50 protein-coding genes and 2 pseudogenes (2 of these 52 cut by a window edge) are annotated in these 57,671 nt (G+C 68.3%); 28 read left to right on the top strand and 24 right to left on the bottom strand.

Annotated features, from left to right (window positions below; all coding sequences use genetic code 11):
- Both Q9G87_RS11385 and Q9G87_RS11380 read left to right on the top strand, forming a co-directional pair.
- A protein-coding gene (locus Q9G87_RS11385; protein ID WP_305916234.1) for a LacI family DNA-binding transcriptional regulator crosses the window boundary here: on the top strand, positions 1-866 show its 3' portion. It extends 145 nt beyond the left edge of the window; the window shows 866 of its 1,011 coding nt (coding positions 146-1,011); its start codon lies beyond the left edge, outside the window; its stop codon occupies positions 864-866.
- A gap of 61 nt (positions 867-927) precedes the next feature.
- Positions 928-2,127, top strand: coding sequence for an aminoglycoside phosphotransferase family protein (locus Q9G87_RS11380; RefSeq protein ID WP_305916233.1), 1,200 nt, complete (start codon positions 928-930; stop codon positions 2,125-2,127).
- Here Q9G87_RS11380 and Q9G87_RS11375 read toward each other — a convergent pair.
- The 7 genes from Q9G87_RS11375 to Q9G87_RS11345 all read right to left on the bottom strand — a co-directional run bounded on the left by Q9G87_RS11375 (position 2,117) and on the right by Q9G87_RS11345 (position 11,129).
- Entirely contained in the window at positions 2,117-4,411 is a 2,295-nt protein-coding gene (locus Q9G87_RS11375) for a polysaccharide lyase 8 family protein (protein WP_305916232.1), read from the bottom strand. The two genes, Q9G87_RS11380 and Q9G87_RS11375, sit on opposite strands and share 11 nt — an antisense overlap.
- A 78-nt stretch (positions 4,412-4,489) precedes the next feature.
- Positions 4,490-5,761 (bottom strand): cytochrome P450, encoded by a 1,272-nt coding sequence (locus Q9G87_RS11370; protein WP_305916231.1) that lies wholly within the window; start codon positions 5,759-5,761, stop codon positions 4,490-4,492.
- A 140-nt stretch (positions 5,762-5,901) separates the two neighbouring features.
- Positions 5,902-6,645: an alpha/beta hydrolase family protein gene (locus Q9G87_RS11365; RefSeq protein WP_305916230.1), complete on the bottom strand. Its 744-nt coding sequence runs from the start codon at positions 6,643-6,645 to the stop codon at positions 5,902-5,904.
- Positions 6,646-6,742: 97 nt separating this feature from the next.
- A complete protein-coding gene (locus tag Q9G87_RS11360; RefSeq protein ID WP_305916229.1) occupies positions 6,743-7,570 on the bottom strand; it encodes a carbohydrate ABC transporter permease in 828 nt (275 codons plus the stop codon).
- The gene (locus Q9G87_RS11355) at positions 7,567-8,490 is read right to left on the bottom strand and encodes a carbohydrate ABC transporter permease (RefSeq protein ID WP_305916228.1); all 924 of its coding nucleotides are present in this window, start codon (positions 8,488-8,490) and stop codon (positions 7,567-7,569) included. The genes Q9G87_RS11360 and Q9G87_RS11355 overlap by 4 nt, the downstream gene beginning before the upstream one ends.
- Complete coding sequence (locus Q9G87_RS11350) at positions 8,487-9,788, bottom strand: ABC transporter substrate-binding protein (protein WP_305916227.1); 1,302 nt, start codon at positions 9,786-9,788, stop codon at positions 8,487-8,489. Before Q9G87_RS11350 ends, Q9G87_RS11355 begins: the two co-directional genes overlap by 4 nt.
- Before the next feature lie 318 nt (positions 9,789-10,106).
- On the bottom strand, positions 10,107-11,129 hold the full coding sequence (locus Q9G87_RS11345) for a zinc-dependent alcohol dehydrogenase family protein (protein ID WP_305916226.1): 1,023 nt from the start codon (positions 11,127-11,129) through the stop codon (positions 10,107-10,109).
- Positions 11,130-11,275: 146 nt separating this feature from the next.
- Between Q9G87_RS11345 and Q9G87_RS11340 the strand changes: the two genes are divergently transcribed.
- Entirely contained in the window at positions 11,276-12,172 is an 897-nt protein-coding gene (locus tag Q9G87_RS11340; protein ID WP_305916225.1) for a helix-turn-helix domain-containing protein, read from the top strand.
- A 146-nt stretch (positions 12,173-12,318) separates the two neighbouring features.
- Here the strand turns inward: Q9G87_RS11340 and Q9G87_RS11335 are convergent, their stop codons facing one another.
- Positions 12,319-13,371 carry a LacI family DNA-binding transcriptional regulator gene (locus Q9G87_RS11335; protein WP_305916224.1) on the bottom strand — a complete coding sequence of 351 codons (1,053 nt, stop codon included), beginning with the start codon at positions 13,369-13,371 and terminating at the stop codon, positions 12,319-12,321.
- A gap of 612 nt (positions 13,372-13,983) precedes the next feature.
- Between Q9G87_RS11335 and Q9G87_RS11330 the strand changes: the two genes are divergently transcribed.
- Entirely contained in the window at positions 13,984-17,181 is a 3,198-nt protein-coding gene (locus tag Q9G87_RS11330; RefSeq protein WP_305916223.1) for an alpha-L-rhamnosidase, read from the top strand.
- A gap of 147 nt (positions 17,182-17,328) precedes the next feature.
- Here Q9G87_RS11330 and Q9G87_RS11325 read toward each other — a convergent pair whose 3' ends face one another.
- Entirely contained in the window at positions 17,329-18,216 is an 888-nt protein-coding gene (locus Q9G87_RS11325; protein ID WP_305916222.1) for an amidohydrolase family protein, read from the bottom strand.
- 219 nt (positions 18,217-18,435) lie between these two features.
- Here Q9G87_RS11325 and Q9G87_RS11320 point away from each other — a divergent pair, with 219 nt between their 5' ends.
- The 4 genes from Q9G87_RS11320 (at position 18,436) to Q9G87_RS11305 (ending at position 22,208) form a co-directional block, all read left to right on the top strand.
- The gene (locus Q9G87_RS11320) at positions 18,436-18,942 is read left to right on the top strand and encodes a MarR family winged helix-turn-helix transcriptional regulator (RefSeq protein WP_305916221.1); all 507 of its coding nucleotides are present in this window, start codon (positions 18,436-18,438) and stop codon (positions 18,940-18,942) included.
- A gap of 163 nt (positions 18,943-19,105) precedes the next feature.
- Positions 19,106-19,864 carry an IclR family transcriptional regulator gene (locus Q9G87_RS11315; RefSeq protein ID WP_305916220.1) on the top strand — a complete coding sequence of 253 codons (759 nt, stop codon included), beginning with the start codon at positions 19,106-19,108 and terminating at the stop codon, positions 19,862-19,864.
- A gap of 157 nt (positions 19,865-20,021) precedes the next feature.
- A complete protein-coding gene (locus tag Q9G87_RS11310; RefSeq protein WP_305916219.1) occupies positions 20,022-20,975 on the top strand; it encodes a PDR/VanB family oxidoreductase in 954 nt (317 codons plus the stop codon).
- A gap of 27 nt (positions 20,976-21,002) precedes the next feature.
- Positions 21,003-22,208: a cytochrome P450 gene (locus Q9G87_RS11305; RefSeq protein WP_305916218.1), complete on the top strand. Its 1,206-nt coding sequence runs from the start codon at positions 21,003-21,005 to the stop codon at positions 22,206-22,208.
- A gap of 445 nt (positions 22,209-22,653) precedes the next feature.
- Here Q9G87_RS11305 and Q9G87_RS11300 read toward each other — a convergent pair.
- The 4 genes and pseudogenes from Q9G87_RS11300 to Q9G87_RS11285 form a co-directional block, all read right to left on the bottom strand.
- Positions 22,654-24,041, bottom strand: a pseudogene (locus Q9G87_RS11300) (NAD(P)/FAD-dependent oxidoreductase).
- Positions 24,042-24,212: 171 nt separating this feature from the next.
- Entirely contained in the window at positions 24,213-25,910 is a 1,698-nt protein-coding gene (locus tag Q9G87_RS11295) for a CocE/NonD family hydrolase (protein WP_305916217.1), read from the bottom strand.
- Positions 25,911-25,925: 15 nt separating this feature from the next.
- Positions 25,926-27,569 (bottom strand): CocE/NonD family hydrolase, encoded by a 1,644-nt coding sequence (locus Q9G87_RS11290; RefSeq protein WP_305916216.1) that lies wholly within the window; start codon positions 27,567-27,569, stop codon positions 25,926-25,928.
- A 19-nt stretch (positions 27,570-27,588) separates the two neighbouring features.
- The gene (locus Q9G87_RS11285; protein ID WP_305916215.1) at positions 27,589-29,007 is read right to left on the bottom strand and encodes an amidase; all 1,419 of its coding nucleotides are present in this window, start codon (positions 29,005-29,007) and stop codon (positions 27,589-27,591) included.
- A gap of 212 nt (positions 29,008-29,219) precedes the next feature.
- Between Q9G87_RS11285 and Q9G87_RS11280 the strand changes: the two genes are divergently transcribed.
- The 7 genes from Q9G87_RS11280 to Q9G87_RS11250 all read left to right on the top strand — a co-directional run bounded on the left by Q9G87_RS11280 (position 29,220) and on the right by Q9G87_RS11250 (position 36,673).
- Entirely contained in the window at positions 29,220-30,875 is a 1,656-nt protein-coding gene (locus tag Q9G87_RS11280; RefSeq protein WP_305916214.1) for an ABC transporter substrate-binding protein, read from the top strand.
- Between the two features lie 14 nt (positions 30,876-30,889).
- A complete protein-coding gene (locus Q9G87_RS11275) occupies positions 30,890-31,864 on the top strand; it encodes an ABC transporter permease (RefSeq protein WP_305916213.1) in 975 nt (324 codons plus the stop codon).
- A 3-nt stretch (positions 31,865-31,867) separates the two neighbouring features.
- On the top strand, positions 31,868-32,722 hold the full coding sequence (locus Q9G87_RS11270) for an ABC transporter permease (protein ID WP_305916212.1): 855 nt from the start codon (positions 31,868-31,870) through the stop codon (positions 32,720-32,722).
- Positions 32,719-33,720 carry an ABC transporter ATP-binding protein gene (locus Q9G87_RS11265; protein ID WP_305916211.1) on the top strand — a complete coding sequence of 334 codons (1,002 nt, stop codon included), beginning with the start codon at positions 32,719-32,721 and terminating at the stop codon, positions 33,718-33,720. The genes Q9G87_RS11270 and Q9G87_RS11265 overlap by 4 nt, the downstream gene beginning before the upstream one ends.
- Positions 33,717-34,526, top strand: coding sequence for an ATP-binding cassette domain-containing protein (locus Q9G87_RS11260; RefSeq protein ID WP_305916210.1), 810 nt, complete (start codon positions 33,717-33,719; stop codon positions 34,524-34,526). The genes Q9G87_RS11265 and Q9G87_RS11260 overlap by 4 nt, the downstream gene beginning before the upstream one ends.
- Before the next feature lie 77 nt (positions 34,527-34,603).
- On the top strand, positions 34,604-35,092 hold the full coding sequence (locus Q9G87_RS11255) for a hotdog family protein (RefSeq protein WP_305916209.1): 489 nt from the start codon (positions 34,604-34,606) through the stop codon (positions 35,090-35,092).
- A gap of 30 nt (positions 35,093-35,122) precedes the next feature.
- Positions 35,123-36,673, top strand: coding sequence for a class I adenylate-forming enzyme family protein (locus Q9G87_RS11250; protein WP_305916208.1), 1,551 nt, complete (start codon positions 35,123-35,125; stop codon positions 36,671-36,673).
- Between the two features lie 18 nt (positions 36,674-36,691).
- On the opposite strand, the gene Q9G87_RS11245 is transcribed toward Q9G87_RS11250, so the two are convergent.
- The 3 genes from Q9G87_RS11245 to Q9G87_RS11235 all read right to left on the bottom strand — a co-directional run bounded on the left by Q9G87_RS11245 (position 36,692) and on the right by Q9G87_RS11235 (position 38,902).
- Positions 36,692-37,303 carry a TetR/AcrR family transcriptional regulator gene (locus Q9G87_RS11245; RefSeq protein WP_305916207.1) on the bottom strand — a complete coding sequence of 204 codons (612 nt, stop codon included), beginning with the start codon at positions 37,301-37,303 and terminating at the stop codon, positions 36,692-36,694.
- Positions 37,304-37,639: 336 nt separating this feature from the next.
- Positions 37,640-37,891 (bottom strand): molybdopterin cofactor-binding domain-containing protein, encoded by a 252-nt coding sequence (locus tag Q9G87_RS11240; RefSeq protein WP_305916206.1) that lies wholly within the window; start codon positions 37,889-37,891, stop codon positions 37,640-37,642.
- A 99-nt stretch (positions 37,892-37,990) separates the two neighbouring features.
- Positions 37,991-38,902: a helix-turn-helix transcriptional regulator gene (locus tag Q9G87_RS11235; RefSeq protein ID WP_305916205.1), complete on the bottom strand. Its 912-nt coding sequence runs from the start codon at positions 38,900-38,902 to the stop codon at positions 37,991-37,993.
- A 178-nt stretch (positions 38,903-39,080) separates the two neighbouring features.
- Between Q9G87_RS11235 and Q9G87_RS11230 the strand changes: the two genes are divergently transcribed.
- The 5 genes from Q9G87_RS11230 (at position 39,081) to Q9G87_RS11210 (ending at position 44,285) form a co-directional block, all read left to right on the top strand.
- The gene (locus Q9G87_RS11230) at positions 39,081-40,046 is read left to right on the top strand and encodes an aldo/keto reductase (RefSeq protein ID WP_305916204.1); all 966 of its coding nucleotides are present in this window, start codon (positions 39,081-39,083) and stop codon (positions 40,044-40,046) included.
- 62 nt (positions 40,047-40,108) lie between these two features.
- Complete coding sequence (locus Q9G87_RS11225; protein ID WP_305916203.1) at positions 40,109-41,143, top strand: zinc-binding dehydrogenase; 1,035 nt, start codon at positions 40,109-40,111, stop codon at positions 41,141-41,143.
- 79 nt (positions 41,144-41,222) lie between these two features.
- On the top strand, positions 41,223-42,071 hold the full coding sequence (locus tag Q9G87_RS11220; protein ID WP_305916202.1) for an aldo/keto reductase: 849 nt from the start codon (positions 41,223-41,225) through the stop codon (positions 42,069-42,071).
- 114 nt (positions 42,072-42,185) lie between these two features.
- Positions 42,186-42,806, top strand: coding sequence for a flavodoxin (locus tag Q9G87_RS11215; RefSeq protein ID WP_305916201.1), 621 nt, complete (start codon positions 42,186-42,188; stop codon positions 42,804-42,806).
- Positions 42,807-43,130: 324 nt separating this feature from the next.
- Positions 43,131-44,285, top strand: coding sequence for an aromatic ring-hydroxylating oxygenase subunit alpha (locus tag Q9G87_RS11210; protein ID WP_305916200.1), 1,155 nt, complete (start codon positions 43,131-43,133; stop codon positions 44,283-44,285).
- A 30-nt stretch (positions 44,286-44,315) separates the two neighbouring features.
- Here Q9G87_RS11210 and Q9G87_RS11205 read toward each other — a convergent pair whose 3' ends face one another.
- On the bottom strand, positions 44,316-44,873 hold the full coding sequence (locus Q9G87_RS11205; protein ID WP_305916199.1) for an HhH-GPD-type base excision DNA repair protein: 558 nt from the start codon (positions 44,871-44,873) through the stop codon (positions 44,316-44,318).
- A 302-nt stretch (positions 44,874-45,175) separates the two neighbouring features.
- Between Q9G87_RS11205 and Q9G87_RS11200 the strand changes: the two genes are divergently transcribed.
- A complete protein-coding gene (locus Q9G87_RS11200; protein ID WP_305916343.1) occupies positions 45,176-45,640 on the top strand; it encodes an NmrA family NAD(P)-binding protein in 465 nt (154 codons plus the stop codon).
- A 17-nt stretch (positions 45,641-45,657) separates the two neighbouring features.
- Here Q9G87_RS11200 and tnpA read toward each other — a convergent pair whose 3' ends face one another.
- Positions 45,658-46,089 (bottom strand): IS200/IS605 family transposase, encoded by a 432-nt coding sequence (gene tnpA / locus Q9G87_RS11195; RefSeq protein WP_305916198.1) that lies wholly within the window; start codon positions 46,087-46,089, stop codon positions 45,658-45,660.
- 24 nt (positions 46,090-46,113) lie between these two features.
- Here tnpA and Q9G87_RS11190 point away from each other — a divergent pair, with 24 nt between their 5' ends.
- The 5 genes and pseudogenes from Q9G87_RS11190 (at position 46,114) to Q9G87_RS11175 (ending at position 49,462) form a co-directional block, all read left to right on the top strand.
- Complete coding sequence (locus Q9G87_RS11190) at positions 46,114-47,430, top strand: RNA-guided endonuclease InsQ/TnpB family protein (protein WP_305916197.1); 1,317 nt, start codon at positions 46,114-46,116, stop codon at positions 47,428-47,430.
- A 5-nt stretch (positions 47,431-47,435) separates the two neighbouring features.
- Positions 47,436-47,714, top strand: a pseudogene (locus Q9G87_RS60630) (NmrA family NAD(P)-binding protein); the annotation flags it as partial.
- A 31-nt stretch (positions 47,715-47,745) separates the two neighbouring features.
- Positions 47,746-47,922 (top strand): hypothetical protein, encoded by a 177-nt coding sequence (locus Q9G87_RS11185; RefSeq protein ID WP_305916196.1) that lies wholly within the window; start codon positions 47,746-47,748, stop codon positions 47,920-47,922.
- Positions 47,923-47,976: 54 nt separating this feature from the next.
- Positions 47,977-48,357, top strand: coding sequence for a DoxX family protein (locus tag Q9G87_RS11180; protein WP_305916195.1), 381 nt, complete (start codon positions 47,977-47,979; stop codon positions 48,355-48,357).
- Positions 48,358-48,448: 91 nt separating this feature from the next.
- Positions 48,449-49,462 carry a pirin family protein gene (locus tag Q9G87_RS11175; protein ID WP_305916194.1) on the top strand — a complete coding sequence of 338 codons (1,014 nt, stop codon included), beginning with the start codon at positions 48,449-48,451 and terminating at the stop codon, positions 49,460-49,462.
- 56 nt (positions 49,463-49,518) lie between these two features.
- Here the strand turns inward: Q9G87_RS11175 and Q9G87_RS11170 are convergent, their stop codons facing one another.
- From Q9G87_RS11170 to Q9G87_RS11145, 6 genes are all read right to left on the bottom strand, one after another.
- On the bottom strand, positions 49,519-50,370 hold the full coding sequence (locus Q9G87_RS11170) for a carbohydrate deacetylase (protein WP_305916193.1): 852 nt from the start codon (positions 50,368-50,370) through the stop codon (positions 49,519-49,521).
- Positions 50,367-51,758 carry an MFS transporter gene (locus Q9G87_RS11165; protein ID WP_305916192.1) on the bottom strand — a complete coding sequence of 464 codons (1,392 nt, stop codon included), beginning with the start codon at positions 51,756-51,758 and terminating at the stop codon, positions 50,367-50,369. Before Q9G87_RS11165 ends, Q9G87_RS11170 begins: the two co-directional genes overlap by 4 nt.
- Positions 51,759-51,932: 174 nt before the next feature.
- Positions 51,933-52,874, bottom strand: a complete 942-nt coding sequence (locus tag Q9G87_RS11160) for a ThuA domain-containing protein (protein ID WP_305916191.1) — start codon at positions 52,872-52,874, stop codon at positions 51,933-51,935.
- Positions 52,875-53,042: 168 nt separating this feature from the next.
- A complete protein-coding gene (locus Q9G87_RS11155; protein WP_305916190.1) occupies positions 53,043-53,828 on the bottom strand; it encodes a citryl-CoA lyase in 786 nt (261 codons plus the stop codon).
- Positions 53,825-54,982 carry a CaiB/BaiF CoA transferase family protein gene (locus Q9G87_RS11150; RefSeq protein ID WP_305916189.1) on the bottom strand — a complete coding sequence of 386 codons (1,158 nt, stop codon included), beginning with the start codon at positions 54,980-54,982 and terminating at the stop codon, positions 53,825-53,827. The genes Q9G87_RS11155 and Q9G87_RS11150 overlap by 4 nt, the downstream gene beginning before the upstream one ends.
- Positions 54,983-54,997: 15 nt before the next feature.
- Positions 54,998-55,729 carry an IclR family transcriptional regulator gene (locus Q9G87_RS11145; RefSeq protein WP_305916188.1) on the bottom strand — a complete coding sequence of 244 codons (732 nt, stop codon included), beginning with the start codon at positions 55,727-55,729 and terminating at the stop codon, positions 54,998-55,000.
- Positions 55,730-55,975: 246 nt separating this feature from the next.
- On the opposite strand from Q9G87_RS11145, the gene Q9G87_RS11140 reads away from it, so the two are divergent.
- Positions 55,976-57,424, top strand: coding sequence for an aldehyde dehydrogenase family protein (locus tag Q9G87_RS11140; protein WP_305916187.1), 1,449 nt, complete (start codon positions 55,976-55,978; stop codon positions 57,422-57,424).
- On the top strand, positions 57,421-57,671 hold the start of the coding sequence (locus Q9G87_RS11135; RefSeq protein WP_305916186.1) for a thiamine pyrophosphate-binding protein. Its footprint extends 1,567 nt past the window's final position; only the first 251 of its 1,818 coding nucleotides appear in the window; its start codon is at positions 57,421-57,423; its stop codon lies off the right edge, out of view. Before Q9G87_RS11140 ends, Q9G87_RS11135 begins: the two co-directional genes overlap by 4 nt.

The raw sequence follows: 57,671 nt of genomic DNA, 5'->3' as shown, positions 1-57,671 counted from the left end.
CCAATCTGATCGCGCGCAATCTCAAACAGGGGCGCACCGGGATGATTGCCCTGGTCGTGCCCGAGCTGGACGTGCCGTACTTCGCCGAGCTGGCCCGGCAGGTGATCACCGCGGCTCGTGCGCACGGCTACGTGGTGATGATCGACCAGACCGACGGCGACGGAGATCGCGAGCGCGAGCTGCTCGGCCGGGACTCGCGGGCCACCATGTTCGACGGGCTCCTGTTGAGCCCGCTGACCGTGTCGGCGCAGGAGCTGCGGTCCCGGGGCAACCGCATCCCGATCGTGCTGCTCGGCGAGCACATCTTCAACGGCAGCTTCCACCACGTGGCCATCGACAACGTGGCGGCGGCCCGGGACGCCACCGCCCACCTGCTCGGCCTTGGCCGCCGCCGGGTGGCCGCCATCGGCGACCAGCCGTACGCGACCGGCGAGACCGCGCAGCTGCGCACGGCCGGCTACCGGCAGGCGCTGGCGCGGGCGGGCCTGGACGTGGACGAACGCCTGATCGTGTCCACCCCGCACTTCCACCGGCGGCTCGGCGCCGAGGCCATGGAGTCGCTGCTGGCACTCCCCGAGCCGCCCGACGCCGTGTTCTGCTACAACGACCTGCTGGCCCTCGGCGCGATGCGGGCGCTCACCAGGGCGGGGCGGCGCATCCCCGACGACGTGGCCGTGGCCGGCATCGACGACATCGAGGAGGGCCAGTACAGCACGCCCAGCCTGACCACGGTCGCCCCCGACAAGGGCGAGATCGCGCGCCGGGCGGTGAACATCCTCCTCGAAGCGATCAACGGCACCGCCGCCGCGCCCGCCGAGATCGTGGTGCCCCACCGGCTGATCGTCCGGGAGAGCACGGCGGGCTAGGGCCGCCGCACCGGCCGGATATTCCGTGGCGGGCGTCGCGGGGAGCGATCACACTGAGCGGATGGACAGGACAGTCAGCGCATGGATCACCTCGGGTGACGATCGGCTCGGTGTCATCGGCCCGTTCGCGGTGGATGTGCCGTGGTGGGCCGATGTGGAGCCGGTCGTCGCGCACCTGCGCCAGGCGCTCGGCGTGGACGTCCTGGTGCTGCGCCTCCTGGACGTGGACGGCGGCGAAGGCGGCCGGGGTGGTCATGTGACCTATCACGTCGAAGCGCTAGAGTGGCCCGCCCCCGGGCGGCTGACGGCTCCGCTGCCCGCTGATCATGGGGTGCTGGACAGGCCCGAGCGGCTGCGGGCGCCGTGGGCGCGGATCGACGGGCTGCGGGAGCTGTTGAGCTGGGCAGCGGACGCGCTGAGGACGGCCGGGCGACCGCTGACCGGGCCGATCCGGCAACGCAGGACCTGGAATCTGGCCGGGCTGTTCCTCCTGCCCACCGCCCAAGGGCCCGTATGGCTGAAGGCCACACCGCACTTCGCCACCGACGAGGCCGCCGTCATCGGCGCGTTCGCGGCCCTGGACCCCGGCCTGGTTCCCACGGTCGTGGCGTCGGGACCGCGGCGGGTCCTGCTGGAGCACCTTCCCGGCGAGGACTGCTGGGACGCTCCCGTCGAGATCATCGACAGCGCTGTGACGCGACTGTCCGCCGCACAGGCCGGCCTGGCGGGCGCGATCCCGCCCGGGTTGCCTGACCGGCGCGGACCCGTCGTCGCCGACCGGGTCCGCGAGCTGCTCGCCGGTGACGTGGCCCGCGAGCTGACCGCAGAGGAGCTGGAGGGTGCGTACGAGCTGGTCGAACGGTGGCCCCTGCTGGCCGAGTGCGGCCTGCCCGACACGGTCGTGCACGGCGACTTCCACCCGGGAAACTGGCGCAGCGACGGCGGTCCGCCGGCCGTGGTGGACTTCGCCGACGCGCACGTCGGCAACCCGGTGCTGGACGGAATACGGGCCCGCGACTGGCTTCCCCCCGCCAAACGACCCGCCGCCGCCGAGGCCTGGATCGAGGCCTGGACCGCCTACGCACCCGGTAGCGACCCGGCCCGAGCACTGGCGATCGCCGAACCGCTGTCCCACCTGGACTACGCCGTCCGCTACCAGGAGTTCCTGGACGGCATCGAACCGTCGGAGCGGATCTATCACCTCGGCGACCCGGCCACCAGCATCCGCGCCGCCCTGCGTTCCGCCGTGATCATGGACTGACGTGCACCACCGCGGTGTGGGCGTGCCCGCGGCTCCCAGCCACTTCCACCTTGACCGCCCTCTTCGCCTTGCGCACGCTCCGGTCGTTTTCCTTGACCGCCTTGACCGGCCACGGCAGGGTGATCTTCACCTCGTCGGCGGTCCTGGACGGGTCGGAGACCGCGAGCTGTACCCGCTTGTGGTCGCGGCGGATGAGCAGCGTGCATGGGCCGTCGGCGGTGAGTGGTCCATCCGCGGTCTCGACGGTCCCCGCGCGCCAGAAGACGGCGGCGAGCAGATTGTCGCGGGAAATGGCCTGCACCGTTCTGGAGTTGGCGAGGATCTCGATGCGCCGGCCGTAAGCCGCGGTCTGCGCGATGGAGGCTTCGGGCAGCACGGCATAGGCATAGCGTGCCTTGCGCGGATCGACGCCGTGGTCGATGAGGATCGTCGTGTAGTGCCTGGTGACGGGGGTCTTGTCGCCTCCAGTGGTGGCGCCCTTGTCGATGTCCCGCCAGCGGCCGGTGCGCTTCTTGCGGATCACCTTCGGGTCGGCGTCGTCGAGCAGCGCGTAGCCGGCCACGCCGGACAGGTGGACCCAGCCGTCGCCCCGGGTCAGCGGCGGATGCCGGTCGTGGGTGTTGCGGTTCTCCACGATGGTCTCGATGCGGCGGCCGTCGGAGGCGGCGATGCCGGTACCGAGCGCGATCACCGCGTCATCGAGAAGGAACCACGCTTTCTTGGCCCGCAGCGAGGAGCCGTCGGCGATCAGCTTCATGGCCGCCACGCCGTACTCGCCGTCGAGTGCCACGCCGCCCGCCCACGGGGTGGGTGGCAGGCGACGCTTGCCGTGCGGGAGAGCGGCGCGTCGCCGCGTGTCGACCGTCGTGCCCGGCAGCCGGTACGGGTCGATCGTGGGCCACAGGTCGTCGTTCCAGTGGGTGAGGTCGCCGGTGTAGAGGTAGGTCATGCCGTCGCCGGTGTACCAGCCGTGCAGGTTCTCCCGGTTCATGGCCTCGGCCGCGCCGATCCGCTCCGAGCTCATCGCGATCGCGTAGGACCAGGTGGGGCGGCGGTGCACGACCCGGTCCATGTCGGCGAAGACGTACGTGCCCGTCGTGCGCGGGCCGACCGGCACCGACGGGTCCTCCAGCAGGGCCGTGGCCTTCGCGATGCTCGCCAGCGGTGCGAGCGTGTCGTAGGGGATGGCCTGGTTGCGGGTGAGCCAGCCCTTCACCAGCGGCCGCCAGCGCCGGGCATGGCGCTCGGGCGCCGTCTCCAGCAGCGTGAGGATGGCCTCGACCGCCTTCTGCCCCGAGTGGTAGTCGCGATGGCCCTGCACCGAGATCTGCCGGCCGCGTACGCAGTCCATCATCAGCCCGTCGAAGATGAACGGCGCGAACGAGCGATCCACCATGTCGTACACGTTCCCGATTCCGGTGATCTCCCACGGTGACTTGGAGAGCATGGCGATCAGCTTGGCCACGCTCTCCAGGTAGTCCACACCGTAACTGCCGGTGTAGGGGAACACATCGTGCTGGATGAACGACCCGTCACGGTAGAAGCCGTCACCTGGACCCCTGGTCGGCCGCAGCAGGTCGGAGACCGCGTCCCTGGCCCGCTTGATGAGGCGGGCGTCGTGGGTGAGCAATCCGCGCATCGCCACCGCCGTGGCCTTGCCCGCCCGGTTGGCGCCGGTCTCGACGACGCCGGGATGGCTGACGCGGCGCTCCGGGTCGGGGCACCAGCGGTGCAGCGGTCGCAGCCAGCGCTCGAGGCGGTCCTTGGGCAGGCCATCGTAGAGCAGGGCGCAGGTGTCGGTCAGCGCGCGGGGGACGCCGATCTCCCACCAGAACCAGTTGCTGCCCCGCCGGTCGAGCCCCTCGTGGTAGGCGTGCTCGTACAGGAAGTCCAGCGCCCTGACCGCGGTCTCGGCGACCTGCCCGTCCCGGTGCATGGCGGTGCCCGGCGTAGCCCAGCCCAGCGCCAGCGTGCGCATGCGGTTGTAGGCGCGGTTGAAGTTGCCCGTCCCGGGGTCCTCGAGCGGCAGGTCGGGCCACAGGCTCGGGCGGTCGGGGGCGGGCTTCAGCTTGCGCAGCACCGCATGGGCCGAGCCCTCGATCGCCTGTGTCTTGTCGGTGTAGGCGGAGTTGTACGACCCGCCGGCCAGCAGGCTCACCCAGCGCTCACGCGCCGCGTCGAACGCGGCGGCGCCGACCGCCTCGGCCGGTCTTTCCCACAGGGCGAGGCCGGCCACGGCCGCGGCGCCCAGCAGGGCGGACCGCCGACTGAGGGGGTGGATCATGGAGGCCTTCCGACAATCGCGCAAATATCAGATCAAAGGATCATATGTCGGCAGGCAGGCTTCAACAGTCTTCGATGGTCAGAGGATGCGGAGGGGGAGGGCGCGGGGGCCGCGTACCTGGCCGGCCGCCCACGTCACCGCTGCCAGGTCCGCCAGGGCGAAGGCGGGGATGCGCTCCAGCCAGACCCCCAGAGCGACCCGGAGCTCCATGCGGGCCAGGTGGGAGCCCACGCAGCGGTGGACGCCGAGGCCGAAGGCGGCGTGCCGGTTCAGCTCACGGTCGATGAGCACCTCGTCCGCCCGCTCGAACTGGGCAGGGTCGCGGTTGGCGGCGGGGAAGGACAGCAGGATCCAGTCGTCGGCCTTCATGTCCACGCCGTTCCACTGCATATCCTGCTTGACCAGCCGAGCCATGGTGACCGGGGCGTAGGCGCGCAGGAACTCCTCGATCGCGGTCGGCAGCAGTCCCGGCTCGGCCACCAGGCGCTCGCGGTCGGCCGGGGTCTTGGCCAGGTGCCACAGGGACGCCCCGATGGCGCTCCACGTCGTGTCGATGCCGGCGATGAGGAGCAGCATCATCGTGCCCACCACGTGCATGGGGTCCAGCTTCTGCCCATGGAGTTCGGCGTTGATGAGGTACGTCGTCAGATCGTCGCGCGGCCTGGCCACGTGCTCGTGGATCTGCGCGACGAGGTAACCGGCCAATTCGTCCTGGCGTGCGAGCCGTTCCTCGGCCGGCTGGTTGATGCTCTCCAGGACGTTCTCGACGAACTCGCGGAAGCGCGGGCCGTCCTCGGGCGGGAAGCCGAGCATGTCGGCGATCACCCGCACCGGGATGTGCTGGGCGTAGTCACGGGCAGCGTCCACGACCTCCCGCCCCCGCATCGCGTCGATCAACTCGTGGCAGTACGCCCGCGTGGCCTCTTCCTGCTCGGCCACCGCTGCCTTGGTGAACATCGGCAGCAACAATTGCCGGGCATCGCGGTGGAACGGCGGGTCCGAGGTGATGGGCGGGGCGTCGCCTACCGGGGCCAGGTCGAGTGGCGGTTTGTTGTTGCTGACGATGATCGCCCGGGAGGAGAAACGCTCGGTGTCGTACGCGACGGCGGCCACGTCCTTATAGCGCGTCGGCAGCCACACGCCGCCGAACCGCTCGGTGTGCGCGATCGGGCAACGCTGCCGCAGCTCGTCCTGGATCGGATAAGGATCGGCGGCCCAGACGGGATCGACATGGGAGAAGTCGGTCGCCCAGTCCGTAACCGGATCGGTCACGACCTCACTGGCTGTGCCCAGCAACCGGTTCTTCCGTGCCTCTCCCACGCCTTGCCCGAAGCGGTCGTCCACGGTCATCACGCAGCTCCATTTGACGTCGGTCTCCGGGCCCCCTGTGTGATACGTCCAGAGGTCACCACCGGATGTCCCGCGACTCCGTGACGTCAGCCGGAGACGCCACCGCCGGACCGGGCGGGCGTGGCGGTGGCTGATCCGGATCAAGTGCGGACCTCGAGCCTCTCGCGGAAGAACTGCAACGAGGACTGGTGCAGCCGGGTGCGGTGGGGAACGGCGGCCCAGCCGTGGTCGGCGCCTTCGACGACTTCCAGTTCCACGTTGCCGTCGTAGTGTTCGAGGTAGCGGCGAGCGTAGGAGAGCGGCGCGATGTCGTCCTTGTCGCCGTGGACGATGCGCACGGGCCCGGCATACGCACAGGACCGGCCGTAGACGTCGAGCGCGGCGATGTCCTCGACCAGGGCAGGGCTCATCCGGTGGCCATCGGCGTCGAAGTATCCTTTCTCCCCGATCTCAGCGGCGATGTCGCGACCCTTGAGGTAGCCGGAACCCACCTCGAAGGGGGCTACGGCGGCCGGCGACCACAGGCACACGGCGCTGATGCCCGGCTCTTCGGCGGCCACGATGCCCGCGACGACACCGCCCATGCTCATCCCGACCAGGCCGATACGTTCCGGGTCGGCGAAATCGAAGTCGCGGACGGCCCGCATCACCGATCGGGTTTCCGCTATCTCTCCCGTGATAGTGACGTCGAAGAAGTCGCCGTCGCTTTCCCCGTGCCCGGACAGGTCGAACCGGACCGATGCGATACCGCTGCTCTCCAGAAGGCGCGACATCTGGACGAAGGAGCGGTTCTCCATCCGGTTGTTGGAGAACCCGTGGACGAACACCACCGTCGGCAGGCGGGTCGCGACCCCTCCGTCAGGAATGTGCACTGTGGAGCGCAAAATCCGACTGTTGTGCTGAAAGTCGTGGTTTTGGATCACTGTGCCGCCTTTTCAGGTACGCCAGCCGGTCGCCGGTTCGACGTTCAGAGAGGTCATGTCATCCCTTGATGGCGCCGGCGGTCATGCCGGCGACGATCTTGCGATTGAAGAAGACGAAAACCAGCAGCGGGGGGATCGTGATCAGGACGATGTCCATGAACAGCAGGTTCCACTGGGTGCTGTACTGGCTCTGGAAGTTGTAGAGGGTGAGCTGCACGGTGGCGTTCTCGTCGCCCGGGGTGAAGTACAGGGGGTTGACGAAGTCGTTGAACACGGCGACCGACGTGGTGAGAATCACCGTGATGGTGACGGGCCGGAGCAGCGGAAAGATCACGCGGAAGAACAGGGTGAGCCCGGTGCAGCCGTCGATCTGGGCGGCCTCGTCCAACTCACGGGGGACGGCCGCGATGAAGGCGCGGAACAGTAGCACCGCGTACGACAGACCGTAGGCGACCTCGACCAGGATCAGTCCGGGCAGGCTCTTGAACAGGCCGAGCCCCTGCAGCAGCCAGATCGTGGGCACGATCGCAGGCGGGATGATGAGCCCTGACAGCACCAGGAAGTTGGCCAGCGACCCGATCCTCCCGGCCCGGCGCTGCAGCACGAACGCGGCCATGGCCGCGAAGATCACGATCAGCGCGACCGATGCGACGGTGAGGATGGTGGAGTTGACGAAGGCGCGCAGCAGTATGTAGTCGCGTGCCTCGACGACCTCGACGAAGTTCTGCACGATCGGCCAGCCGGCCGGCCAGGCGAAGTCGAGGTCCGCGGACTGCGCCTGATCCTTGACCGCGGTCAGCAGCATGAACGAGAAGGGCACCAGGAAGATCACGGTTGCCAGAATCAGCGCGACCGTCTCGGCGCTGAGCTTCTTGAGCGTTCTCATGCGGCGACCTGCCTCTTGCCGAGGACGTAGTTGAGCGGCACGACGATGGCGGTGACGATGAGGAACAGCAGCACGTTGCCCGCGGTGGAAAGGCCGAAGAAGCCGGCCTGATATTGCTTGTAGATGATCGAGGCGATGGTGTCGCTGGTGAAGCCGGGCCCGCCGCGGGTCATCGTCCAGATCAGGTCGAACGAGCGCAGCCCGCCGATGAAGGACAGGATGATCACGGAATAGGTGGCCGGCCAGCTCAGCGGCAGCGTGACGTGCCGGAAGCGGTGCCAGGCGGTGCCCCCGTCGACCGCGACCGCCTGATAGTAGTCGCGGGGAATCGACATGATGCCCGCGATGTAGATGACGGTGGCCAGGCCCACGCCCTTCCATACGTCCACCAGAGCGACCGACAGCAGCGCGGTGCCGGCGTCGCCGAGCCAGTCCGGGCCGTCGATGCCGGCCAGGGCGAGGGTCTTGTTGACCAGCCCGGTGTCCGGCCGCAGCAACGCGCTGAAGGTGATGCCGACCGCCACCGTGGAGACGAGGACGGGGAAGAACACGACCGAGCGCAGAAACCCGCGCAGCCGCAGCCTGCTGGTGAGCAGCACGCCCAGCAGCAGTCCGAGCACGACCTTCAGGCCACTGGTCACCACGGCGTAGATGATCGTGTTCTGGAAGCCGATGCGCAGGTTCTGCTCGGCGAGGAAGTCGCGGAAGTTCTGCAGGCCGACGAAGGTGCTGTCGAACAACGTCCACCGGGTCAGCGCGAAGTAGAAGGCCATCACGGTCGGGACCAGGAAGATCACCAAGTAGACGACCGCGGCCGGCAGGTACAACGCGTACGGGTAGGCCGACTTGCGTGTGGCCGCCGGACGGGCGTGCGGCGGCGCGCCGGGCCCCGTACGGGGCCCGGCATGCTGCTTGGTCACCACCCCGCGAGCCCCAACTGCTTGGCCTGCTTCTCCACGTCCTTGTCGTACTGGGCGGCCCCCTCGGCGGGCGGTGTCAGCCCGGAGCCGACCGCGACCGTGATCTGTTCCAGCGACGGGCCCTTGATGGGCGACAGGAACTCCAGCGCCGGCGCCGTGGCGCCGTTGTCGATGTAGCCCTGAAGGTCCTTGGCCACCTGGATGGCGTCCTCAGGCAGCTTGGACCCCTTGATGCGATACGGCCCCGACGGCCGCACCGCCGCGCTCACGGCCTCCGTGCCTGCCGGCGAGGCGACGAAGGCGAGGAACTTCTTGGCCGCGTCCAGGTGCTCGGTGGTCTTGGCGATGTAGATGGCGGGGGGCTCCCAGACGGTGGCGCCGCTCTTGGCCGGGTCGGTGCCGGGGACGCCGAAGAAGCCGACGTCAGTGGCCGTCTGCGGGTAGGTGGCCAGAAGCGGCGGCAGCAGCCCGCTGAGCATCGCGTAGTGTGCGCCCTTGCCCTCGACCAGCATCTTCAGGCCCTGATCGAGGGTGGCCGAACCGAAGCCCTTGTTGAGGTAGTCCTTGGCGTGCACATCGGCGAGGTGCTGGAACCCGCCCTGTGCGGCGGGCGTGGTGGCGTACTTCGCCTTGCCCGCCGTGTAGTCCTGGGCGAAGGTCGGTGCTGCCGCCTGGACGTTGTAGTAGTCGGCGAGCACGAAGATCTGCGACGTCCACGTGTCCTTGAACGTGCTGATCACCGGGGTGATCCCGGCCGCCTTGATCTTGTCGTTGTTGGCCATGAACTCGGCCCACGTCTTGGGGATCTCCAGGCCCAGCTGGTCGTAGACCTTGCGGTTGTACAGGATGCCGCCGCCGGTGAGCGTCGTGGCGGGAACGCCGTACACCTTGCCGCCTTGCGTGACCACGGGCAGGTAATCGGTCTGGACGTTGGCGAGGACGGGGTCATTGCTGAGATCGACGAGGGTCTGGGTGGGGTTGAGCGCCTGCAGCAATGAGCCCGAGTTGTACCAGAACACGTCCGTCATCTCGCCGGTGGACAGGCGGGTCTTGACGATGTTGTCGCCTTCGCTGCCGCCAGGCTGATGCTCCATCTCGATCTTGATCGTGGGGTTGGCCTTCATGAACGCGTTCGCCAGCGCCTTGGACGTGTCCACGATCGCCTGGTCGCTGCCCGTCATGAAGGACAGGGTGACGGTGCCGTCAGCAGCGGGCTCCGAACCGGAGCCGCAGGAGGTCAGGGCCGCCATCGCGAGCACGGCCACGGCCGTCGCAAGCGTGCGGTGGGAGGTCTTCACACACCCCTCCAGGGTTATTGAATCGTTTTAAGCGACTCCCCGATGCGGTTAACGTAGGCGTTACGTGGAGGAGTGTCAAGACACACTTTGGGTAACGGTTCCCATCCTTTTCCCAGGCCAGATCGCTGATATCGAGATTTTTTAGGTAACGTTTCTCCAGCGGAGCGACAGAGGAACGGCACGCCGGGGCCGGCACCCTGCTGGCGCGGCGCTCGGCCATGTCCTCGCAGCCTGCGGCGGCCTGATCGAGGGGCAGGACGATACCGGAAACGGTGCACCGGGGAGCAGCCCGTTCGACGCGGCCACGCCTCCGGCGGGTTACGGGCGCAGGAGGACCTTGATGGCGCGGCGTTCGTCCATGGCCTGGTAACCCTCGGCGGCCTGGTCGAGGGGCAGCTCGAGGTCGAAGACCTTGCCAGGGTCGATCTGACGGTTCCAGATCAGGTCGATGAGCTGCGGCAGGTACTGACGGACCGGTGCGGGGCCGCCGTGCAGGTGCACGTGGGAGAAGAACAGCTCCATGCCGGGGAGTTCGACGCCGTGGGCGACGCCGACGTAGCCGACATGCCCGCCGGGCCGGGTCGAGCGGATGGCCTGCATCATCGACTCCTGGGTGCCGACCGCCTCGACGACCGAGTGCGCGCCCAGGCCGCCGGTGAGCTCCTTGATCTTCGCCACACCCTCGTCGCCGCGCTCGGTGACGATGTCGGTCGCGCCGAATTCACGCGCGAGCTTCTGCCGCGGCTCGTGGCGGCTCATCGCGATGATCCGCTCCGCGCCGAGACGTTGGGCGGCCAGCACCGCGAGCAGGCCGACCGCGCCGTCGCCGACCACCGCGACCGTCTTGCCGGGACCGGCCTGCGCGGCTACGGCGCCGAACCAGCCGGTGCCCAGCACGTCCGATGCGGCCAGGAAACTCGGGATCAGGTCGTCGGAGGGGATATCCGGCGTGGCCACGAGCGTGCCGTCGGCGAGCGGGACGCGCAGCAACCCCGCCTGGGCGCCGAGCGAGCCGATGGGCTCCCGATGGACGCAGGAGGACTGGTAGCCGGCTTGGCAAATCTCGCACGTGTTGTCCGAGGCGAAGAACGACCCGATCACGAACTGGCCGGGCTTGATCGTCTTCACCGCGCTGCCGACCTCCTCGACGATGCCGACGTATTCGTGGCCCATCGGGGACGGCCCGTCCATGGCCTGGATCCCGCGATACGGCCACAGGTCCGACCCGCAGACACAGGTCGCGGAGATGCGGATGATCGCATCGGACGGCACGATGATCTCTGGGTCCTTGCGCTCTTCCACCCGCACGTCACCGGGGGCGTGCATCACGGCACCACGCATGATGGTTCTCCTTGCTAGATGAGATCTGGTTGATGGCTGTACACAACGACCCAGGAAACACCAACCACCCTTGACCAGGGAGTTCTTGATAAAAGGTGTACTGGCAGGGCACCCCTCCCGCTCAAAGGGCCGCCTAGCCTAAGAGAATGGACAACCGCAGCGAGATCCGTGAGTTCCTGACCTCACGCCGCGCCAAGATCAGCCCGCAGCAGGCCGGGCTTCCGTCCTACGGCATCCGCCGGGTGCCGGGCCTGCGCCGCGCCGAGGTCGCCCAACTGGCCGGGGTCAGCGTGGAGTACTACTCCCGCCTCGAACGCGGCGACCTGTCCGGGGTCTCCGACAACGTCCTCGACGCCCTGGCCCGCGCGCTGCGGCTCAACGACGAAGAACGCACGCACCTGGAGCACCTGGCCCGCGCCGCCGGACCCGCCCCGCGCCGCCGGCACCACCCCGCTCCCTGCACCGTGCGGCCCAACGTGCAGCGGCTCCTGGACGCCATGACCGGCGCGCCCGCGTTCGTCCTGAACGGCCGCTGCGACCTTCTGGCCACCAACGCCCTCGGCCGCGCCCTGTTCGCTCCCGTGATCGACTCCGCACATGGCGCCACCCCCAACTTCGGCCGGTTCACCTTCCTCGACTCCCGATCCCACCTGTTCTGGGGCGACTGGGAACGCGCCGCCGACGAAACCGTCGCCCTCCTGCACGCCCAGGCCGGCCGCGACCCGTACGACAAAGACCTCACCGACCTGGTGGGCGAACTGTCCACCCGCAGCGACGACTTCCGCACCCGCTGGGCCCGCCACGACGTCCGCCAGCACCACCAGGGCGCCAAGCCCCTCCACCACCCCGTCGTCGGCGACCTCCACCTCACCTACGAATCCCTCGAGCTGGCCGCCGACAACCTCCGCCTGGTCGCCTACGGCGCAGAACCCGGCAGCGACTCTGAAGACAAACTCCGCCTCCTGGCCAGCTGGGCCGCCTCCGACAGCAGCGACCTCCAGCCTCACGAAGCCCCGGGCCGCCGGCCGGCAGACCAGCCCTGACCATCCCCCAGCCGCACCATCTCCGGCTATCCGGCACCAGTGACCTGACCCGGCGGCACCAGCCGGCGTCTCAGCGAAGCGCCACGGCTATCGCGACTCCGCGCGCCCCGAATCCCGCCGCTCCAGACGGCGCGCCACCCGTTCGGCTACGGCTTCGGAGCGTCCATCGAACCCCCAGGCGGGGCCGTAGAAGTGCGGGCGACCAGGCTCGGGGTGACCGAGAAGCGCACGGGCGTCATGCGGCCCTCGATGCGTTCCAGCAGGAGCTTGCCGGCGGCGCGGCCCATCTCGGCGCCGTCCTGGTCAACGCTGGTCAGCGCGATGTTCGGCAGAGCGGCCAGGTGGGTGTTGTCGTAACCGGCGACTGAGACGTCCGCCGGGACGGACAGGCCGGCCTCGTGGAGCGCGGCGAGCGCGCCGAGCGCCGCCTGGTCGGCTCCCGCGAAGATCGCCGTCGGGCGAGGGGAACGGCTCAGCAGCTCACGGGCTCCCTCGTAGCCGCCTTTCTCGTGATAGAAGCTGGTGGCGATGGCGATCTCGTCGCCGAACCCGTGCTCGCGCATGACGCGTTCGTAGGTCGCCGACCGGATGTTGTGCAGCAGGTCGGCCGGCCGGGCCTGGCTGTCGTCCTGGTGCGTGATGTGCGCGATCCGGCGGTGTCCCAGCGCGATGAGGTGCTGCACGACGAGTTCGGCGCCCGCTTCGTCGTCATCGAACACCGAGTCGTAGTACGACGACCGCTCGTGCCGTGCCAGCACCACGGTGGGCTTTTCCTTCGCCACCTCTTCCAGCCGCGGCTTCGAAGCGAGCGGGGCGACCATGATGATGCCGTCCACCTGGCGGTCCATGAGGGCGTCGACCGCCCGCCTCTCGACTTTGCGAGTGGCGCCTCCTTGGATCATGAACGCCTGGTAGTCGGTGCTCTCGAGAAACTCGGTGAGGCCGTCGAGAATGTCGGCGAAGAACGGATTTCTGATGTGCGGCAGCACCAGGCCGATCGTGAACGTGCGCCCCCGCATCCCCCGGGCGACGGCCTGTGGCCGATAGCCGAGCTCCTCGATGGCCGTCTTGACCCGGTCTTTCATGGCCGGGCTCACGCCGTAGGCGTTGCGGATCACCTTGGACACCGCTGTGACGGAGACCTGAGCATGGCTCGCCACATCGGCGATCGTCACTCGTCGTCGACCAGGCGCGGCCATGAAACTCCATTTCCCGAGACGTGTACCGATTCTACGAGCTCAGGGCATCGCTCAGCTTGGACGCCCCGAGAAAACGTTTTAAGACCCTACGCCTACAAGCCGGCCCGACCTACCCTTGGCCGCGCCCTAGCCATGTTCCTGTTCGCCGTAGTCAAGACCCTGATCGGGACGGGTAACGTTACCCGTTAAAGTTGTGCGGCATCTCTTATACATCGGCCAATGCCGAGAACCGTTGCTCGAATTGCCTCTTGACGCCGGACTGGGTTACGCCTACGTTAACGACAACGACGCGATCTTAAATCGATTTACCTCCCCGCGGAGGCGTATGGTGCGAGCCTTCCGTCACCCCCATCGCCCTGAACTGGTCGTTCCCCGCGGCCCACCCGACCGCGCAGGGTTGAGCCCGCCGCCCGATGTCGCGCATTCTCCGGAACGGCGGCGGCTGCAGCGTTCACCCTCCCGCCGACTCATTCGGCGGCCCGAGCGCCACCCTCGCGCCCGCCATGGCATGGGCGCGACCCCAGCCACAAGCAGGCGAAGCAGCACCGGCCGGTGCGGAATGGCCGGCCGGGAAGGGAGTGACCTGTGTCGAAATCACGTCGTCGGATACGCATGCTCGCGGGACTGGGGGTTTCCTTAGCCCTCGCGCTCTCGCAGCCCTTCGGCGCTCCACCAGCCGTCGCCGCCGGCGCGGTATCGCCCGTCCAGGTCGTCGACCTCAACGTTGACGGCCGGTACGACGAATCTCTCGGCATCGACAACCTCACCCCCTCACTCGGGTGGCGGATGCAAGAGACACGACAAGCCGCCGCTCACCCGTGCCACCGGCCGCTCTCGCGGGCGGCGTGTCCCGGCGACGCGCAGACCGCGTACCAGGTCCAGGCCGCGACAAGCGAAGAGAACCTCAAGCGCGGCCGGCTGATCTGGGACTCCGGCAAGGTGAACTCCGCCGTCCAGTCCGGCGTCCGCTATGCCGGCCAAGCGTTGGGTTCACGTCAGAAGATCATCTGGCATGTCCGCGTCTGGGACGCCGACAAGAAGCCGTCGGACTGGAGCAAGCCCTCCTCATGGGAGATGGGCCTGCTGCAGCAGAGCGATTGGGGCGCGGCGCGCTGGATCGAGTTCCCAGGCCGCACCGAAACGCAGCCCATGCCGATCTTCGCCCGTCAGTTCGGCGTCGACCGCGGCAAGCGCGTCGCCGGCGCCCGTCTCTACCTCTCCGGCGTGGGCCTGCACCTGCCGACCTTGAACGGTCGCAAGCTCAGCGACGAAGTCCTCGCGCCCGGCTATTCCAACTACCAGCTCTCCAGTGAGTACCGCACCTATGACATCACCGACGACCTGCGCGCCGGGGCCAACACCCTCGGTGTACGGCTCGGCAACGGCCCTGCCTACGTGCGGCGCAGCGTCACCAACCCGGCCGTGGGCCGCACGGCGCCGTACTCATGGTGGCAGAGCCAGCTGAAAGGCAGCGGCATCCTGGCCGCCGGCGCCGAGGCCGGCGCCACGACCGTGAAGCTCGACAATGTCGCCAACTACCACATCGGCGGCACCATCAACATCGACACCGGCAACGGCGGCGACAACCTCGAATCCCGCACCATCACCGCGATCGGCACCGCAGGCGTTGACGGAACAGGGATCACCTTCACGCCGGGGCTGTCCAAGGCGCACTCCGCCGGCGCGACGGTGACCGGCTCGGGCAACAACATCGCCGCCAGCGACCCGAGCGCCGGCGCCGCGGTCACTCCCCGCGTGATCGCGCGGCTGGAGATCGCCTACAGCAACGGCTCGACGGACGTCATCGTCTCCGACCGCAGCTGGCGCTCCGCCCTCGGCGCCCTCGTCACCGACGCCTGGTACTCCGGCTCCGACTATGACGCACGGCGCGAGCAAGTCGGCTGGGACCTGCCGGGCTCCGACCTGTCAGCCACCGCCAAGCGGCGCGACGGCTCGGACATGTCGTGGGTGGACGCGGGAATAGCGCCGCCCCCGAATCTTGCCACCAAACTCGTGGCCCGAACGGCCGAGCCGGTCAAGGCCGTCGAAACGTTCACGCCGGTCTCGATGACCAACCCGACCCCGGGCACCTGGGTGTTCGGCCTCGGCCAGAACATCAGCGGATGGCCACAGCTGAACCTCAAGGGCACCGTGCCCAGCGGAGTCACCATCCGGATGGCCCCCGCCGAGTCACTCGCCTCCGACGGAACCGTCGACCAGGCCTCTCTCATGGGAGGAGGCGGCAACCGGGGGCGCGACCTGTTCAACACCTACACCACGGCCGGTCTCCCCGGCGGAGAAACCTGGCACCCGGACTTCACCTACTTCGGCATGCAATGGATCCAGGTCACCGGCCTGCCGGAGGGCTACACCCCCACGAAGGACCTGATCAAGGGGGTCCGGCTGCAGGTCGCCACCCCCGTGGCGGGTGAGGTCACCACGTCCAACGCACGCGTCAACCGCATCCACAAGATGGCCCGCTACTCCTTCGCGTCGAACATGATGTCGGTCTTCACCGACTGCCCCGGCCGGGAGAAGCTGTCGTACCCGGCCGACTACACGATGCCGATGGGAGCCATCCATCGCAATTACGAGCTCGCCGCGTACCTGCGGACCACGATGCGGCACCTCGTCGAGGGACAGTCGATCGCCGACACCCCGATGCGCGGAAACGTGGCGCTGAAGACACCGGTCTACGACTGGGGCTACAGCGGACGCTTCGGCGACGAGATCAACTGGGGCAACGCCATTATCCTGGTCCCGGCGATGCTCTACGAGCTCTACGGCGACACCGACACGATGACGCGGTACTACGACCAGATGGTCGACTTCGCCGACTACATCCAGCGCCAGAAGGCAGGGACGGGCGAGAACGCGCACATCGTCGACGCCGCCCTCGCCGACTGGGTCGCGGCCGACCAGACCTCTGGCCTGATCACCGGCACCTGGGGCTACTACATCATGATCACGAAGCTGGCCACGATGGCCGAGCTGACCGGGCACACCGACGACGCCGCCCGCTACCAGACACTCGCCGGTGACATCAAGAACGCCTTCAACGCCCACTTCTACAACCAGGAGCTGCGCCGCTACACCAGCACGGGCAACGCCGGGACCGCCGGCGCGACCCAGACGGCTCAGGCGCTCGCGCTGGATGCCGGGCTCGTCCCCGACAGCGAACGCCAGGCTGTCCTCGACACGCTCGTCGAGCTTGTCTACGCCTTCCACCCCAACGGCGAGGGCCCGCACTTCAGTGGCGGCACCATCGGCATGGCCCCGACGGTCCGGGCCCTTGCCGACGGCGGCAGGGACGACGTCCTGTGGGACCTGCTGCAGGCCGACGACCAGCCGAGTTACGGGTTCTTCATGCAGCCCACCACCGCCAATCCCGGCGGCATGACGACGATCGGTGAGCAGTGGAACCGCGGAGCCTCCAAGAACCACATGATCCTCGCGCAGATCGAGGAGTGGTTCCACACCGGGCTGGCGGGCATCCGCGAGGCCGATGACTCCACCGCCTACCGGCGCCTGGTCATCCAGCCCAAGCCGGTCGGCGACCTCACCTCCGTGAAGGGCGGCTATGAGACGCCGCACGGTAGCGTGCGGTCCGCATGGACCAAGGGCGACCGCTGGTTCAAGCTGACGGTCGAGGTGCCCGCGAACACCGCCGCCGAAGTCTGGGTGCCGGCGAAGGACCAACGCCTCGTCACAGCGCCGCACCGGGCGACGTTCCTCCGGATGGACGGAGACCACGCCGTCTACGGGGTCGCCTCCGGCTCGTTCACGTTCGTGGCGGCAATGACGAGCTGATCCCCTGAGCCCGGTCTCCGCCCGTCCGAACAGGGCGGAGACCGGGAACTCGACGCCCCAGGCGCGACCGACCCATCTAAATGCTTGATTCCAAGCCGCTTGATCGGGCCAGTGGTCTGCTCGCGGCAGCCCCCGCCTGGGTCGCGGTCATGGGATGCACTTCTGGTTCAGCCCGAGCGCCTTCACGGCGTTGTGCTTGAGGATCTTGGGGCGGACGTGGTCCTTGATCTCGAGTGTGGCGAAGTCGGCAAGCCAGCGATCCGGCGTGATAAGCGGGTAATCCGAGCCGAACAACACCTTGTCCTGCAGGAGGGAGTTGGCGTACCGCACCAGCTGCGGGGGGAAGTACTTCGGCGACCAGCCGGAGAGGTCGATGTAGACCTTGGGCTTGTGCGTGGCCACTGCCAGGGCCTCGTCCTGCCACGGGAACGACGGGTGAGCCATGATGATCGTCAGGTCCGGGAAGTCGACCGCCACATCGTCGAGCAACATCGGGTTCGACAGCCCGAGCCGGATCCCGCCGCCGCCTGGCAACCCGGCGCCGATCCCGGTCTGGCCGGTGTGGAACAACGCGGGAACGCCGAGTTCCTGCGCCACGTCGAGCAGTGGGTACGCGCTGCGATCGTTGGGCGCGAAACCCTGGATCGAGGGATGGAACTTGATGCCCCGCATCCCCCGTTCCTCGACCAATTTCCGGAATCGCCGCGCCCCCGCGTGTCCCTTGGCCGGATCGATACTGGCGAAGGGGATGAGCGCGTCGGTGTGCTGGGCGGCCGCGTCCGCGATCTCCTCATTGGACAGTGCCGCATGCCCGGTTGCGGACTCGATGTCCACGGTGAACACCACGGCGGCCATCCGGCGCTCGCGGTAGTAGTCGGCGATCTCGGTCAGGCTCGGTGCGCGCCGGTCGGCGGCGAAGTATTTCGACGATGCCTCGACGAAGTCATCAGGCAGGGACAACTGGCCGTGGCCGTCGACCTCGACGTGGGCGTGGACGTCGATGGCCGTCAGCGTGTCGATGTCGAGGGCCTTCACGATCGCACCTGGCCGGTCCCGGCGGCGGATGGCCCGGGAAGCTTCTTGCCGACGCTCCACACGCTTCGCGCTTCACTGGCGCATCCACCGCTCCCCGTGACGACAGCGGCCTTTCCGCTCAGGTCCATCGAACAAGGCCTCCTTTCTGCGGTGCCAACGCGTAGATTGTCATGCGCAATCATTGTGAATGTCAATGATTGATGGTTTCCATTAAGATGAGTGGAGAACGGGGTAGGCGTTTCAGCCGGGGAGGGCACCATCAGCCAGGAACAAGCCGTCGCACCGCAGCTCGCGGCCGGTGACTACCTGCCGCCCTCGCTCGCGGCGGGTGCCGGCTATCTGCTGGCCCGTGCGGGCGGGCGGGCGATCAGCGACTTCAATCGGGCGCTGCAGGCCCACGGCATGCGCAGTCGGCACTACACCGTTCTCGTCGTGGCCGTGGAGGACGGCAACCGATCACAACGAGAGATGGGCGTGTTGCTGGGCATCGATCCCAGTGCGATCGTCGCCATCGTCGACGACCTCGCGCGGGAGGGCCTGGTTCGTCGTGAGCCCCACCGTGATGACCGGCGCAGCCGCCGTATCGTGGCCACGCCGGCCGGCCGGGCACGTCTGACCGAGATTCACACGGTGGCGACCGCGATCAATGAAGGTCTGCTGCGCAATCTTGACGATGCCGAACGGCGCGTCTTCCTGGATCTCTTGGTCCGGGTCGCGCACGGGTGACCGCAAGGGCCCGAGACAAAGCAGTGCATCGATGTGGAAGGCCGCGATCTTGGTCCATTGGTCATCTGTCTCGTGGACCGGGTGGGGCGAAGGGGACGATCGTCTCATGGAGAGCCTTGCCGCCGGGGCAAGCGGGATGGGAACCCCCGGAAGGGAGAAACGGTTGGCGCGAACACCTACCGGCGAGTCCGTGCTGTCCCGGGTGGTGAGCATCTTCGAGGCCTTCGACCCGGATACTCCGGCCCTGCGTGTCACCGAGATCGCGCGCCGTTCCGGACTGCACATCGCGACGGCTTCGCGGATGGTGAAGATCCTGGTGTCCTACGGCTGGCTCAGCCGGGACGCCGACGGCAAGGTCCGCATCGGGGTCCGGCTGTGGGAACTGGCATCCAGGGCATCTCCGACCTTGAGCCTGCGCGAAGCTGCGATGCCGTTTCTCGAGGACCTGCACGCCGTGGTGGGGCATCACGCCCAGCTCGGGGTGGTCGAGGGCGAGGAGGTGCTGTTCGTCGAGCGGTTGTCGGCGCCGGGAGCGGTCATCAACATCACTCGTATCGCCGGGCGCCTGCCGCTGCACGCCTCGTCCTCGGGCCTGATCCTGCTGGCGCACGCGTCGTCGGAGTTCCAGGAGAAGATCATCCACCGCCCGTTGCGGACGTACACCAGGAACACGATTGTCGATCCGAGACGTCTGCGCGTGTTCCTGGCCGGGGTGCGCAAGAGCGGGTACGCGTTCTGCCCCGGATTCATCGACGAACACGCCACCGGCATCGCGGTGCCGGTTCGGGGAGGCGACGACCAGGTGATCGCGGCTCTGTCGGTGATCGTGCCGAATGACGCCAACGCCCGTATGCAGCTCCCCGCGCTGCAGTCCGCGGCGCGGGGAGTCGCGCGGGCCATGCGGAGCGGCCCCCGTATCTGAGCATCGAGAAGGCATCACGGTTCTTTTCGTGACATGTGGCCGGGTGACGGCGAGCCGCAGAGGACGTGATGTTCTCTCTCAATCGTTGAGAAGCCCGTAGTCGGCGCCGCTTCGATCGGCCCATCCTCGGAAGTCCGGAGACACACGAGGAGCATGGATGATGGTGCCGGGCACACAACTCGATTTGGTGGTGTCGGCCAAGGAGGAGATGGCCGACGGAGTCGTCGCCGTGACGCTCCAGCACCCCAAAGGCGGGAGGCTTCCCGATTGGGCGCCGGGCGCGCATGTCGACGTGCTGCTGCCGAACGGCCTGACCCGCCAGTACTCGCTCTGCGGTGACCGGTGGGACCCCGGCACCTACCGGATCGGGGTGCTCCACGAGCCCGAAAGCCGTGGCGGCTCCGCTTACATCCACCGGCACCTCCAGATCGGCGATCGGGTCGCGATCGGCGGCCCGCGGAACAACTTCCGGCTCGTGCCGTCCGAGCACTACCTGTTCATCGCGGGCGGCATCGGCATCACGCCACTGCTGCCCATGGTGCATCAGGCTGAAGTGCTCGGTGTCGGCTGGCGGCTGTTCTACGGCGGCCGCTCACGCGCCACGATGGCGTTCCTGGACGAACTGGGCGGATACGGCGACAGGGTGACCGTCGTACCCGAGGACGAGCAGGGCCTGCTCGACCTGCCCGCGTGGCTGCCGACGGAGGGCTCAGCCACGAAGGTCTACTGCTGCGGGCCCGAAGGACTCTTGAAGGCGGTGGAACGACACAGCGCGCACTACCCCGCGGGACAGGTGCGCACAGAGCGGTTCGTGCCCAAGGAGCAGCACGCGCCCGCGCGGAGGACGCCCTTCCAGGTCGAGCTCAGCCGCTCGGGCCACACTCTGGACGTGCGACCGGGGCAGTCGGTGCTGGATGTGATCACCGATGCCGGCGTGCATGTGCTCACCTCGTGCAGAAAGGGCGTCTGCGGCACCTGCGAGACCGGAGTGCTGGCTGGTGAGCCCGAGCACCGCGACTCTCTTCTCGACGACGATGAGCGCGCCGCGGGCGACTGCATGTTCGTCTGCGTGTCGAGCTCATGCTCAGACCGGCTCGTCCTGGACCTGTGACCAGTTCTCCCGAAGGAGTCCCACCCCATGGCTGTATCCACGCTGGCGCAAGACCTTCCGACGTCGGACGTCGACCCGTTCTCCCATGAAGTGCTCGAAAACCCGATCGCGTTCCAGGTCGCGCTTCGCGATGTCGGTCCGGTCGTGCACCTGACGCGGTACGACGTCTATGCGATGGGTCGTTACGAGGACGTGCACGCCGCCTTGATCAACTGGCAGGCGTTCCAATCCGGTGCCGGTGTCGGGCTGTCCAACTTCCGCTACGAAGAGCCCTGGCGGCCTCCCAGCCTGCTCCTGGAGGCCGACCCGCCTCGGCACGACGCGCCGAGGGCGGTGCTGTCGAAGATCCTCGGCCCCCGCGCACTGCGCAAACTACGCACAGCGTGGTTCTCAGACGCGGAAGAACTGGTCGAGGACGTCGTCCGGGAGAGGCAGTTCGACGCGGCCGAACGCCTCGCCATGGCGTTCCCCTTGCGGGTCTTCCCCGACGCGGTCGGCATCCCCCGGGAGGGCAGGGAAAACCTGCTGCCGTACGGCGACCACCTGTTCAACGCCTTCGGCCCGCCCAACGACCTCGTCGAGAAGGGAAACCGCCGCGTCGCCGACCTGTCGGCCTGGGTCAACGCCCAGTGCGCGCGGGATGTGCTCGCCGACCACGGATTCGGCGCACAGATCTGGGCGGCGGCCGACCGCGGTGACATCACTCCCGAACAGGCACCTTTGGTGGTACGCAGCCTGCTTTCAGCGGGCGTCGACACGACAGTGCACGGCCTCGCAGCGGTGCTGTACGCGTTCGCCACCCATCCCGAACAGTGGCAGCGGCTACGGGAAGAGCCGTATCTCGCGCGGGTCGCGTTCGACGAAGCGGTTCGCTGGGAGTCCCCGGTCCAGACCTTCTTCCGGACGGCGACCACCGACATAGAGGTCGGGGGCGCGGCCATACCGGATGGCAAGAAGATCCTCATGTTCCTGGGCTCGGCGAACCGGGACCCCAGGAAGTGGACCGATCCGGATGCCTTCGACCTCGCCCGCGATCCCTCGGGTCACGTCGGATTCGGCATGGGGCTGCACCAATGCGTCGGCCAGCACGTGGCCCGACTGGAGGCGGAGGCGCTGTTGACGGCGCTCGCCCGGCGGGTGAAGCGGATCGAGATCGCCGGTCCGGCGAGACGGCATCACAACAACACGCTCCGCGCCTGGGAATCACTCCCGGTACAGGTCGAACTGACCTGACCACAGCACATTCCGAGGAAGGCCGTGTCCACTGCCCCGAAACGGCCGCGCCGTGTCGCACACCTCGGCGTGCTCACCCGGGAGTTCAGCTTCCGCAGCCCGGGCCGGCCCGTGCCCGCCGAGGGGGCGCGGGTGGAGCTGACGGCAACGGGCGGGAGGTGTGGACCTCTGGGGCCGGTGCGTCAGCCCCTCGCCGAAGCTCGATAGAGCTGACGTCCTCCAACGTCACCGTGCCCGAGCCCACGAGCACCAGGAACGCCTCGCCCACCTCGACGTCGACGTCGGTGCCGGGGTCCGCCTCCCAGATGCCGAATAACTGTGTGGCGGCGATGCTTCCGAGTGACCGGTGAGCGGTCTGCAGGGCGGCGGAGGCCCTGCCGGGCGCGGCCGCCTAAGCCAGCAGGGTCCGCGCAGATGAAGCGCCGTGAACCCGCCGTGGCCCCGGTCATGAGGCGAACCCGAGGCCGAGACGGTCCAGGACACGCAGCCAGAGGTTCCTCCTGCCTGTGCGGTCCTCACGCGCGAGGGACCATCGGGTGGTCTGGATGCCTATCCACGTCAACGGCTCGGGCGGGAAGGGCAAGGGCCGCTTCCGCACCATTTCCAGACGCGTTCGTTCGGTCTGCTGGCCCGAGAGCAGGTCGAGCATGACGTCGGCGGCGAATCGGGACGCTCCCACACCGAGGCCGGTGAAACCTGCCGCGTAGGCGACACGGCGGCCGCGGGTGAGGCCGAAGAACGCGGAGAAGCGGCTGCAGGTGTCGATCACCCCGGCCCACCGATGGGTGAACCGGATGCCCGCGAGCTGCGGGAACGTCTCGAAGAAATGGAGCGCGAGCTTTCCGTAGGTCTGGTCCCGGTCCTCGTGCTCGGCTCTGATCGATCGGCCGTAGTGGTAAATCGCGTCGTAGCCACCCCAGAGGATCCGGTCATCCGGGGTGCGCCGGTAGTAGTGGAACTGGTTGCCGCTGTCGAAGATGCCGAACGGCTGGTCCCAGCCGATGGAGCGCAGATGCTCTGGAGAGAGCGGTTCGGTGGCCAGGACGTAGTCGTACACTGGGACGATCGCCGCCCGCATCCAGCGGAGCAGCGGGGTGTGGGCGTTGGTCGCCACGATCACCTGGCGGCGTTGATCCTGCCTCGCTCCGTGTGGAGGATGATCCGGTCTCCCTGTCCTTCCATGCGAACCACGCGGGTGTTCTCCGCGATGCGGACGCCGAGTGCCTCGGCGGCGTCGGCCAGTCCCCACGCCAGCCGCGCGGGATCCACGACCGCGGCTTCGTCCGGTAGCAGTCGCCCGGCGAGGTAGGTCGGCGAGTTCACCAAACCCCGCACCGCGTCGCGATTGAGGAAGCCGGGTGAATCCGGCCCGAACTTCGTGGCCTCGTGTCGGCGAGTGGCCACGGCGAGCGTGCCCGAGCGGATGAAACCGCAGTCGATTCCGTACCTCCCGATGGTCTGCTCGATCTCGTCGAGGTTGCGCAGACCGAGTTCGTGTAGTTCGTCGTATTCGTCGGGCCAGCGCCGCCGTCCGTTCTCCTCGCCGTGGGTAAGGCTCGCGTCGCAGAAGCCGCCATTGCGACCGGTGGCGTGCTCGGCGATGCGGTCACCCTCGACCAGCAGGATGTCGCGGCCAGGATCGCGCTCCACGGCCCGTAGGGCGCTCCACAACCCGGTGAATCCTCCGCCGACGACGGCCAGATCCACGGACACGTCGCCGTCGGCCGGTGGCCGGGGCGCCGGGCGATCGAGGGCGGCCAGCCACAGTGGAGTGTGTTCGGCTCCGCGCAGTGCCGCGACAGCGGCGGCTTGTTGATCGGTCTTGGTACTCATGTGTGCTCCAAGAGGTGAGCCGTGTCTCGGCGGCCGATGCGGTGGGTTCCCGCGGGCGCGACCGCACGCCGACTGTGGCGCGCGGAAGGCGTGATATGAAACAGTCGTTACATAAAACGAGCGGAGGTCGGCCTTGCCCGTCCTGTGCTCGATGCCGTCGTGGACGGCGGACTACTCGCCGACCTGAAGCCGGTTTTCTGGTGCGCCGTCCATTACCGTGAGGCTGAGGCGAGCCGGTGTGGCAAGGCAAGAGTGCAACACCTGGGTGGACGCGCGGCGGTCGGCGGCGGTCCATGGGTTGCGGGCGTCCCCAGTGCTGGGGACGTACTCCGGGTAGTCGCTGCTCGCGATGTGCAGGCGTACCTTGTGGCCGCGCCTGATCCGCAGGCCGACGTGACCCATTTCGATGCGGACCTCGGCGTCAGGCGACGGGTTGGTGAGGGTTCCCTGGCCGCGGACGATCAGGGTCGCCCGGCCGTCAGGGGCGACGTCGAGGAGCTTGGCGAAGACATCGGCCCGCTCGGCGGTGGAGTCCACCGCCACCCACAGATCGACGGGTCCGGCGAGATCGATCTCCTCCTCCACCGCCGGCAGGTCGAAGCGCAGCACGTCCGGCCTCTCGCCCGCCGCAGCCTCATCGGAGCAGTCACGCAACTGGGACCAGGAGCTGAGAGTGCTGGAGGGGACGAGGTTCGAGGGGTCGTACCGCCAGGTGGCCTGCTGGTCGCCGGCCGGTGCGGTGAGGGTGAGAACCCCGCCCTCCCCCTCGGCGGCCCGATCGAGGCCGTCGAGGTACAGCATCACCTTTCGGGCGTTCTCCGGAGGCCAGGTTCCCGCGGTGCGGTAGCCGACATGGCCCTGGTGCCACTGGACGCGGGGAAACCGCTCCGCGTCGGCGCTCTCGCGGACGAAGGCGTCGAAGAAGTCGATGGCGGGCTCGACATAGCGGTCCAGGAGGAGCTCCATGGCCTTCGGATCCATCGTCGCGTGGTCATGTTCGGGCCGTACCGGGACGTAGTCCAGATGGTAGTTCTCGTGATCGATCGAGTCGGCGAACAGGTACTGCAGCGGACCCCAGTTCGGATCGGCGAGGAACTCGGCATAGGACCGCATAGAGGCGATGGCGAGGTTGTCGTACCAGCCGACGGTGTGCAGGACGGGAATAGGGCGGGCGCGGAGCGGGTGGCCGGACGGGAAGACCGGGGCCCGCAGCGGTCCGTGGATGAACTGGTCGAACCATGGCGAACGAGCTCCCAGGTCCCGGAAGACGGCTTCGAACGCCGCGGTGAGGGGACGCACCCGGTAGTCGACAGTCTGCTCGTTGAGCCCGCGGTCAACCCAGCACTGCTGGAGGTAGACGCCGAAGGTCAACCACGGAGGGTCGATGACGGTGGACTCGGGCTGCTGCGGAAAGCGGTCGAAGGCGTGCGTGGTGACCCGGGGCACGATCGCCCGGAGGGCGGGATGGGACGTGCTCGCCGCGGCCCACTGGGTGAATCCGAAGTAGGAGTCGCCGAACATGCCCACCCGTCCGTCCGACCAGGGCTGGGCGACGATCCAGTCGAGTGTGTCGAAGCCGTCGGCGGCTTCGCTGAGCAGCCCGAAGGTCTCGCCCTCGGAGTCGAACTTGCCCCGGACGTCCTGGACGACGCAGGCGTAGCCGCGAGCCGTCAGGCGCGCCGCGATCTGGTCCGCGAAACAGTACTCGCTGGTCTTCCCGTACGGGAGTCTTATCAAGATCGCGGGCAGGGCGCTCTCGGGTGAGCGTGGAAGATAGACGTCTGTGGCAAGGCGGATTCCGTCCCGCATCGGCACCATGTCAGTCCGCACCTCTTCGGGCACCGGGCGGATGGTCCCGGTCCAGTTCACGATGATGTGCTCCGTTCAGTTGGTGGGCGAGTCGCCGGACGGGTCGAGCGCCCACAGGCTCAGCACGGCGGACTCGCCGGTGCCGATGGTCTGGCGCGACGCTGCGGGCGCGACGGCTTCGAAGGGGTCGCCGCCGTCGCCCGGGGCCAGGACGTAATCAGGGAAGTCGCTGCTCATGAGTTGCAACGCCAGGCGGTGGCCACGGCGCAGCCGGTAGCCGACGTGGAGGAGATCGACTGCGGTGAGGCCGTTACCGGGTACGACGACCTGGGTCTGCCCCTTGGCGATGAGGAAGGCGCGGCCCTCGACGTCGATGTCCAGGAGGCGTGCGTGCAGGTGGGTGAACTGGACACTGGACTCGAAAGGCACCCGGACCGAGACCGGTCCGGCATAGACCTGGTCGTGTTCGGCAGCAGGGCCCCTGAACTGCACGACGTCGACGCGTCGCCCCACGTCGCCGATGTCGTGCCAGTCGCCGAGGATCGCGAAGGGGTCCCGGCCGATCGAGGGCACCGGATCCGCCGGGTCGTGATTCCAGCTGATCCTCGTGCTCGTGGCGGGCCGCTCGAGGGTGAGCACGCGCTCGCCTTCGTGTCCGGTCATGAACATCCGCACCTCGTGCGCGTCCTTCGGCGGCCAGACCTCGGCGGTGCGGACATCCCCATGGCAGACCTCGTAGTGAACTCTGGGGATCGGCGGTCCGGGCAGGCCGCGGACGACGCGGTCGAAGAAGTCCAGGGTGGGGCCGAGAACCCTGGCGATCGCATCTTCGCCGATGGACGCGTCCTGGGCGGGGGCATCGTCCAGCCGGCTGTTTTCGTGGTCGATCGGCTCCATGCGCAGGTGGAGCTGCTGCGACCAGGCAGGGCTCTCCGCGAGCGCCCTGATGTCGTGCCAGGACCAGGACGCGCAGTTGTCGAACCAGCCGACAGTGAAGAGGATGGGCACCGTCCACTCCTGGCGGAGCAGCCGTTCCAGGGGCGCGGGAACGTGGCAGCTCTCAGGTTCGAACTCGGCGTCGAACCCTGCCGAACGTTTGCCGAGCTCGGCGAAGAACTCCTCGAAGCCGTCCCGCAGCGGCCGGCGCGACCAGTCGGGCTCCCACTCGTAGGTGTCGTGGTCGATGTAGATCGAGGCCAGGTAGGCCCGCCGCGCGGTCTGCTCGACGTCGCGGGTGCCGTCCGGATTCGGCAGGACCATGGACAGCTGGGTGCCGGTGAGCCGGGGTGCGATGGCCTTCAGCGCGGGATGACCGCTCATCGCCGCGGCCAGCGACGTGTAGCCGTAGTAGGAGTCGCCGCACATGGCCACGTTGCCGTCGGACCACGGCTGCGACACGATCCACTCGATCGTGTCCCAGCCGTCGTCCACCTCGTGACGTCCGAACTCCGTCGCACCTTCGGAGCGGAACTTGCCGCGGACGTCCTGAATCACCGCCGCGTATCCGCGTCGCGTCATGAGCCGGGCGAATTGCGGCATGAAGCAGTAGGCGCCGTCCTTGTCGTAGGGGAGCCGTATGAGGATCGCCGGGTGCGGGCCGGGCACGTCGGAGGGTAGGTAGACGTCCGTGGCCAGCGCGACGCCGTCACGGACGACGACCTTGTGCTCGGTGGCGTCGTCGGGCACGGGCGCCGCCGTGATGCGAAGGTAGGGGATCATGATGTTCCTTGCCTCGTGGTCAGGGCAGCTCGGGTCTGCGATCGTGCCAGGGTGAGAGCCGTTCCAGAGCCGCCGCCACCTCGATGACGGCAGCGTCCGCGTGGGGCCCGCCGATGATCTGCAGACCGACGGGCAGTCCGTCGGAGGTGAAGCCGCAGGGGATCGAGACCGCGGGCAGGCCCGCGTGGCTGGGCAGTTCGGTGAGCCGGTGGAAGAAGAGAGCGGGGTAGCGCACCCGTTCGCCGTCGACGATCTCTGCACCGCCGGGAGCGTTGTGGGGGAACGGCGGCGTGGGCGTGGTGGCGGTGACGATGAAGTCGTATTCCTGCAGGACGCGGTCGAAGCCGTCGTAGATTTGCGTCTTGGTCTGGCGCAGGGATCGACTCACATCGGCGGCCGAGAGAGTGCGTCCGAACTCGGCGATCTCCTTCATGGCCGGCCATGCCTCGGTCCCGGGCGGAAAGATCATATGGAGGTGGTCGGAGAACTCCGGAGACCAGTACGTGAGGAAGTTGTCGATCGCGTCCGGCAGGTCCATGGAGACGGTGTCGACCACTGCCCCACCTGCGGCCGACAGCCGGCTCATCGCCGCGTCGACGACGCCGCGCGTCTCCGGGTCCACCGGCCCCTGGTCCAGGCCGATGCTGTAGGCGAAGCGCAGCCCGGCGAGGTCGACGCCGCGCAGCGCCGCCTCCACGTAGTTCTCACCGGTCGCCGGAAGTGAGAACCGGTCCTGGTGATGCGGGCCGACCGTCGCGTCCAGCAGCATCGCCGTGTCGATCACGCGCCGGGTAAGGGGCCCATCGGTGGAGTCACCGTCCTGGGACCCGCGAGAGGGGATGCGGCCGCTCGACACCTTGAAGCCCACGACGCCGCAACTCGCGGCCGGCACCCGAATCGAGCCGCCGCCGTCCGAACCCCAGGCGAGGGGGGCGATCCCCGCCGCCACCGCCGCGGCCGCGCCCCCGCTGGAGCCGCCGGCCGTGTGCGCCGGGTTCCAGGGGGTGCCGGTGCTGCCGGTCAGGTAACTGTCGGTCACGCCGAGCATGCCGAACTCGGGGGTGGTGGTCTTCCCGATGAGGATGGCGCCGGCTGCTTTGAGCCTCGCCCAGGAGATCGCGTCGGTGTCCGGTACGTGGTCCGTGAACCGCACGCAGCCGTAGGTGGTGCGGACACCCGCAGTGTCGATGAGGTCCTTCACTGTGATCGGCAGGCCGTGCAACGGGGGAAGATCGCCGCCCCGAAAGACTGCGGCCTCGGCCTGCTTCGCCTGTTCCCTGGCGGACTCGGCGGTCACGGTGACGAAGGCGTTGATCGCGTGGTTGACCTCCTCCAGGCGCGCGAGGACCGCGTCGACCACTTCGACGGGCGACACCTCTTTGCGACGGATCAGGTCGCTCAATTCGTACGCGCCCATCCAGATCAGCTCAGCGACCATGGGCATACCTCACTCACGATGGGGGTCCTCGATGTCCAGAAGGGGCCAGGATATGGAACAAGCTTTATAAAACCGGCCGCCCGGCCCCTCGTCAAGAGGTGGACAGTCCGCCAACGGCAAGAAAACGAACCCTTGTGGTTTTGAAACAAGCGTTATATGTTCCGTTGCCATATCGCGCTGACCTGCACGGGGCCTGATCAAAGGAGTGCCTCATGCCCGTAAGTCCACCACGGCGGCCCCTCGTCGCTCCCCTTCGAGGCACCGCCGTCGCCCTTGTCCTCCTGAGTCTGGGCGCCTGCTCGGCAGATCCGGAATCCACCTCCGGCGGAGCCAATGAGACCACGTCCGCCGAACTCGTCTCGAGTCTGCCTGCAGCCAAGGGCGAGGTGGAGCAGATCACCTGGAATCTCAGCGGGGAGCCGGACACGCTGTTCCCCTCGAACGCGGCCACCTATGGGGGCGGCCAGGTCGTCGGAAACCTTTGCGACGCGCTGCTGAAGACGGACGCCGAGTTCGGCTTGACGCCCCAGCTGGCCACCTACGAGCAGGTCGATCCGCGCACTCTCGTCTACAAGATCCGCGACGGAGTGAAGTTCTGGAACGGCGATCCGCTGACGGCCGAGGACGTCGCCTACAGCATGAACCGGGCCAAGGACCCGTCGTCGATCGTCAGCTTCATCTATCAGAACGTGGAGAGCATCAAGGCCGCCGGCGACAAGGTGACCGTGAAGTTCTCCACCCCGGACGCGCTGTTCAACAACGAGATGGCCAGCATCGCGGGGATGGTCATCCAGAAGGCGCACGCCGAGCGCGCCGGCAAGAACCTCGGCACGCCCGGCGGCGGGGTGATGTGCAGCGGCCCCTTCAAGCTGGAGTCATGGAGGAGCGGAGACAGCATCGCCCTCTCCCGCAATGACAGCTATTGGAACCCCGAACGCCGGGCTTTGGCCAAGTCGGTGAAGTTCACCTTCGTCTCCGACAGCACGGCACTGACCCAGGCGCTGAACGCCGGCGAGATCGACGGAGCCTACGAGATCTCCCCTTCGGCCGTTCCCGCACTGCGGTCGTCGAAAGCAGGCAGGCTGGTGTTCGGACCGTCCATGCAATCTACGGGAATGGCCGTCGCCCGGCCTGACGGGCCGCTGGACAACATCAAGCTGCGCCAAGCACTCCAGACGATCATCGATCGCGAAGCTCTGGCCAAAGTGGTGTTCAACGGCGCGGCGACGCCCACCTACACGAGCCTGTCCACCACCACCTGGCCGAACGACCAAAAGCAGATCTACCAGGCGGCATACCAGCCCTTCGTCAAAGAGCGCTCATTCGACATCGCCAAGGCCAAAGCACTGGTCACGCAGTCCGGCTACCAAGGTCAGGAACTCGTTCTGGCGATCAAGGGCGGGGACGACAGCGGCTCCCGCACCGCCCAGCTCGTCCAGCAGCAGGCCAAGCAGGCAGGGATCAACATCAAGATCAATCCGCTCACGCCGCTGGCGTTCGACCAGGCGGCCTACGACGCCACCAAGCGCGAGGGCATCGACCTGCTGCTCTCGTCGAGCTTCAATGTGGCCCAGGACCCGCTCGAACCCATGGGCTTCAACCTGCTGCCAGGCCAGCCCTACAACTACACCGACTACGACAACGCCGAAGTCACCAAACTGCTCACCGAGGCTCGACAGACGTTCGACCCCGTGAAACGGGCAAAGCTGATCATTGCCGTCCAGGAGATCTCCGAGCCGGACTCGGCGCTCATCCCGCTGATCGAGAACAGCACCATCACCTTCCTCAACCACCGGCTCACCGGCGCCATCACATCGTTCGCCTATTGGTCCATGCCGCAGATGGCCTTCATCGGCACCGCCGGATAGCAGGGATCACCATAATGGCGAAGGGCTCCGGGCCACCGCGCCGGGCCGGCCGGACGACGGTCACAACACTCCTGAGCAAGGTCGCCGGAGCATGCGTCACACTGCTCGTCTCATCCTTCGTGGTGTACGCCGCACTGGCGTCCGCTCCCGGCGACCCGGTCTCCCAGCTACTCGGGCAGCGGGCCACGGCCGAGCAGCGTGCCGCGCTGACAGCCCAGCTCGGGCTCGACGACCCCCTGCTCGTCCGCTACTGGCACTGGCTGACCGGCGTGCTGCACGGCGACCTCGGCACATCGCTGACCTACCGCCAGGAGGTGAGCGCACTGCTGGGCCCGCGCATCGTGACCACGCTCGCCCTCGTGGCGCTTTCCGCACTGATCACTCTGGTGATCGGCATCGGGCTGGGCGTCTTCGGCGGAGTAAACCTACGGTGGCGCCCCGTGGTGAACGCTCTGACCGGGCTCGGCGTGGCGATCCCGGGGTTCGTCGCGGCAGCGCTGCTCATCGGCATGTTCGCCGTCAGGCTGGGCTGGTTCCCCACCTACGGCGCGGGAACCGGCCTCGCCGATCGACTGTGGCATCTGACGCTTCCCGCGCTTGCGCTCTCGATGAGCGGTGCCGCCTACATCGCGCAGATGACGACGGCGGCCGTCGGCGAGGAGGCGGGGCGCGAGCACGTATCCACGGCCGTCGGGCGAGGGCTGCCATGGTCGATCGTCCTGCGGCGGCACGTGGTGCGCAACGCGGCCATCCCGGTGCTCACCGTCTCCGGCCTCATGTGCGCCAGCCTGGTCGCGGGCACGGCCGTCGTGGAGTCCGCCTTCGCGATCGACGGTCTCGGATCGCTGCTGATCAAGAGCGTCATCAGCAAGGACTATGCCGTGGTCAACGCCGTCTCTCTCATCATCGTCACCGTTTTCGTCGTCGTCATGACCGTCATCGACCTCGCTCAGACGACCCTCGACCCGCGGCTGCGGGAAAGGAGGTAGGCCGTGAGCACCGCGCATCTGGCGCCCTCCCCCGTCCTGGGGGGACGGCTCGCCCGCAACGACCTGGTGCTGACCGTGGCGGGCCTGTTGTGCGCAGCCCTCGTTCTGCTCGCGCTGTTCGGCCCCTTCCTGGCCCCCTATCCGCCGGATGAGACCGACATTCTCGCCGCCGGCCAAGGGCCATCGGCGCAGCACCTGCTCGGCACCGACTCACTTGGACGCGACCTGCTGTCCCGGCTGCTGGCCGGAGCACGGCCGAGTCTCATGGCCCCCGCCGTCACCGTCCTGATCAGCTCCGTGCTCGGAACGGCCATCGCCATCGCCGCCGCGTATCACGGTGGCAAGGTCGACCGGATGACGGCCCGAGTGCTGGAGATCATGTTCGCGGTGCCGGGGGTCCTGGTGGCCGTGTTGGCGGCCGCAGTCCTCGGAACCGGCCTATGGACACCCGTGATCGCACTGTCATTGATCTATATCCCCTACGTCGCACGAGTCGTGCGCAGCGCGGCGGTGCGCGAGTGCCGTCTGCCCTATGTCGAGGCGTGCCGCTTGGCCGGCCTGTCGGGCTGGCGCATCTGCACCCGGCATGTGCTGCGCAACGTCGCCCCGCTGGCGGTGGCGCAGGGGACCCTGGCATTCGGCTGGGCGCTGATGGACTTCGGCGCGATCTCCTTTCTCGGCCTCGGGGTGCAGCCTCCGCAGGCGGAGTGGGGCGTGATGGTCAATGAGGGGCGCCCGGAGATGCTCGATGGAGCACTCCAGCAGAGCCTGTCCGCCGGGCTGCTGATCGTCCTGGCGGTGGTCTCCTTCAACATCCTCGGCGAACGCCTCTCCACGCGGATCGGGGTGAGCACGTGAAAGAGCGGCTTCTCGACATCGAGCACCTGCATGTCGAGCTTCCTCCACGCGACCGGCGCGCCGCGCCGCGCACGGTCATCCACGACGCGTCCCTGTCGGTCGCGCCCGGCGAGTCGGTAGGGCTGGTCGGCGAGTCCGGGTCGGGCAAGTCCATGACCACCAAGGCGGTGATGGGCCTGCTGCCCCGCGGGGCGGTGGCGACGGGCAAGGTCGGCTTCCGCGGCCACTCCATCCTGGACATGAAGGGCAGAGAACTCGCCGACTTTCGCGCACAGCGCGTCGCCATGATCTACCAGGACCCGCGGGCGCACATCAACCCGCTGCGCACGGTCGGCGACTTCCTCGTCGAAGGGGTGGTCGCCAGCAGGATGATGCGCCGCGCCGAGGCGCTGGAGGCCGCCTGCGCCCTGCTTCGCGATGTCGGTGTGCCCGACCCCGAACGGCGCATCGCGCAGTATCCGCACCAGCTGTCCGGCGGCCTCCTCCAACGCATGATGATCGTGATGGCCCTGCTGCCCTCCCCGGAACTGATCCTGGCGGACGAACCGACCACGGCGCTGGACATGACGGTCCAATCCGACGTCATGGCCATCCTCGCCGAGCAGATCCGCGAACGTTCCCTCGGCATGCTGTTCATCACCCACGACCTGGACCTCGCCGCCGCCGTCACGGACTCACTGGCCGTCATGTACGCGGGCGTGGTCGTGGAACACGGCCCGGCGGCCGACATCTACGCCGCTCCGCGCCACCCGTACACGGCGGCCTTGCTGGCCTCCAGGCCGAGCCCGACGAGCGTCAGACGACCCGTATCGATACCGGGACGGCCCGTCTCGGCCTTCGAGGTGGGCGAGGGGTGCGTGTTCGCCTCACGGTGCGCCCACGCCACCGGCCAATGCCGGACCCAACGACCTGCGCCACGCCGGGTAGGGGCCCGGACGGTGGCCTGCCACCACGCCGAAGAGCTGGAGCCGGCTCTTCGGGAAGGAGCCCGGGCATGACTGAACCGCTCCTGCGCGTACGGGGACTGCGCAAAGTCTTCGAAGGCGACAGGCCGGGCTCGGGCCTGGTGGCGGTGAACGACCTCACCTTCGATCTGCGCCAGGGCGAGTCGCTGGCCATCGTCGGCGAATCAGGCTCCGGCAAGACCACCACGGCGCGGATCATCGCCGGGCTGGAGTCGGCGACGGCCGGTGAGGTGCAGCTCGACGGGCGTCCGATCGCCGGGCCGCGGGCCCGCCGACGGCGCGGTGACCGGGACATCCAGATGGTCTTCCAGGACCCGTTCGGGTCGCTGGATCCCCGGCAGAGAATAGGCTCGGCGATCGCAGAGCTGCTCTCTGTGCATTTCCGCTTGTCCAAAGCACGGCGTTTGACCCGGGTCGCCGAACTGCTCGACGAGGTCGGGCTCGATGAGCGGCTCGCTGCGGAGTACCCGAGAAGCCTGTCCGGTGGCCAGAGGCAGCGCGTCGCGATCGCCCGCGCGCTCGCCCTGGAGCCCCGCCTCTTGATCCTCGACGAGGCCGTCGCGGCACTGGACGTCAGTGTCCAGTCTCAGGTGCTCAACCTGCTGATCGACCTTCGGGAACGGCGCGGCATCTCCTACCTTTTCGTCTCACACGACTTGGCGGTGGTCCGCCAGGTCAGCGACCGGTGCCTGGTCATGTGCACAGGCGAGCTCGTCGAACAAGGCCAGACCGCCGACGTCCTCGACAGCCCGCGCGAGAGCTACACGAGGCAGCTGCTGGACGCGGTGCCGCGCCCGGGCTGGACTCCCCGCCGCCGGTCGTCGGCGGACGCCTTCTGACGCAGTGTCCCTGATCCCCCGGGGACACTCCTTCCCTTTATTTATAACAACTGTTACATACGGAAGGGATGGCGAGCATGGCCATCGATCTGTCCGACCTGTCCGAGGTCGTGACCCTCAGCACGCGTCACCCGTCCGAGGCTCCGACACTCCTGGGCAAGTCCTTCGTGACCCCCTGGTTCAGCATGGACGCCGACCGGTCGGCGATCTTCGAAAAGGCCACCTACCTGGACGACTATCCCCATCCCTACGGCGGCGCTGAGGGATATGGCGAGGACCTGGTGGAGGGCTATCACCTCCTCGGGATGCTGGACTACCTCTTCAACCACGCGCTGTGGTCCGAGGGCCCCTGGATCGCCTGGAACTACGGGCTGGACAACGTCCGCTTCGTGTCCGTCGTGCGGCACGACGACCGTTTCCGCATCCGCGGCACCATCACCCAGGTGATCGACCGGGGCCGGCAGGGTCACCTGCTGGTCATCGACTGCACGGCCGAGGTCGCGGCACGCGAACGCCCCGGATTCGTGGCCACGCAGCGCGTCCTCTGGGCCTCGCCCACCTCCTGAACGCCCCCCGACGAGGAGACCGGCAACACCGTGAACACCCAGCTGTCCGTAGACCTCACCACCCACCACGACAAGGTGCTGACGCTCACGATTCCCGAGTCGCTCGACCTGGCTGCGCTGACCTGGCCGGCCAAGGGCGCGCTGCACTTCGTGGACTCGGGGCAGCGCATGACCTGGGCCGAACTCCATGACGCCGTCGGGCGGATCAGGTCGGCGCTGGAGGCCCGGGGGCTGCGCCCGGGAGACAAGGTCGGCCTGATGCTCCGCAACCAGGTCGAGTTCCCGCTCGCGTGGCTGGCGGTCATCGAGGCCGGCGCCGTGGCGGTGCCGCTGAACCCCAAGTACACCCGCCGCGAAGTGGATTTCGTGCTCGGGGACTCCGGGGCGTCGTGGCTCGTCGCCGCCGAGGATCTGCGCCCGCTCGCCGCCGGGGCCGTACCCGAGGAACGGCTGATCATGACCGGCCCGCAGTTCGAGGAACTGCTCAGCCAGCCGGCCACCCCCAGGACACATCGGGCCGGACGCCTGGACCTGGTGGGGATCCAGTTCACCTCCGGGACGACCGGGCTGCCCAAAGGCTGTCTGCTGACCCACGAGTACTGGCTCGAACTCGGGGTCTATGGCGCGGCGCTCTTCGACGACCCGCAGGAGCTCCTCGCCGACCACCCGTTCTACTACATGCAGAACCAGGCGTACTTCATGATGGTCCTGGCCTCGGGTGGCCGCCTGCACGTCACCCCGGGCCTGAGCCGCAGGAAGTTCATGGGCTGGCTCGTCGACCACGACATCGACTTCGCCTGGATCGACGAGGGCCTGCTCGACGAGCCGCCCTCCGACCTCGACCGCCGCCTGAAGCTGAAGAAGGCGCCCGTCATGGCGTTCACGCCAAGCCTGCACCGGCCGCTTGAAGAGCGCTTCGGCCTGATGGCGCGGGACTGGTACGCGAGCACCGAGACCGGGTCCGGGACGTTCGTTCCCTGGCACCGCACCGATCTGGTCGGCTCCAACTCCATGGGATGGTGCCTGCCCGACCGCGAGTCCAAGGTGATCGACGCCACCGGCGCCGAGGTGCCCCCCGGCGAGCCGGGCGAGTTCTGCCTGCGTGGGCCGGGCATGATGCTCGGGTACCACAACCGCCCCGAGGTGAACGCCGAGCTGTTCCTGCCGGGCGGATGGTTCAGGACCGGCGACATCGTCCGCAAGACCGCGGACGGCGAGCACTTCTATGTCGGCCGCATCAAGGACATGATCCGCAGGAGCGGAGAGAACATTTCCGCCGCCGAGGTCGAACAGCACATCTCCGCCCTGCCCGGTGTCCTCGAGGTCAGCGCGATCCCCGTGCCCGACCCTCGGCGCGACGAAGAGGTCAAGGCCATCATCGTGCTGAAGCCGGGGAGCACGGTGACCGTGGCCGAGATCCTCGCCTGGTGCCGGCAGGGGCTGGCGCGCTTCAAGATCCCCCGCTATCTCGAGTTCCGGGACACACTGCCGTACACCCCCAGCGGGAAGGTCGCGAAGGCGGAGCTGAAGGCGGAGGACCCGTTCGCCGGCAAGGTGGTGGACACGGAGGAGCTCGTGTGACCTGCGGCCGGGACCGGGTCAGCCGGTCCCGGGCGCCCGGCTCAGGGTGACCGGTTCGCGCAGCGGGAGCATGGCGACGAACCGGTCCACCACCCGCAGCTGACGCTCCCGCGTCCAGATCTCCGGGTGCTCCACAGTGGACAGGGTGATACCGCTGATCCACGACCTCATCAGGTCTACGGTGAGCTCCAGGTCCTCCTCCGCGACCAGAGCCGCGACATGCTGCCGATAGACACCGCGCATCAGCGGCTCCAGCCTCACGAAGAACGCGTCCACCGCCGGATCGGCGTCCCGGTGAGCCAACAGCGCGATCCGCGCCCGCTCCATGGTCAACGACCACTCGTCCAGCGGGACCGCCCATTCGATGAGCCGGTGCAGCCGCTCCACGGGATCGGCGACACCCTGCACTTCGTCATTGAATTGCGCAATATCCTCCTCCACGGAGGCCACGATGCCTTCGATGAGCGCTTCCCGGTTGGGAAAGTAGTGGGTGATGAGAGACATCGAGCCTCCCATCTGCTTGGCGATATTACGCAAGGTGAACTTGGCGAATCCACCCTTGCCGAGGATGGCCAGAGCAGCGTTGATGATCTCCTCTGCTCGCTCCCGCGGATCCACGATCTTCGGCATCGCGCTCCTTGATCTCTTCGCCCTGCGCCCTCCACCGGCGCCCCTAGATATGTTACTGGCGTTACATAAAACTGCAGCACTGACTCCACCACCTGGCAGAGTCGTGCCTTACCAAGTGTGCAACGCTTCAACATCCGCATTCAGGGTTGAGAAGGTGTTCCTCAGCGTCCGATTCCAGGTGCCGCTTCAAACGCATATTTACCGTTGAACCGGGATTTGTCGCGCTGGCCTATGCGGCTCGATGGTGCACGTTGATCGCACCGAGTACCTTGCGCGGTTCGATCCAGTCTCATCGGCACCACCGCTTGCTCGTCTCGATCCGGTGGACATTGCCTCTTACGGGCACGGGCAAGTCGAGGACGTCCAGGACCTTCGCATACAGGTCCCCTCGCTGCCGGCAGTCCGGTACCGACAGCGTCCAGCGCGGGGGGCGGTGACCGTGTGCTCCAGGAGGGCCGCGCTGATGCTGCCCACCATGCCGCCGATCGCCTGGCTGTCGGCGAGCTTGGGGCTGATGATGCGGCCCCCGTCGTAGACGCCGAGCATCCGCCGTACCCGGACCAGGCTGGTCCGGTCCGATGCCCTCATCGGTGATGCGTCGTGCCCCACGCACTCCGCACCTGCGGTCCCGCGAGGCTGGGCGACGACATTGCCTGTCGCGAGAGCCGATCGCACCGCGGGTGCGGGTCAGGACTGTGCGCGCTGTGCCTCGTCCTTCGCAGCCGGCTGCGCGGCAGGCTGGGGGACGGTCATGTCCAGCAGCAGCATCGCGTCATAGTCAGGGGTGCCGGGCTCGGCGACATAGACGCCGAGGCGCTGGCCGGGGGTGCCCTCCAGGTCCATGGATTGGACGCTGAGGTTGATGATCCCCACGTGCGGATGATGGAAGGTCTTGTGGGTGCGCTTGCGGCCGGTCACGTCATAGCGTTCCCAGAGCTTGGCGAAGTCGGAGCTCTTCAACAGCAGCTCGCCGACGAGGTTGGTCAGGTCGGGAGCGTCCGGCGCGGTGCCGGCCTGCGCGCGCAGGCGGGCCACGCAGCCGCGGACCTGAGTGTCCCAGTCGGGGAACAGCTCGCGGGCCGTGGGGTGCAGGAACAGGTAGCGGGCGAGGTTGCGCTGTTTGACCGGCCAGTCGTCCAGGCCCGCGTACAGGGCGAGCCCTCCGGGGTTCCAGGCGAGGAAGTCCATGCTGCGGCTGACGATGTAGGCGGGACAGGGGCGCATCGTCTCCAGAAGCAGCTTCAGGTGGGGGCGTACGGCGCGGCTGGGCGGAGGCGGGGGCTCGGGAGCGTAGCGGGCGGCGCGGGCGGCCAACTCGCGCAGGTGCTGGTGTTCCTGGTCGTCGAGCTGGAGGGCGCGGGCGAGGGCGTCGAGCACCGAGGGGCTGGGGCGGGTCTCCTTGCCGCGCTCGAGACGCACGTAGTAGTCGATGCTGATCCCGGCGAGGGTGGCCAGCTCTTCCCGGCGCAGCCCCGGGGTGCGGCGGAGGCCAGTGCCGATGGTGAGGCCCACCTGCTCAGGGCTGGTCTGGGTGCGGCGGGCGCGCAGGAACAGGCCCAGCTCCGTGTCGCTGCCGCTGGTGGTGCGCTGGTCTGCCATGTCTTCAGTCTCACACCGCGCCGACCTCCACGGTGGCCAGGTGGGGGGCCGTGTCATTACCCCGAACGCCACTCCCTGGCAACACCCGGCCTGGCACCGAGTATGGACCGGCGCGAGGGTGGATATCTGTCTCGACAAGACCATCATCAGAAACAGCGAGGGCGCAATGAAGCACGTCATGCTGAGGGACCTGGAGGTCTGCCGCATCGGCCTGGGCGCGATGGGAATGTCCCACGGCTACACCGGCTCCGGCACCGACGAGGCCGAGTCCATCCGCACCATCCACCGGGCGTTGGACCTGGGCGTCACCTTGATCGACACTGCCGAGATCTACGGCCCCTACACCAACGAGGAACTCCTCGGCCGGGCCCTGACGGGCCGCCGTGACCAGGTCGTGCTGGCCACCAAGTTCGGCCTGATCGCGCATGGGGGCGCGGGCCCCTGGAACCTCGACAGCAGCCCGGCCAACATCCGCACCTCGGTCGAGGGCTCGCTCAAACGGCTCGGCACCGACCGCATCGATCTGTACTACCAGCACCGGGTCGACCCGAACACGCCCATTGAAGAGGCCGTCGGCGCGCTCGCCGAACTGGTGGCCGAGGGCAAGATCCGTCATATCGGGCTGTCTGAAGCGGGGCCCGACACCATCCGCCGCGCCCACGCCGTTCACCCGGTCACCGCCGTGCAGTCGGAGTACTCCCTGTGGACCCGCGGCCTGGAAGAACGGGTGCTGCCGCTGCTGCGCGAACTCGGGATCGGCCTGGTGCCTTTCTCGCCGCTGGGCCGCGGCTTCCTCACCGGGAAGATCCGCTCCACCGACGGCTTCAAGGAAGGCGACTTCCGCCACGGCAACCCGCGCTTCACCGGCGAGAACTTCCAGCACAACCTGCGCATCGCCGACGAGGTCGAAGCCGTCGCCGCCGAAGCAGGCGCCACCGCGGCCCAGGTCGCCCTGGCGTGGCTGCTGACCCGTGGCGATGACATCGCCCCCATCCCCGGCACCAAGCGCGTCAGCCGCGTCGAGGAGAACACCGCCGCCGACGGCATTCAGCTGAGCGCCGAACAGATCGACAAGCTCACCAACCTCCCCCCGGCCGCCGGTGACACCCATACCGAAGCCGGCCTGCGGATGCTGGAGCGCTGACCGCCGTCCCGGGCTGGAGAGCGCAGCCTTGCCCAGATTTCCCACGAATTGAGGAGCACTTCATGCGTGCAGCCGTGATGTACGGCGCCGGCGACGTCCGTGTAGAGGACCGGCCCGACCCGAAGATCCAGCAGCCCACCGACGCGATCGTCCGCGTTGTGCTGTCCTGCGTCTGCGGCAGCGACCTGTGGCCCTATAAGTCCATGCCCGCCACCGACACCGGCCGCCCCGTGGGACATGAGTTCCTCGGCGTGATAGAGGAAACCGGCTCCGACGTCGGCAACCTGACAGCGGGCGACCTGGTCGTCACGCCGTTCACCTACTGCGACAACACTTGCGGCTTCTGCCGTAAGGGCCTGCACTCCTCTTGCCGCCGCGGCGGCCGATACGGTCTGGACGGCGTCGACGGCGGCCAGGGTGAAGCCGTCCGCGTCCCCATGGCTGACGGGACCTTGGTCAAACTCCCTGTGGAGGAGACCTCCCCACTACTGCCATCCTTGCTGACGCTGTCGGACGTGCTGGGCACCGGCCACCATGGCGCCCTCACCGCCGGAGTGGCCGGCGGCGACCGCGTTCTGGTCATCGGCGACGGCGCGGTCGGCCTGTCCGCCGTGATCGCCGCCAAGCGCCTGGGCGCCGAACAGATCATCCTCATGGGACGGCACACCGACCGCACCGACCTGGGCCGCGACTTCGGTGCCACCGACATCGTCGCCGAACGCGGAGACGAAGGCGTGGCCCGGGTACTAGAGCTGACCGGCGGCGACGGCGCCGACCGCGTCATCGAGGCCGTCGGCGCCCTTCAGAGCCTGGAGACCGCCCTCGGCGCCGTGATCGACGGCGGCACGATCAGCCGCCTGGGTGTGCCGCAATACGAGCAAGGCCCCATCGGCTTCGACGTGATCATGCGGAACATCACCCTGACCGGCGGCGTCTCACCAGCCCGCGCCTACATCGAAGACCTCATGCCCGACATCCTGAACGGCACCATCGACCCGGGCCGCGTCTTCGACCGCACCGTCGGCCTCGACGACGTCCCCGACGCCTACGGCGCCATGGCCGAACGCCGAGCCCTCAAAGTCCTCATCCGTCCCTGACCGGACACGGGCGAGTCCCCCCGCTGCCTGGACCGCTGCAGTCCCAGCATCACCACACACCCGCGAAATGGAAAATCCCATGCAGACCGTCACCTTGAACAACGGCGTAGAGATGCCGATCCTCGGCTTCGGCGTCTACCAGATCCCGCCAGAACAGACCGAACAGGCCGTCACCGACGCTCTCGCCGCCGGCTACCGGCTGCTGGACACCGCTGCCGCCTATCGCAACGAGGAGGCCGTCGGCCGTGCGATCGAGAGCAGCGGCATCCCGCGCGAGGACCTGTTCATCACCACCAAGCTGTGGATCCAAGATCCCGGCGAGGACAACACCATGCGCGCCTTCGACACCTCGCTGCGCAAGCTCGGCCTGGACTACCTCGACCTTTACCTGATGCACCAGCCTTTCGGCGACGTCTACAGCGAGTGGCGCGCCATGCAGGACCTGTACCACCAGGGCCGGGTCAAGGCGATCGGGGTCTCCAACTTCTATCCCGATCGGCTCGTCGACCTGATCGACAACAACGACGTCACGCCCGCGGTGAACCAGATCGAGACCCATCCGTTCTTCCAGCGCACGGCCGACCAGGAGATCATGCGCGAGCGCGGCGTCCAGATCGAGTCATGGGGTCCGTTCGCCGAAGGCAAGAACAACCTGTTCACCCACCCGGACCTGAGCGAGATCGCCGGCACGCACGGCAAGTCCGTGCCGCAGGTCGTGCTCCGCTGGCTCATCCAGCGGGAAGTGGTCGTGATCCCCAAGTCGGTCCGGCCCGACCGCATGACGCAGAACATCGACGTCTTCGACTTCGAGCTCGCCGACGACCAGATGGCCCGCATCGCCACCATGGACACCGGAGGCTCGCTGTTCTTCGACCACCGCGACCCGGCCATGGTCAGCCGACTCGGCCGGCTCCGGGTTAACGACTGACACGCACTCACCCACTGAGAGCAGGCGATGAAGGCAAACCCCGGCAACGATCAGTCCCCTGCGCTGGAGCGGCGTTCGTTCCTTCGTAGCGTGGTCCTGGCAGGAGGGGCCGTGATGGCCAGTGCCCAGCTGAGCGGTTGCGCCCCTTCCTCGCCTCCCCAGCCCAGATCCGAGCCGGCAGACCGGCCCGCCCTCTCCAGCCCGGCCGCGAGGTCCATCCTGCTGGCCTACTTCTCCCGCCCTGGCGAGAACTATTACTACGGACAACGTCGTTTCCTCGAAGTGGGCAACACCGAGGTCCTGGCCCAGATGATCAGCAGCCGTATCGACTGTGACCTCTACCGCATCCAACCCGCCGACCCCTACCCCGAGGACTACTCCGAGACCGTCGAGCGCAATGTCCAAGAGCAAGACGCCGACGCCCGCCCAGCGATCGCCGGCCCTCTGCCCTCGCTCGACCGCTACGACACGGTGCTGCTGGCCAGCCCCATCTGGAACGTCCGAGCACCCATGATCATGACGACGTTCACCGAGAAGCTCGACGTCCGCGGCAAGACCATCTTTCCTCTCACGACACACGCCATGAGCGGGCTGGGAACGACTGAGCGCGACTACGCCGCCTCATGCCCAGGCGCGCGCTTCGGGGAAGGGCTCGCCATACGTGGCGAAGAAGTCAACGGCGCCCAAGCCGAGGTCGACTCATGGCTGCAACGCACCGGCCTCCGCCGAGCATGACAAGCGGCGGTGGCCTCGACCGGTCAACCTATGCTCTTGCCGTCTCCGGGTGGAGTGGTGCTCTCCCGAACCGTGAGGGTGGTGGCCAGCTCGAGGCCGACCTGCGGCGTCTCCTCTCCGCGCCCAGGGCGAGCGCCAGCCCGGTGGCGGCCGCAGCCATCGCGGCGCGGACGAGGCAGCGGGAGACGGCCACGACTGTGAGCGCCGAAAATGGGCCACCGCTCTGACCTGGTGCTGGTCCGAGAACGATCGCTGGGCTTGAATCTTCACTAAAAGGATGCCACGGGGGTACCCGTGCGCTTGGTGCCAGGCATTGGAGGTACGGTGACGCCGGATTCGATCCCCGAACTCGACCACGTCTCAGCCGGATACGACCCTGACCCTGGGCTGTCGATGTCGTTGCACGCCGAGGCCTACACCGATCCTCAATGGTTCGACGTCGACCAGCGGGCGATCTTCGCTCGTACGTGGCAGTGGCTGTGCCATGTCGAGAAGCTTCGGGAGCCGGGAAGCTATATGACGGGCACGGCGGCCGGCATGCCCATCGTCGCCGTCCGGGACGGGGCCGGAACGCTGCGGGCGTTCTACAACGTGTGCAAGCACCGGGCGCACGAACTGCTGTCCGGCACCGGCGTCCGGCGCAGCATCGTGTGCCCCTATCACGCCTGGACCTTCGACCTGACCGGCCGGTTGAGGCGAGCGCGCAACACCGGTGACATGCCGGGTTTCGACGCCTCCACCGTATGCCTGGACCAGATCCAGGTCACCGAGTTCGGCGGCATGGTCTACGTCAACCTCGACCCCGAGGCGGCCCTTCTGCCGGAGCAGGCCGGGGACCTCGAGGCGGAGATCCAGGCAAGGGCGCCGGACGTGGCCAAGCTGACCCTCGCCCGCCGGCTCACCTATGACATCGCCTCCAACTGGAAGAACGTCGTCGACAACTTCCTGGAGTGCTACCACTGCCACGTGGCCCACAAAGACTTCGTGTCCCTGGTCGACATGAGCACCTACAAGGTCACCACCTACGGGATCTACTCCAGCCACATGGCACAGGCCGGTAAAACAGAGAACTCCGCCTACGACGTGTCAAGTGCGACCGTCACCGAGCATGCGGTCTGGTGGCTGTGGCCCAACACCTGCCTGCTGCGCTATCCCGGCCGGGGGAACTTCATGGTGCTGCAGATCATCCCTGACGGCCCGGAACGGACTCGCGAAATCTGGGACTTCTATCTGGAGACCGCGGAGCCCAACGAGGCCGAGCTGGACAGCATCCGGTACATCGACGAGGTGCTCCAGGTGGAGGACATCGCCTTGGTGGAAAGCGTCCAGCGCGGAATGCGCACCCCCGCGTTCACCCAGGGGAAGATCGTATATGACCCCAACGGGTCCGGGTTGTCGGAGCACGCGGTCCACCATTTCCATGGCCTCATCCTCGATGCCTACCGACACGAGCTTGAACGATCCCGCTCAGCCTCCTGAGATGAGCTGCGGAGGCGGCTCCATACTGGGCTAGCCCTTCGCCTTGGCTGCCTTCTTGAAGGCGCGGACCTCGGCGAGCGACTCCGGCCCCGTCACGTCGGCGATCGAGCGGTGCGAGCCCTCCTCGCCGTACGGACCGGCGGCTTCGCGCCAGCCCGGCGGCTGGACGCCAAGTTGCTTGCCGAGCAGGGCGAGGAAGATGCGCGCCTTCTGCTCGCCGTAGCCGGGCAGGGCCTTGAGGCGCTTGAGCACCTCCTTGCCGTCGGGGTCGCCCGTGGTCCAGATCGCCTCGGTGCGCCCGTCGTAGTGCTCCACGACGTACTGCGCCAGCGCGTGCACCCGCCTCGCCATCGACCCGCCGTAGCGGTGGATCGCCGGCTTGGTCACGCAGAGCTCGACGAACTCCTCGAGGTCGGATTCGGCGATCTTCGTGACGCTGAAGCCGCCCATCCGGTCCGCGATCTTCTTCGGCCCGATGAAGGCGATCTCCATGGCGATCTGCTGATCGAGGAGCATGCCCGTCAGCAGGGCGAACGGGTCCTCGGAGAGGAGCTTGTCGGCTTCTGGATCGTCGACCAAACGCACCATGCCCCTACTCTACGAGGTGCCCCGCCGATCTGATCGCCAACGCCCGCGCCGCCCACGGCCTGCTCTGACCGGCACGTCGGTGCCCTGACGAGCGACGGGCAACCCTCTGGAGGACAGTGTCAAGCGTCACGGTGACATGGTGTCCAGTTGGTCGAGGATGCGGTTGGAGAGCTGGCCGAGCATGGCGAGTTCGTCCGGGCTGAGGGGCGTCGATGACCAGGCGCCGGACCGTGGCGACATGCTGGGGGCAGCGGTTTCTATGGCTGTGCGGCCGGCGGGTGTGAGGACGATGAAGACGGGAACTGGCCGCCCAAGGAGCCGAAGTGGTCGAGGCCGACGTCCGGGACGAGGCGCGGCTGACGGAGGCTTTCGACGGGGCCGCCCACGCATACCTGGTGACGAACTTCTGGGAGCATATGTCGCCGGAGCAGGAGAAGCAGGACGCCGCGACGATGGCGCGGGCGGCCAAGAAGGCCGGGCTGCGCCACGTCATCTGGTCGACGCTGGATGACACCCGCGACCACATCCCCCTCGACGACGAGCGCATGCCGACGCTGATGGGCCAGTACAAGGTGCCGCACTTCGACGCCAAGGCCGAGGCCGACCGGTTCTTCATCGACGCCGGGGTGCCGACCACGTTCCTGCGGACCACGTTCTACCGAGGTGCGGGCCAGTGCTCCCGCCTTCAGACGGGAGGTGTAGGCCCGCGCGGGATGGCCCCCAAGGGCCTGAGCGTGCCCTATCCCGAGCTTTGGAACCGGTCGTGACCGCGTCTGGTCTTGTCTCATTTCTGGGGCCGGTCCTGGGACTGGAGGTAGGCACGGACGGTGACCTCGCTCGTGCTGCCGGTCGATCCTGCGTAGTAGGAGCGGGACCAGAAGTGGCCGCCCCACAGGTGTGTGCGGACGTGGACGCTGTATTCCTGGCGGAGGTAGCGGGCCGAGACGCCTTTGAGGGAGTTGACGAGGGAGGACAGGGCGACCTTGGGCGGGTAGCGGACGAGGAGATGAACGTGATCGTGCTCGCCGTTGAAGTCGACCAGCTCGCAGTCGAACTTCTCGCACACCTCTTTCATGATCTGTTCGCAGCGTTCCAGCATCGGGCCGGTGAGTGCGTCCCGCCGATATTTCGTGACAAACACCAAATGCGCGGACAGCTCGTGGACGCAGTGACGTCCTGTTCTGATGTCGGGGTTCGGTTCCCATCGCGGTGACATACACCAAACGATAGAATGAGGCGCGTGGAGCGGGAGAAACGCAACCGCGCTCAGGTCGCCCGCCTGGAGCTGGACCAGCGGCAGAGCGCCGTGTTGGACGGACAGGCGCACAACGCGCGCACGCTGTGGAACCTGCTGCACGAGTTCTTCACCTTCCGGCAGGGCCGGTTCGCGTCCCTGGCCCAATGCGACGCGGCCATCCGGGCCGCCCGCAAAGAAATCGACTGGCTCAACGACCTGCCCGCCCAAGCGGCGCAAGCCGTGCTGAAGACCTACCGGCAGGCGTGGGCGAACTACTTCAACCCCGACCACCCCGCCGGGCGCCCCACGTTCAAGAGCCGATTGCGCTCCCGGATGGCGGTGGACGTCCCCCAGGCGCGGGACCTGAACATCACCCGGATCAACCGGCGGTGGGGCGCGGTCACCATCCCCAAACTCGGCCGGGTCCGCTTCCGGTGGACCAAAGACCTGCCGGGGGTCACGAAGGGCGGCCCGGACGGGAAGATCACCGGGGCGCGGTTGGTGAAGGAGGCCACCGGGTGGCACATCGTCTTCCGGACCCAGACCGAGCAACCGGCGCCCGCCCCACACACCGGGCCGCACACCGCGATCGACCGGGGCATCGCCGTACCATTGGCGCTGGCCACCGGAGAGAAGATCTTCCACCGTAACCAGTGGCTGACCAGCGGGGAACAGCAGCGGCTACTCCGTCTGGAACGCAAAGCCGCCCGCCAGAAACGAGCCGCCAAACCCGGACAACCTGCCAGCAACCGGCTGAAGCACACCTACGACCAGATCGCCCGCCTGCGCGCCAAAGCCAAACGCCGGGCCATCGACTGGCAACACCAGACCACCGCCAAGCTCACCGACCGGTTCTCCCTCATCGTGCTCGAAGACCTCAAGGTCACGAACATGATGGCGAGCGCCTCCGGCACCCCCGAACAGCCAGGCAGGAACGTCGCCCAAAAACGCGGCCTGAACCGCGCCATCGCCGGGCAGGCATGGGGCCGCACCGCCGAGTTCCTCACCTACAAGGCCACCGCCAAGGGCGGCAAGGTCGTCCTCGTCCCGGCGCCGGGCACCAGCCAGGAATGCCACGCCTGCCACACGATCACCGAAGGCTCCCGCCAGAGTCAGTCCCGGTTCGTGTGCAACAACACAGCCTGCGGGTGGATCGGCAACGCCGACGTCAACGCCGCCCGCACCCAGTTGCACCGGTACAACTCAGCCGCCGGACAAGCGGTCACCGGACGTGGAGGCCCTGCCGTACTGGGGCCGCTGAAGCGTCAAGCACCTCATGGCGGGACTACCCGCACCGCCCCGCAAGGGGCGGTCGCGTAGCGGCCATGAGAATCCTCCCCATTCATGGGGAGGAGCACGTCAATGGGAGAGCCTCCTCGGGGGGGCCGATGGCGCCGAAGCGGGGAGAGGACGGGCGGCTCGTGCTCGCCCTGCCGATGGCCGACGGCAAGCTCGCCGGCATCGCGTCCGAAGACATCGGGAAGACCGCCTACGGCATCTTCAAGCGGGGCGACGAGCTCGCCGGCCGGACCGTCAGCATCGCCGGTGAGCACCTGACCGGCGCGGAGATCGCCACACACTTCAGCAAGGCGCTGGGCGAAGAGGTCGGCTACGTGCCCGGTGCCGTTCGAGGCCATGCGCGCGCAGCCCTGGCCCGCCGCCGTCGAGCTGGGGAACATGTTCCAGTTCTATGCGCAGGTGCCACAGTTCGTCACCGACCGCGACCTCGACGTCGTCCGCGGCCTCAACCCGGAACTGCAGAACTTCGAGCAGTGGCTGGCGGCGCACAAGACCGCCCTCGCCGGCATCTGACCACGACCCTCGTCATCCACCATCCGCCATCCCCCAAGAGTCCTGGAAATCGTTGTGAACATCGTTTTGTGGGTCGTCTCCGCTCTGCTGGCGCTCGTCTTCCTCGGCGCCGGTGGGGCGAAGCTGGCTCAATCGAAGGAAAAGCTCATCGCTTCGCCGAACATGGCCTGGGCGGAGGACTTCCCGCCCGGCGCGCTCAAGACGATCGGCGCGCTGGAGGTGCTGGGCGCGATCGGGCTGATCCTGCCCCCGGCGCTGGGCATCGTTCCGGTGCTCGCGCCGCTGGCCGCCCTCGGGCTGGCGGTGACGATGATCGGCGCCATCCTGACGCACGCCCGGCGCAAGGAGTCCCAGCCGGTCGTGATCAACCTGGTGCTGCTCGCGCTGGCCCTGTTCGTGGCCTGGGGCCGCTTCGGCCCGTACCCCTTCGCCTGATCACAGAGATCACCGCCATCGCCCGACCCCGGGCACCCATGACGTGGCGTTGTAGGTGAATATGGGACTTGATTCATGGGAGGTGATCTCGGTGAGCAATGTGGAAGCCGAGCCTGTCGAAATGCGGTGCGGAGAGCCGGTGGACGACGCGCGCCCGGCTGAGGAGCCGTCGGTCGACGTGCTCTCTGCGCGGGACGTGCCTCTGGGCGGGCCGCGGGCGATGTCCGTACGGCGGACGCTGCCACAGCGGGGCCGGACGTTGATCGGAGCCTGGTGCTTCGCCGATCACTACGGCCCCGACGACGTCGCCCGGACGGGCGGCATGGAGGTCCCGCCGCATCCGCACACCGGCCTGCAGACGGTGAGCTGGCTCTTCAGCGGGGAGGTCGAACACCGCGACAGCCTCGGCAGTCACGCCTTCATCCGGCCCGGTGAGATGAACCTCATGACGGGCGGGTACGGCATCGCCCACTCGGAGGTCTCCACTCCGCGCACCACCGTCCTCCACGGCGTCCAGTTGTGGGTGGCGCTGCCCGAAGAGCACCGCAACGCCGGACGGGACTTCCAGCACCACGTACCCGAACCCGTGCGGATCGACGGGGCCGAGATCAGGGTGTTCCTGGGCTCGCTCGCCGGAGACGTCTCCCCCGTGCGGACCTTCACCCCGCTGCTCGGCGCCGAGATCACCCTCGAACCGCATGCGGCGATCACACTCGCCGTGGACACCACGTTCGAGCACGGCCTTCTCGTGGACAGCGGGCCCGTCCGCGTCGCCGGCGCCCTGCTGCGCCCGGCGGAACTCGGCTACGTCCGCCCCGGCATCGACGCGCTGGAGCTGACGAACGCGTCAGACGGCCCGGCGCGGGCGATCCTGCTCGGCGGCACTCCGTTCAAGGAAGAGATCGTCATGTGGTGGAACTTCATCGGCCGCACGCATGAGGACATCGTCCGGGCGCGAGAGGACTGGGAGGCCTCCTCCGACCGCTTCGGCGTCGTTGACGGATATCCGGGGAACCGCCTTCACGCGCCCGCCCTGCCCAACGCCACCATCAAGCCGCGCGGAAATCCACCACATGGCCGGCTCCGCCCGAAAGGCACCTCATGAGCCAGACGTCTGCCGCTACGAACGGGTGGATGCCAAGCATGACGAGTTCGACGACATCACCGACCCCGTGACCGCCGACGTCCCCACCAGCCTCCGACGACCTCGACGCCCTCATTCTCCAGGGCCTTGTGCCACGCCGGATCACGCAGCAGCCGCGTCTCCCAGGTCCGCACGATGCCGTCCGGTCCCGTGACCGCGTCCTCGCGGGACGGGTGCAGGAACAACTCGCTCGTGCCCTCGGGGAGGGCCGCGAGCCGGCGGAGGTAGTCGTCCCGCAGTCGCTCGTAGGATCCGAGCTCGGGTGCGCTGCGCCGGTTGGTCGCGATCGTCTGCGGGATGGCCACGCCGAGTGCGTCGGCCAGGGCGACGGCGCGCTCGTGCGCTGCCGCGAGCGGCGGCGGGAGCGGCCCGCCGAAATACGGCTCCGGGTCGCGGGGCAGCCGGAAGGCAAGGCCGTGGCGCGCACACCACTCAAGCGCCTCGGCGAGCCACGATCTGCCGTGCAGGCCGTAGAGGGTGCCGGCGTGGGAGTCGGCCGCCTCGGGCAGGGGGCCCCGGTCGCGCATCCAATGCAGCTGTGCGTCCGCCTCCCGGATGACATCCTGGGCCTCGCCGCAGGCTCCGAGAACCAGCGGATCGTCACTGAGTGTCCCGTCCGGATCGACGAGGCTCGCCGCGCCGTTGAGGGGCCGCCAGCGCGGGAGGCCGCGCTCGCTCGTGAGCGTCACGTGCAGCCGCGGCACGACGCCGAGCTCCCCGACCTGCTTCGCGGCTCGCTCGGCGGCCGGCGAGACGCAGATGAGCGTCGTCGCGGTGACATGTCCCTCGGCGAGCAGTGCGACGATGACCTCCGTCGTCCCGGGTTCCCGGCCGAGGTCGTCGGCCGTGATCACAACGCGGCGGGTCATAGGGGGCGCTCCACGGCGGACTCGTCCGCGGGACCGGGCGGCGGCGGCTCGACCGGCTCAGCTGCCTCAGGCGGTGTCTCGATCGGGACCGAGATGAGTCGCGCCGCGACCGCGCCGATCGTCGTCAGCACGAACGGGTACACGCATAAGTACACCCGGAACGCGAGCCCGGGGTCGGCGCCGGGATCTCCGCCCGAGTTGTAGCCGAAGAACACGCCCAGCGAGGTGAGCGCGAGTCCGGTCACGATCCCGTTGAGCCGGCCGAAGAAGCCGAACGCGGACAGGAAGAGCCCTTCACGATGCTCCCCGTTACGCGCGGCGTCGGCGTCCAGGACCCGCGCGACGATGAGGTCGTTCGTCGCGAGCATTCCCGACCACCCGGCCCCGACGAGCACCCCCGCGGCCATCGCGGTAAGGAGGTCGGTGGCGAAGAACAAGGCCGCGAAGCTGGCCGCGAGGACCGCGAAGGCGAGCCGCCAGGTCCACAGGGCGCCGCGGCGCGCGACGACGCGCGTCCACACCACCAGGCCGCCCGCCGAGACGAGGATGACGATGCCCTGGAGGTAGAACGCGTTCGCGACCGGGAGCCCGAGCGAGTAGCGGACATACAGCTGGATGCCCGCGAGGACGAGCGCCATGGCCATCCCGTAACAGGCGCCGGTGAGCCCGACCGTCCAGAACGTCGGGTTGCGCACGATCGACCATACGCTCGGCAGCAGCAGCGGCCGCTCGCGCGTGGAGTAGCGGGGACGCTCGCGCGCGCCGAGCGCCATGAACACGATCACGACGAGCGCGACCGCGCCATAGATGATCGCTGTGATCTGGAAGCCTTGGGTGGATTCCTCGGTGCCGAACACGCTCGTCGTGAGCAACGGGGTGACCGCGAGCGAGATCACGAGCGCCACGAGCTGGAAGCCCTGGCGCAGACTGTTGGCCGCGGCGCGGTCGCGCTCCCGCGGGTAAAGCTCGGGGAGCAGCGCGCCGTAGTTGGCGTTGAGCATCGAGTCGAAGGCCTCGCACAGGATCGCGAACACCGCGAACCAGAGCACGAGGCCGATGCCCTCCAGAGACGTCGGCGCGGAGAAGAATGCGACCATGCAGGCCGCGAGCATCGGCGCGCCGACGAGCAGCCACGGCCGGCGCCGGCCGAACCGGCTGCGGGTGCGGTCGGAGAGGTGGCCGAGCAGCGGGTTGTCGAGCGCGTCGATGACCGCGTAGATCACCATGACCACGCCGTAAGCGCGAACGTCGAGCCCGAGAATGTCGACGTAGAAGACGATCATCGACCCTTTGATCATGTTGATCGGGATGGATGTGCCGAACATCCCGATCGCGTAGCGCCACGCGGGAGTCCGCCCCGGGGCGGGGACCGTACCGGGCTGGGACACGCGATCACCTTCCTTGCCATGCCGACGCTCTGCCCGGCGTCACCTTCGCACTCGAACGAGAACAGCGGGTGAAGCGGAGTCGTGCCACGCCGGACGTCGCCTGCCGGTCCGGTCCCAGTGATGCTGGTCTGCGATCACGGGCACGTCAAGAACCTGCCCGGCCGCCGCCCGATGTCAGCGGCAGAACGGGACCATGCCGAGCACGGATTTGACGCCGCCCAGCAGATGCTGGGTGAAGTATTGGTCGCCGTCCATGGGCTCGTCGGTCCAGGCCTTGACGTCGTGGCCGAGGGTGGTGAGCCAGGCCTTGCCGCCGTCGTAGTACTGGCACCAGCTCACCGGGTGGTGCTCGCCGTGGCCGGGGTGTCCGAGGCTGCCGCGCACCCCTCGGGCCAGGGTGCTCTCGTCCACCTCGGCCAGCACGCGGACGCGGGTCGGTGCGGGGACGAGATTGTACCACTCGTCGGTGAAGGCCCAGGTCCGGGGCAGGCCTTGGGTGGAGGCATCGCGGTGGCCGACGGTGACGACGGTGCCGGGCTGGTTGGCGCTGTGGTCGTAGAAGTTGGCGTTGCCGAGCAGGCCCTCGTACCAGGGCCAGTTGTATTCGGTGCCGAAGGCGTTGTGCACGCCGATGAAGCCGCCGCCGGCGCGGACGTACTGGCGCAACGCGGTCTGCGCGGCGTCGTCCAGGGTGTCGCGGGTGGTGCTGAGGAACATGACCGCGTTGTACGGCAGCAGGCGGCCCGCTGACGACAACTGGGTGACGTCCTCGGTGTAGTCGACCGCGAAGCCGTTCTCCTGTCCGAGCTTGATCACCGCCTTGACAGCCACGTTGTTGTCGTTGAGCGGCGGGTTGAGTCCGGGGCCGAGCGGCGTGCCGAGGTATGCGTGGCGGGGGCCGGCGGTGCGGGTGTAGACGAGCAGCTTGTAGCCCTTGGCCGGGTCGAAGTTGCCCCAGTCGTGGTAACAGCGGGGGTCGGTGCCCCGGCAGACGCCGTAGTCGGGATCGCCAAGGTTCTGCGCCGGCACGGGGGAAGCGGCGGAGCTGGGAGCTGTGGCGGTGAGCAGGAGGGCCGCCGCTCCGGTGGCGGCGGCGACGGAGAGTTTGCTGCGCATGGGCACCTCGCGTAACGATCCGCCAGGCGGATCGATTGGTCCACTCAGGGGCTTGAGCGTAACCACGGATCTTCGCCGGAACAAGCTCTTGTCTTCACTGCGGATCGGACTTAAAGTGCGTCCGTTATATGGATCCATCGGCCCACTAGGCGGATCGCCGCCTCGTGCTCAAAGCCAGGCCGGCAGGATGGACGGCGGGATCGGCCCCTTGTTCCTCCGCCCCTGGCCGCTCTCCTCCCAGGCGTGGGCCAGGATCCCGACAGACCTGCTGAGCACGAAGAGCCCGCGCGCCAGTGGCGCGGGAAAGCCGAGCTCGGCGTAGACCACGGCGGTCGCCCCGTCGATGTTCATCGGCACCGGCTCGATCAGCCGCTCGACCTCGATCGCGGCACGCAGGTGCGCGCCCGGCACCACCCCGTCCGCGACCGCTTCGGCCACGAGGCCGAGCAGCGGGTCGCGGCGCGGATCGCGCCGGTGGAACCGATGCCCGAAGCCGGGCAGATATTTGTCACGCGCACGCCAGCGCGCGACCACGGCGGCCGCGTCTCCGTCACCGGCCACTTCCTCCAGCAGCGTGACGCATTGCTCGCCGGCGCCGCCGTGCACGTCGCCGAGCAGGTTGACACCCGTGGCGACGGCGTTGTTGAGCCCCACCCCGCAGGTGGCGGCCATCCGGGCGACGGCGATGGACGGCGCGTGCGGCCCATGATCGACCGACGAGACCAGCGCCGCCTCCAGCAACGCCGCCCGGCGCGGATCGGGGCGCTCGCCTCGGAGCATGAGCCAGATCATCTCGGCGAGGCCGATGCGCCCGATGAGGTCCTGGACCGGCTGCCCCCGCAGCTCGATGACATCGGGCTCGATCCTCGACACCGCGGTCGCCCACCAGCCGGCCACCTCGGCTTCGACGTCGCCGCCTGAGCCACGGGGAGGGACCTCGGCTCGCTCGCTCATGACGCCACCCCGAACTCGTCGTTGTGCTCCCCGAGGAGCGGGGCGGACCCTCGTGGGCGCAGGGCGACGCCGTCGACGACCACGCCGTTCCCCGTGACGGTGATCTGCCGCTCGCCCGCTCCCGCGAACGGCACCTCCGTCAGGAAGCCACGCTGACGTACCTGGTGGAGTGCGAGCGCTTGCGGGACGGTGAGAATGCGGGCGGCGGGCACGCCCTCGCGGGCGAGCATCTCCTCCCACTCCAGCGCGGTCTTGGCCCGCAGCGCATGATTGAGCTCACGGTTGAGGTCCTGCCGGTGGGTCTTGCGCGCTTCACGCTCGGCGAAGCGGGGATCGGCGGGCAGGTCGGGCCGCCCGATGAGCCGGCACAGCGTCTCGAACTGAGCCTGCTGGTTGGCGGCGATGTTGAGCGGCCCGTCGGCGGTCTCGAACGTGCCGGAGGGGGCGGCGGTGGCGTTCTGGTCGCCCATCGGCTCAGGCTCGACACCGCTGATCAGGTAGTTGGAAACGGTCCAGCCCATCGCCGACATCGACGACTCCAGCATGGACAGGTCCAGATGGCAGCCACGCCCGCTGCGGTGTCGTCCGGCCAGCGCGGCGGAGATCGCCAGAGCGGCCATCAGCCCGCCGATGGTGTCGCAGATCGGGAACCCCACCCGCAGCGGGGCGGTGTCAGCGGTGCCGGTGACGCTCATCATGCCGGACAACCCTTGGATGATCTGGTCGTAGGCGGGGGCCCCGCTCATCGGCCCGCTCTGCCCGAAGCCGGAAATGGCGCAGTAGACCAGGCCGGGGTTGAGCTCGCGCAGGCGGTCCCAGCCGTAGCCGAGCCTGCTCATCACCCCGGCCCTGAAGTTCTCCAGCAGGACGTCGGCATCGGTGACCATGGACTCGAAGGCGGCCCGCCCGGCTCGGCTCTTCAGGTCGAGCTCGACCGACTTCTTGCCGGCGTTCTGGGCCAGGAAGGATGCGCCCATCCGCGCGCGATTGAGCTCAGGGTCGGGACCGAGCCGCCGGGCGAGATCCCCGGTGCCGGGCAACTCCACCTTGACCACCTCCGCGCCGAACAGCATCAGTTGATAACTGCAGTACGGCCCGGCCAGAACGTTGGTCAGGTCCACGACCTTGACGCCGTCCAGTGGCAACTGCTGCATGCACGCTCCATAGAGTCAAGTCAGAGGATGGTCGAACCCGCGCTCCGACATCCGCTTCGCCGCCTCGCGCAGGTCCGCGGCGAATTCCTGAACGCGATCTTCGGTGAAGCGGATCGTGGGGCCGCTCAGCGTCAGCGCCGCCACCGTCGCCCGCGAGCCGCCCGTGACCGCGACGGCCACCGCCGACAGGCCCGGCTCGCGTTCGCCGTGACTGGCCGCGTAACCGTCGCGCGCCGCCTGATCGATCCAGTCCCGCAACGTCGCCACGTGTGCCTGGCCGTAAGGAGAGGAACGGGCCACCCGCAGGAGCAGCCGCTCAGGCGCGTCCTTGAGCAGGATCTTCGAGGAGGCGCCCGCCCACAGGGGCAGCTCGTCGCCGACGCGCACCACGTGGCGCAGCGGCTGCGGGCTCTCCTGCTGGGCGATGCAGATGCGATGCACGTCGCGCAGCACGTAGAGATTGACGGTCTCCCGATGCCGGGCGCCCAGCTCGCGCATGAGCTGGACGGTCTCCGGCGGCAGCTCCCATGCCGAGCGGGCCAGGTGGGCCCAGCGCCACAGCGCGGGCCCGGCCGTGTAGCCCTTGTGCGTGGCCCACAACAGTCCCATATGCTCCAGGGTCTGCAGCAGGCGCAGCGCGGTGGTCTTGGCCAGGCCGGTCTCGTCGACGACCTCGCGAATCGTCAACGTCCGCCGGTCCTCGGTGAGCAGCGAGAGAATGTCGAACGCGCGCTGGACGCTGCGCACACCCCCGCTCTCCCCCGACGCTGCAGGAATGTTCGAAGGCACGGATCCTCACTAGTGAGTCGAAGGTGAACCTGCTGCTCACCTTCTCATGGGTCCGTACGCTAACACCGAGTCCGCTTAGCGGTCCATATGCTCCATCAAGTGGATTGCCTCGCCCCCTTGCCAGAACCTTGACGGTCCTCATACCGTGAGGAAATCCATAGTGCGGACTATCAGAACCGCTGCGCGGATCCAGTGGGAGTCACCATGAACGCCATCCACGAAACAGGGTCCTTAGTCGCCGGGGAGTGGCTGACCGAAGGTCCCCATGCCGACCGCATGGGTCCCTACCTCCGGGCACCTGTCAGCCGGGCGCGAACCGCACAACCTGCCGACATCACCACGGCCCTGACGTATGCCCGGCAGGCGGCCAGGCGGATCGCGCGGCTGGCGCCCGCCACCCGGGCCGACATCCTGGAACGGGCCGCCGCCGCGGTCACCGCGCAGGGCGATCGGTTGGCCGGCCTGCTGGCGCTGGAGCTGGGCAAACCGCTCAAGGACGGGCGTGGCGAGGTGTTGCGCGTCGCCGACACCCTGTCCGTAGCCGCCGCCGAGGCGAGGATGATCGGCGGCGAGGTGCTGCCGGTGGCGGGCTGGGGTCGCGGGGTCGGCAACACCGCGATCACCCAGCGAGCCCCGGCGGGCCCGGTGCTGGCGATCACGCCGTTCAACGCACCCGCCAACCTGCTCGCCCACAAGCTCGCCGCCTCCTTCGCGGCCGGCAACACCACGATCGTCAAGCCGCCGCCGCAGGCCCCGGCCGTCTCCACTGCGCTGGTCGAGCTGCTCCTCGAGGCCGGGATGCCTGTGGAGGCGGTGCAGGTTCTGCACGGGGGCGGCGATGTGGGTGCGCGGCTGTGCGCCGCGCCGGAGATCGCCGTCATCAGCTTCACCGGCGGCGTCGCGGCCGGCCACGCCGTCGCCCATGCCGCCGGTCCGAAACGGGTGATGCTCGAACTCGGCGGGAACGCCGCGACCATCGTCTGCGAGGACGCCGACATCGCCGGAGCGGCGCTCGTGTGCGCCCGCACCGGCTACAGCAACTCGGGGCAGAGCTGCATCTCGGTCCAGCGCGTCTACGTCCACCGCAGCCGGTTCGAGGAGTTCGCCGACGCGCTGACCTCGGAGGTGAAGGCCCTGATCGTCGGCGATCCCCTGGATCCGGGGACGGACGTCGGCTCCATGGTGGACGACGACGCGGCCGAACGGGTGGTCCGCTGGAGCGCCGAGGCGGCCGGCCAGGGCGCCCGGGTGACGACCGGCGGCACGCGTGAGGGCGCGGTGATGGCGCCGACCGTCGTCGTCGCCCCGCCCGCCGAGGCCAAGGTCGTCCGCGAGGAGGTGTTCGGCGCTCTGGTCGCTCTGCTGCCGTACGACGATTTCGACGAGGTCCTGGCGGAGTGCAACCGCAGCCCGTACGGGCTGCAGGCCGGGCTGTTCACCCACGACGTCCGCCGGATCGTGACCGCCTGGCGCGAGCTGGAGGTCGGCGGCCTGGTCGTGAACGGCTCGTCCAACTTCCGCCTCGACCACGTCCCGTTCGGCGGGGTGAAGGACTCCGGCATCGGCCGCGAGTCGCCCCGCTGGATGATCGAGGACTTCACCGTGACCAAGACCCTCCTGCTCAAGGGCCTGACCATCTGGGGAGACAAGTGACCGAACGCAGTGAGCACAGTCACCTTGGTGTCAAGGCCGGCGGCCACGGCACCACAGCCGCCCACGCGCTCGTCGCGCAACTCGAGGCGCTCGGCGTCGAGTACGTCTTCGGCACCTGCGGGCACACCAACATCGCCGTCCTGGACGCGCTGGCCGACAGCCGTATCCGCTTCGTCATCGCCCGCCACGAGCAGGCCGCCGCGCACGCCGCCGACGGCTACGCCCGCACCTCCGGCAAGCCGGGTGT

This window comes from Nonomuraea turcica, assembly GCF_030718205.1.
GTDB lineage: Bacteria > Actinomycetota > Actinomycetes > Streptosporangiales > Streptosporangiaceae > Nonomuraea.
This window is presented reverse-complemented; position numbering and strand designations above follow the sequence as displayed.

Excerpts from the sequence above, each read along its gene's own strand:
- Q9G87_RS11155 (WP_305916190.1), bottom strand. The coding sequence starts at position 53,828 with ATGAGCGAGCGAGCCGAGGTCCCTCCCCGTGGCTCAGGCGGCGACGTC.
- Q9G87_RS11380 (WP_305916233.1), top strand. The coding sequence starts at position 928 with ATGGACAGGACAGTCAGCGCATGGATCACCTCGGGTGACGATCGGCTC.
- Q9G87_RS11170 (WP_305916193.1), bottom strand. The coding sequence starts at position 50,370 with ATGACCCGCCGCGTTGTGATCACGGCCGACGACCTCGGCCGGGAACCC.
- Q9G87_RS11255 (WP_305916209.1), top strand. The coding sequence starts at position 34,604 with ATGGCCATCGATCTGTCCGACCTGTCCGAGGTCGTGACCCTCAGCACG.
- Q9G87_RS11230 (WP_305916204.1), top strand. The coding sequence starts at position 39,081 with ATGCTGAGGGACCTGGAGGTCTGCCGCATCGGCCTGGGCGCGATGGGA.
- Q9G87_RS11140 (WP_305916187.1), top strand. The coding sequence starts at position 55,976 with ATGAACGCCATCCACGAAACAGGGTCCTTAGTCGCCGGGGAGTGGCTG.
- Q9G87_RS11185 (WP_305916196.1), top strand. The coding sequence starts at position 47,746 with ATGCGCGCGCAGCCCTGGCCCGCCGCCGTCGAGCTGGGGAACATGTTC.
- Q9G87_RS11335 (WP_305916224.1), bottom strand. The coding sequence starts at position 13,371 with ATGGCCGCGCCTGGTCGACGACGAGTGACGATCGCCGATGTGGCGAGC.
- Q9G87_RS11150 (WP_305916189.1), bottom strand. The coding sequence starts at position 54,982 with ATGCAGCAGTTGCCACTGGACGGCGTCAAGGTCGTGGACCTGACCAAC.
- Q9G87_RS11330 (WP_305916223.1), top strand. The coding sequence starts at position 13,984 with ATGCTCGCGGGACTGGGGGTTTCCTTAGCCCTCGCGCTCTCGCAGCCC.
- Q9G87_RS11280 (WP_305916214.1), top strand. The coding sequence starts at position 29,220 with ATGCCCGTAAGTCCACCACGGCGGCCCCTCGTCGCTCCCCTTCGAGGC.
- Q9G87_RS11375 (WP_305916232.1), bottom strand. The coding sequence starts at position 4,411 with ATGATCCACCCCCTCAGTCGGCGGTCCGCCCTGCTGGGCGCCGCGGCC.
- Q9G87_RS11205 (WP_305916199.1), bottom strand. The coding sequence starts at position 44,873 with ATGGTGCGTTTGGTCGACGATCCAGAAGCCGACAAGCTCCTCTCCGAG.
- Q9G87_RS11310 (WP_305916219.1), top strand. The coding sequence starts at position 20,022 with ATGATGGTGCCGGGCACACAACTCGATTTGGTGGTGTCGGCCAAGGAG.
- Q9G87_RS11240 (WP_305916206.1), bottom strand. The coding sequence starts at position 37,891 with ATGAGGGCATCGGACCGGACCAGCCTGGTCCGGGTACGGCGGATGCTC.
- Q9G87_RS11290 (WP_305916216.1), bottom strand. The coding sequence starts at position 27,569 with ATGATCCCCTACCTTCGCATCACGGCGGCGCCCGTGCCCGACGACGCC.
- Q9G87_RS11305 (WP_305916218.1), top strand. The coding sequence starts at position 21,003 with ATGGCTGTATCCACGCTGGCGCAAGACCTTCCGACGTCGGACGTCGAC.
- tnpA (WP_305916198.1), bottom strand. The coding sequence starts at position 46,089 with ATGTCACCGCGATGGGAACCGAACCCCGACATCAGAACAGGACGTCAC.
- Q9G87_RS11370 (WP_305916231.1), bottom strand. The coding sequence starts at position 5,761 with ATGACCGTGGACGACCGCTTCGGGCAAGGCGTGGGAGAGGCACGGAAG.
- Q9G87_RS11260 (WP_305916210.1), top strand. The coding sequence starts at position 33,717 with ATGACTGAACCGCTCCTGCGCGTACGGGGACTGCGCAAAGTCTTCGAA.
- Q9G87_RS11285 (WP_305916215.1), bottom strand. The coding sequence starts at position 29,007 with ATGGTCGCTGAGCTGATCTGGATGGGCGCGTACGAATTGAGCGACCTG.
- Q9G87_RS11345 (WP_305916226.1), bottom strand. The coding sequence starts at position 11,129 with ATGCGTGGTGCCGTGATGCACGCCCCCGGTGACGTGCGGGTGGAAGAG.
- Q9G87_RS11160 (WP_305916191.1), bottom strand. The coding sequence starts at position 52,874 with ATGCGCAGCAAACTCTCCGTCGCCGCCGCCACCGGAGCGGCGGCCCTC.
- Q9G87_RS11235 (WP_305916205.1), bottom strand. The coding sequence starts at position 38,902 with ATGGCAGACCAGCGCACCACCAGCGGCAGCGACACGGAGCTGGGCCTG.
- Q9G87_RS11340 (WP_305916225.1), top strand. The coding sequence starts at position 11,276 with ATGGACAACCGCAGCGAGATCCGTGAGTTCCTGACCTCACGCCGCGCC.
- Q9G87_RS11360 (WP_305916229.1), bottom strand. The coding sequence starts at position 7,570 with ATGAGAACGCTCAAGAAGCTCAGCGCCGAGACGGTCGCGCTGATTCTG.
- Q9G87_RS11225 (WP_305916203.1), top strand. The coding sequence starts at position 40,109 with ATGCGTGCAGCCGTGATGTACGGCGCCGGCGACGTCCGTGTAGAGGAC.
- Q9G87_RS11215 (WP_305916201.1), top strand. The coding sequence starts at position 42,186 with ATGGCCAGTGCCCAGCTGAGCGGTTGCGCCCCTTCCTCGCCTCCCCAG.
- Q9G87_RS11245 (WP_305916207.1), bottom strand. The coding sequence starts at position 37,303 with ATGCCGAAGATCGTGGATCCGCGGGAGCGAGCAGAGGAGATCATCAAC.
- Q9G87_RS11220 (WP_305916202.1), top strand. The coding sequence starts at position 41,223 with ATGCAGACCGTCACCTTGAACAACGGCGTAGAGATGCCGATCCTCGGC.
- Q9G87_RS11275 (WP_305916213.1), top strand. The coding sequence starts at position 30,890 with ATGGCGAAGGGCTCCGGGCCACCGCGCCGGGCCGGCCGGACGACGGTC.